The 57,671-nt window shown below is 45.8% G+C and carries 56 protein-coding genes and 1 tRNA gene (1 of these 57 running past the window's edge); 29 read left to right on the plus strand and 28 right to left on the minus strand.

The window, feature by feature from the left end; all coding sequences use genetic code 11:
- Positions 1-939 precede the first annotated feature (939 nt).
- Positions 940-1,152, minus strand: a complete 213-nt coding sequence (locus tag GXP65_RS15135) for a hypothetical protein (protein WP_045455012.1) — start codon at positions 1,150-1,152, stop codon at positions 940-942.
- Positions 1,153-1,484: 332 nt separating this feature from the next.
- On the opposite strand from GXP65_RS15135, the gene GXP65_RS15140 reads away from it, so the two are divergent.
- From GXP65_RS15140 to GXP65_RS15150, 3 genes are read left to right on the plus strand one after another with little or no spacing between them, the layout of a single operon-like run.
- Positions 1,485-2,201: a hypothetical protein gene (locus GXP65_RS15140; RefSeq protein WP_162093165.1), complete on the plus strand. Its 717-nt coding sequence runs from the start codon at positions 1,485-1,487 to the stop codon at positions 2,199-2,201.
- Between the two features lie 14 nt (positions 2,202-2,215).
- Positions 2,216-2,713, plus strand: coding sequence for an ImmA/IrrE family metallo-endopeptidase (locus tag GXP65_RS15145; protein WP_045454983.1), 498 nt, complete (start codon positions 2,216-2,218; stop codon positions 2,711-2,713).
- Positions 2,714-2,722: 9 nt separating this feature from the next.
- Positions 2,723-3,856 (plus strand): beta family protein, encoded by a 1,134-nt coding sequence (locus GXP65_RS15150; protein ID WP_240335003.1) that lies wholly within the window; start codon positions 2,723-2,725, stop codon positions 3,854-3,856.
- Position 3,857: 1 nt separating this feature from the next.
- On the opposite strand, the gene GXP65_RS15155 is transcribed toward GXP65_RS15150, so the two are convergent.
- The 5 genes from GXP65_RS15155 to GXP65_RS15175 form a co-directional block, all read right to left on the minus strand.
- On the minus strand, positions 3,858-4,646 hold the full coding sequence (locus GXP65_RS15155; RefSeq protein ID WP_162093166.1) for a sce7726 family protein: 789 nt from the start codon (positions 4,644-4,646) through the stop codon (positions 3,858-3,860).
- A gap of 120 nt (positions 4,647-4,766) precedes the next feature.
- Positions 4,767-5,309: a helix-turn-helix domain-containing protein gene (locus tag GXP65_RS15160; RefSeq protein ID WP_045454981.1), complete on the minus strand. Its 543-nt coding sequence runs from the start codon at positions 5,307-5,309 to the stop codon at positions 4,767-4,769.
- Positions 5,284-6,318: a site-specific integrase gene (locus tag GXP65_RS15165; protein WP_162093167.1), complete on the minus strand. Its 1,035-nt coding sequence runs from the start codon at positions 6,316-6,318 to the stop codon at positions 5,284-5,286. The genes GXP65_RS15160 and GXP65_RS15165 overlap by 26 nt, the downstream gene beginning before the upstream one ends.
- Before the next feature lie 116 nt (positions 6,319-6,434).
- A tRNA-Leu gene (locus GXP65_RS15170) sits at positions 6,435-6,519 on the minus strand.
- A 177-nt stretch (positions 6,520-6,696) separates the two neighbouring features.
- Entirely contained in the window at positions 6,697-7,362 is a 666-nt protein-coding gene (locus tag GXP65_RS15175; RefSeq protein ID WP_162093168.1) for an SDR family NAD(P)-dependent oxidoreductase, read from the minus strand.
- Positions 7,363-7,598: 236 nt separating this feature from the next.
- On the opposite strand from GXP65_RS15175, the gene GXP65_RS15180 reads away from it, so the two are divergent.
- The gene (locus GXP65_RS15180) at positions 7,599-8,078 is read left to right on the plus strand and encodes an RDD family protein (RefSeq protein WP_005432836.1); all 480 of its coding nucleotides are present in this window, start codon (positions 7,599-7,601) and stop codon (positions 8,076-8,078) included.
- Between the two features lie 73 nt (positions 8,079-8,151).
- Here the strand turns inward: GXP65_RS15180 and lptG are convergent, their stop codons facing one another.
- The gene (gene lptG, locus GXP65_RS15185; protein ID WP_005432857.1) at positions 8,152-9,222 is read right to left on the minus strand and encodes an LPS export ABC transporter permease LptG; all 1,071 of its coding nucleotides are present in this window, start codon (positions 9,220-9,222) and stop codon (positions 8,152-8,154) included.
- A 3-nt stretch (positions 9,223-9,225) separates the two neighbouring features.
- Entirely contained in the window at positions 9,226-10,326 is a 1,101-nt protein-coding gene (gene lptF / locus GXP65_RS15190; protein WP_005432848.1) for an LPS export ABC transporter permease LptF, read from the minus strand.
- Positions 10,327-10,526: 200 nt separating this feature from the next.
- On the opposite strand from lptF, the gene pepA reads away from it, so the two are divergent.
- The 5 genes from pepA to GXP65_RS15215 all read left to right on the plus strand — a co-directional run bounded on the left by pepA (position 10,527) and on the right by GXP65_RS15215 (position 17,199).
- Positions 10,527-12,035: a leucyl aminopeptidase gene (gene pepA, locus GXP65_RS15195; RefSeq protein ID WP_005534257.1), complete on the plus strand. Its 1,509-nt coding sequence runs from the start codon at positions 10,527-10,529 to the stop codon at positions 12,033-12,035.
- Positions 12,036-12,150: 115 nt separating this feature from the next.
- Positions 12,151-12,600 (plus strand): DNA polymerase III subunit chi, encoded by a 450-nt coding sequence (locus GXP65_RS15200; RefSeq protein ID WP_162093197.1) that lies wholly within the window; start codon positions 12,151-12,153, stop codon positions 12,598-12,600.
- 94 nt (positions 12,601-12,694) lie between these two features.
- A complete protein-coding gene (locus GXP65_RS15205; protein ID WP_162093169.1) occupies positions 12,695-15,553 on the plus strand; it encodes a valine--tRNA ligase in 2,859 nt (952 codons plus the stop codon).
- Positions 15,554-15,779: 226 nt separating this feature from the next.
- On the plus strand, positions 15,780-16,178 hold the full coding sequence (locus GXP65_RS15210) for a DUF2061 domain-containing protein (protein ID WP_005432839.1): 399 nt from the start codon (positions 15,780-15,782) through the stop codon (positions 16,176-16,178).
- Between the two features lie 115 nt (positions 16,179-16,293).
- The gene (locus tag GXP65_RS15215) at positions 16,294-17,199 is read left to right on the plus strand and encodes a bifunctional helix-turn-helix transcriptional regulator/GNAT family N-acetyltransferase (RefSeq protein WP_080640363.1); all 906 of its coding nucleotides are present in this window, start codon (positions 16,294-16,296) and stop codon (positions 17,197-17,199) included.
- A gap of 16 nt (positions 17,200-17,215) precedes the next feature.
- Here GXP65_RS15215 and GXP65_RS15220 read toward each other — a convergent pair whose 3' ends face one another.
- The gene (locus GXP65_RS15220) at positions 17,216-18,016 is read right to left on the minus strand and encodes a hypothetical protein (protein ID WP_045367591.1); all 801 of its coding nucleotides are present in this window, start codon (positions 18,014-18,016) and stop codon (positions 17,216-17,218) included.
- A gap of 171 nt (positions 18,017-18,187) precedes the next feature.
- The gene (gene rraB, locus GXP65_RS15225; protein WP_005432867.1) at positions 18,188-18,604 is read right to left on the minus strand and encodes a ribonuclease E inhibitor RraB; all 417 of its coding nucleotides are present in this window, start codon (positions 18,602-18,604) and stop codon (positions 18,188-18,190) included.
- Positions 18,605-19,188: 584 nt separating this feature from the next.
- Between rraB and arcA the strand changes: the two genes are divergently transcribed.
- The 6 genes from arcA to GXP65_RS15255 all read left to right on the plus strand — a co-directional run bounded on the left by arcA (position 19,189) and on the right by GXP65_RS15255 (position 23,819).
- Entirely contained in the window at positions 19,189-20,409 is a 1,221-nt protein-coding gene (gene arcA, locus GXP65_RS15230; protein ID WP_005432859.1) for an arginine deiminase, read from the plus strand.
- A 157-nt stretch (positions 20,410-20,566) separates the two neighbouring features.
- Positions 20,567-21,571 (plus strand): ornithine carbamoyltransferase, encoded by a 1,005-nt coding sequence (locus GXP65_RS15235; protein WP_162093170.1) that lies wholly within the window; start codon positions 20,567-20,569, stop codon positions 21,569-21,571.
- A 69-nt stretch (positions 21,572-21,640) separates the two neighbouring features.
- Positions 21,641-21,766: a hypothetical protein gene (locus GXP65_RS25485; RefSeq protein WP_005432831.1), complete on the plus strand. Its 126-nt coding sequence runs from the start codon at positions 21,641-21,643 to the stop codon at positions 21,764-21,766.
- Positions 21,767-21,855: 89 nt separating this feature from the next.
- On the plus strand, positions 21,856-22,785 hold the full coding sequence (gene pyrB / locus GXP65_RS15245; protein WP_005441998.1) for an aspartate carbamoyltransferase: 930 nt from the start codon (positions 21,856-21,858) through the stop codon (positions 22,783-22,785).
- Between the two features lie 17 nt (positions 22,786-22,802).
- Positions 22,803-23,264: an aspartate carbamoyltransferase regulatory subunit gene (gene pyrI, locus GXP65_RS15250; RefSeq protein ID WP_005432849.1), complete on the plus strand. Its 462-nt coding sequence runs from the start codon at positions 22,803-22,805 to the stop codon at positions 23,262-23,264.
- A gap of 165 nt (positions 23,265-23,429) precedes the next feature.
- Positions 23,430-23,819, plus strand: coding sequence for a RidA family protein (locus GXP65_RS15255; protein WP_005432832.1), 390 nt, complete (start codon positions 23,430-23,432; stop codon positions 23,817-23,819).
- An 86-nt stretch (positions 23,820-23,905) separates the two neighbouring features.
- Here GXP65_RS15255 and GXP65_RS15260 read toward each other — a convergent pair whose 3' ends face one another.
- The 8 genes from GXP65_RS15260 to mlaF form a co-directional block, all read right to left on the minus strand.
- A complete protein-coding gene (locus tag GXP65_RS15260) occupies positions 23,906-24,631 on the minus strand; it encodes a 1-acylglycerol-3-phosphate O-acyltransferase (protein ID WP_038891164.1) in 726 nt (241 codons plus the stop codon).
- A 147-nt stretch (positions 24,632-24,778) separates the two neighbouring features.
- A complete protein-coding gene (gene murA, locus GXP65_RS15265) occupies positions 24,779-26,044 on the minus strand; it encodes a UDP-N-acetylglucosamine 1-carboxyvinyltransferase (protein WP_162093171.1) in 1,266 nt (421 codons plus the stop codon).
- A 9-nt stretch (positions 26,045-26,053) separates the two neighbouring features.
- Positions 26,054-26,308 carry a BolA family iron metabolism protein IbaG gene (gene ibaG, locus GXP65_RS15270; protein ID WP_005432865.1) on the minus strand — a complete coding sequence of 85 codons (255 nt, stop codon included), beginning with the start codon at positions 26,306-26,308 and terminating at the stop codon, positions 26,054-26,056.
- Between the two features lie 3 nt (positions 26,309-26,311).
- Positions 26,312-26,632, minus strand: a complete 321-nt coding sequence (locus GXP65_RS15275) for a lipid asymmetry maintenance protein MlaB (RefSeq protein WP_045420996.1) — start codon at positions 26,630-26,632, stop codon at positions 26,312-26,314.
- Positions 26,632-27,270, minus strand: coding sequence for a phospholipid-binding protein MlaC (gene mlaC / locus GXP65_RS15280; protein ID WP_038891161.1), 639 nt, complete (start codon positions 27,268-27,270; stop codon positions 26,632-26,634). Before mlaC ends, GXP65_RS15275 begins: the two co-directional genes overlap by 1 nt.
- Before the next feature lie 3 nt (positions 27,271-27,273).
- Complete coding sequence (gene mlaD / locus GXP65_RS15285) at positions 27,274-27,771, minus strand: outer membrane lipid asymmetry maintenance protein MlaD (protein WP_005432853.1); 498 nt, start codon at positions 27,769-27,771, stop codon at positions 27,274-27,276.
- Positions 27,772-27,773: 2 nt separating this feature from the next.
- A complete protein-coding gene (gene mlaE, locus GXP65_RS15290) occupies positions 27,774-28,565 on the minus strand; it encodes a lipid asymmetry maintenance ABC transporter permease subunit MlaE (RefSeq protein ID WP_005535409.1) in 792 nt (263 codons plus the stop codon).
- Positions 28,555-29,358: a phospholipid ABC transporter ATP-binding protein MlaF gene (gene mlaF, locus GXP65_RS15295; RefSeq protein WP_005535411.1), complete on the minus strand. Its 804-nt coding sequence runs from the start codon at positions 29,356-29,358 to the stop codon at positions 28,555-28,557. The genes mlaE and mlaF overlap by 11 nt, the downstream gene beginning before the upstream one ends.
- Before the next feature lie 399 nt (positions 29,359-29,757).
- Between mlaF and GXP65_RS15300 the strand changes: the two genes are divergently transcribed.
- The 11 genes from GXP65_RS15300 (at position 29,758) to mgtE (ending at position 38,550) form a co-directional block, all read left to right on the plus strand.
- Positions 29,758-30,723, plus strand: coding sequence for a calcium/sodium antiporter (locus tag GXP65_RS15300; protein ID WP_038891160.1), 966 nt, complete (start codon positions 29,758-29,760; stop codon positions 30,721-30,723).
- 35 nt (positions 30,724-30,758) lie between these two features.
- A complete protein-coding gene (kdsD, locus tag GXP65_RS15305) occupies positions 30,759-31,730 on the plus strand; it encodes an arabinose-5-phosphate isomerase KdsD (RefSeq protein WP_045367607.1) in 972 nt (323 codons plus the stop codon).
- Positions 31,731-31,820: 90 nt separating this feature from the next.
- Entirely contained in the window at positions 31,821-32,384 is a 564-nt protein-coding gene (gene lptC / locus GXP65_RS15310) for an LPS export ABC transporter periplasmic protein LptC (RefSeq protein ID WP_005432835.1), read from the plus strand.
- Positions 32,365-32,859: a lipopolysaccharide transport periplasmic protein LptA gene (lptA, locus tag GXP65_RS15315; protein WP_005432860.1), complete on the plus strand. Its 495-nt coding sequence runs from the start codon at positions 32,365-32,367 to the stop codon at positions 32,857-32,859. The genes lptC and lptA overlap by 20 nt, the downstream gene beginning before the upstream one ends.
- 1 nt (position 32,860) lies before the next feature.
- Complete coding sequence (gene lptB / locus GXP65_RS15320) at positions 32,861-33,586, plus strand: LPS export ABC transporter ATP-binding protein (protein ID WP_005432855.1); 726 nt, start codon at positions 32,861-32,863, stop codon at positions 33,584-33,586.
- 50 nt (positions 33,587-33,636) lie between these two features.
- Positions 33,637-35,112: an RNA polymerase factor sigma-54 gene (locus GXP65_RS15325; RefSeq protein ID WP_005432834.1), complete on the plus strand. Its 1,476-nt coding sequence runs from the start codon at positions 33,637-33,639 to the stop codon at positions 35,110-35,112.
- Between the two features lie 23 nt (positions 35,113-35,135).
- On the plus strand, positions 35,136-35,423 hold the full coding sequence (gene hpf, locus GXP65_RS15330; protein WP_005432838.1) for a ribosome hibernation promoting factor: 288 nt from the start codon (positions 35,136-35,138) through the stop codon (positions 35,421-35,423).
- A 2-nt stretch (positions 35,424-35,425) separates the two neighbouring features.
- A complete protein-coding gene (ptsN, locus tag GXP65_RS15335) occupies positions 35,426-35,872 on the plus strand; it encodes a PTS IIA-like nitrogen regulatory protein PtsN (RefSeq protein ID WP_005432846.1) in 447 nt (148 codons plus the stop codon).
- A gap of 14 nt (positions 35,873-35,886) precedes the next feature.
- Entirely contained in the window at positions 35,887-36,750 is an 864-nt protein-coding gene (rapZ, locus tag GXP65_RS15340) for an RNase adapter RapZ (protein ID WP_045403515.1), read from the plus strand.
- Between the two features lie 2 nt (positions 36,751-36,752).
- A complete protein-coding gene (locus GXP65_RS15345; protein ID WP_005442213.1) occupies positions 36,753-37,028 on the plus strand; it encodes an HPr family phosphocarrier protein in 276 nt (91 codons plus the stop codon).
- Between the two features lie 166 nt (positions 37,029-37,194).
- Positions 37,195-38,550: a magnesium transporter gene (mgtE, locus tag GXP65_RS15350; RefSeq protein ID WP_010450444.1), complete on the plus strand. Its 1,356-nt coding sequence runs from the start codon at positions 37,195-37,197 to the stop codon at positions 38,548-38,550.
- A gap of 83 nt (positions 38,551-38,633) precedes the next feature.
- On the opposite strand, the gene pmbA is transcribed toward mgtE, so the two are convergent.
- On the minus strand, positions 38,634-39,977 hold the full coding sequence (pmbA, locus tag GXP65_RS15355) for a metalloprotease PmbA (RefSeq protein ID WP_010450446.1): 1,344 nt from the start codon (positions 39,975-39,977) through the stop codon (positions 38,634-38,636).
- A 110-nt stretch (positions 39,978-40,087) separates the two neighbouring features.
- Between pmbA and yjgA the strand changes: the two genes are divergently transcribed.
- Positions 40,088-40,612, plus strand: coding sequence for a ribosome biogenesis factor YjgA (yjgA, locus tag GXP65_RS15360; RefSeq protein ID WP_010450448.1), 525 nt, complete (start codon positions 40,088-40,090; stop codon positions 40,610-40,612).
- A 65-nt stretch (positions 40,613-40,677) separates the two neighbouring features.
- Here yjgA and GXP65_RS15365 read toward each other — a convergent pair whose 3' ends face one another.
- Together GXP65_RS15365 and rluA are read right to left on the minus strand one after the other, a co-directional pair.
- The gene (locus GXP65_RS15365; RefSeq protein WP_162093172.1) at positions 40,678-41,640 is read right to left on the minus strand and encodes a D-2-hydroxyacid dehydrogenase; all 963 of its coding nucleotides are present in this window, start codon (positions 41,638-41,640) and stop codon (positions 40,678-40,680) included.
- A gap of 32 nt (positions 41,641-41,672) precedes the next feature.
- A complete protein-coding gene (gene rluA / locus GXP65_RS15370; RefSeq protein ID WP_045403521.1) occupies positions 41,673-42,425 on the minus strand; it encodes a bifunctional tRNA pseudouridine(32) synthase/23S rRNA pseudouridine(746) synthase RluA in 753 nt (250 codons plus the stop codon).
- A 239-nt stretch (positions 42,426-42,664) separates the two neighbouring features.
- Between rluA and GXP65_RS15375 the strand changes: the two genes are divergently transcribed.
- Positions 42,665-43,930: a divalent metal cation transporter gene (locus GXP65_RS15375; protein ID WP_162093173.1), complete on the plus strand. Its 1,266-nt coding sequence runs from the start codon at positions 42,665-42,667 to the stop codon at positions 43,928-43,930.
- A 99-nt stretch (positions 43,931-44,029) separates the two neighbouring features.
- On the opposite strand, the gene rapA is transcribed toward GXP65_RS15375, so the two are convergent.
- Positions 44,030-46,939, minus strand: a complete 2,910-nt coding sequence (gene rapA, locus GXP65_RS15380) for an RNA polymerase-associated protein RapA (RefSeq protein WP_162093174.1) — start codon at positions 46,937-46,939, stop codon at positions 44,030-44,032.
- Between the two features lie 537 nt (positions 46,940-47,476).
- Between rapA and GXP65_RS15385 the strand changes: the two genes are divergently transcribed.
- Entirely contained in the window at positions 47,477-48,853 is a 1,377-nt protein-coding gene (locus GXP65_RS15385) for a PhoH family protein (RefSeq protein WP_103410519.1), read from the plus strand.
- A 168-nt stretch (positions 48,854-49,021) separates the two neighbouring features.
- On the opposite strand, the gene tldD is transcribed toward GXP65_RS15385, so the two are convergent.
- The 6 genes in view from tldD to mreD are tightly spaced (at most 39 nt apart) and all read right to left on the minus strand, a layout consistent with a single transcriptional unit that may run on beyond the window.
- Entirely contained in the window at positions 49,022-50,467 is a 1,446-nt protein-coding gene (gene tldD, locus GXP65_RS15390) for a metalloprotease TldD (RefSeq protein ID WP_050913688.1), read from the minus strand.
- Positions 50,468-50,478: 11 nt separating this feature from the next.
- A complete protein-coding gene (locus tag GXP65_RS15395) occupies positions 50,479-51,300 on the minus strand; it encodes a carbon-nitrogen hydrolase family protein (RefSeq protein WP_134977874.1) in 822 nt (273 codons plus the stop codon).
- A 39-nt stretch (positions 51,301-51,339) separates the two neighbouring features.
- Entirely contained in the window at positions 51,340-55,218 is a 3,879-nt protein-coding gene (locus tag GXP65_RS15400) for a YhdP family protein (protein WP_162093175.1), read from the minus strand.
- An 11-nt stretch (positions 55,219-55,229) separates the two neighbouring features.
- On the minus strand, positions 55,230-56,699 hold the full coding sequence (gene rng, locus GXP65_RS15405; protein ID WP_005432792.1) for a ribonuclease G: 1,470 nt from the start codon (positions 56,697-56,699) through the stop codon (positions 55,230-55,232).
- A gap of 18 nt (positions 56,700-56,717) precedes the next feature.
- Positions 56,718-57,287: a Maf-like protein gene (locus tag GXP65_RS15410; protein WP_162093176.1), complete on the minus strand. Its 570-nt coding sequence runs from the start codon at positions 57,285-57,287 to the stop codon at positions 56,718-56,720.
- A gap of 4 nt (positions 57,288-57,291) precedes the next feature.
- Positions 57,292-57,671, minus strand: partial view of a rod shape-determining protein MreD gene (gene mreD, locus GXP65_RS15415; protein ID WP_005432825.1) — the 3' portion only. 109 nt of this gene lie beyond the right edge of the window; only the last 380 of its 489 coding nucleotides appear in the window; its start codon lies beyond the right edge, outside the window — the gene reads right to left on this strand; its stop codon occupies positions 57,292-57,294.

Genomic DNA, 57,671 nt, shown 5'->3' on the forward strand with positions numbered 1-57,671 from the left:
TTATGGTGGAGACTTTACCACCTAACTTGGTGTCCGGGATCATTAAACCACTACATAGTAAGGCTTTGTCGGAAAGTGAACGTTAGAGGTCTTAACAAATCGCTTCCTAAGTTGCTGCATGAATTGAAAGAACCAATGAAAACTTGGTAGTGCTTTAGCATCAATTAATAGTATCCAATGATAATGTAAGTTATCGTCATTAGACTCCTCTCTTACCCAACAGTAATGGAAGGGAATCTTCGGAAAGCTCTTTCTTAGGTGCTTTGTTACTAGAGCTCTGAGTTCTATCACCGCACCGTTGGCTGATGACTTCTTCACAACCTGCTGGACAAAGAAAAAGGCAAAGACCTTTCGGCATCGGTTTAGCAAATCATCTAACCTATCAATTACTCCTTTAAGTATTTTGGGGCTCCAATAAAGATCATGAGTTATATGTCCGTTGTTAACAGGAATTAGCCTACCCATGTGCTTGATATAAAACTTTCGAGATCTACTTTTCATTAAATTTGATACTACTAGTGCTTCTCAATCATTGAGCCTAGATAATAATAAAACCCCCTCATCTAAATCAGTAAGGGCTGTCCTAGGTTACAAAATTCACGCAGGAAGCCTTATCTAATAGGGGTTCATTAGATTATCCAGAAGAATCTGTACCCAAAGGCACACAGAACAAAGTGAGCATATTTTTAACCGTCTTAGGTTTTGAACGACACAAAAAAAGGGTGCCGATAGCTCACCCTCTATTAAAGAGTCCGAAAAATGACAAACTGCCAAATTTCGAAACAAGCGTCCTTTCGGACACATTGGTTTTTGCTTACGTTCCTCTGTCACGATTAGGATGTGTTAGTTAAAAGAGCGCTTTTACACACGTAATTACACACGTTCTAACAACAACCTAGGTCATAACAGGGCTGCTGAAAGATTATTTATCCGTTGCCCTTATCCTGTTAACTCACCGCTCATCCACATTGCAAACAACTGAGTGTTGATGTATCCCCGCTTACCGACAATTCTGTAGCACCTAGCCAATCCAGGATGTTCTCTTCGCTTCCAAATCAGATGCTTTAGTTGCGGCAAAGAGAACTGTTTATAACGCTTGGCTAGTTCATTCACTGTGACCCAATTATTTAGGTCTAATTCTTTCTCTGTCATTGGTTTCCCTGCTGTAATTTCACACATGGTTAGGTTTTCTTCTACCTAGCTAGCCGTAAACAAAGGCGGTCTCTCTCTCATGAGTGCAGTTGTTTCCGATGAAAGAAGATTAACTAGAATTGCTGGTGGAGCGTTACGAGGATAAAAAACATGTTTAATTTCTTATTTTCTAAGGTACATATTGAAACAATCCGCCTCAAAACTAAGCAACAAAAGAGAAACAAACATACTTAAGGTCAAATACGAATCACACTTCAATATGAAATAAATTGAAAGACAAACAAAGTTCAATGACTATACCCCTAATTTCATAGTGGTAATTTAGACAAACAATGCAAAGTCGAAAAATTAGGTTGTTACTCGTAGGAATCTTCCTAGTTACAAGTTGGAGCACTCTTGCTACAACAGAAAAGTATCAACTTCCATCTGCCGAGAAAAATCAAACTCGAACTGAAACTTCAACTCAGTTATCTTCAATATCACAATCACTAGAATTGCTTAGAAAGCAGATACATGATCTATCAATAAGTGATCAAACTCTCTCAGAACAACTAAACAATTCACTTGCAACTCTCGAAGACAAAGTAAACACGCTAGAAAGAAAGTCATTTCAGATACAACCAAACCTTTCTTCTAAGCTAGTTCAGAAAGTGGATCAGTTATATGAGGAAAAAGACTTTTTTTCGTATGCCGACTTCGCAGCTATCGCAATAACTTGCGTATCAGTCCTAATAACCGTAGTTGGTTTAGCGATTGCTTTACTTTCATTTTTTGGCTTTAAAAACATAAGAAAGTCTACAGAACTGACCGCACAAAGCATTGCAGAAGAAACTGCAAAGATGTCAATCGAACCTGCTTTAGAAAAACAGTTGAGCAAATTGATAGACGATGGAAAGCTGAACAAGCATTTAGAAGAGGTTGTAGACGGCCTTATCTTACGAGACTCGACACATCGCCAGAAAACTAAGACAGATAATATTGATTGGTCTGAATTGGATTGGGAGGAGACAGAAGATGATGCTCCTCTCAAAAAAATTAAACTTACTTAAACTTGGACGTAAGAATGAAAAAGTCTAATGTCTGGAGTCGTATTAACGATAGTCAGCTCCAACTAATTGAAAAGTACCAACAAGAGCTCCCAATCAAAATCGGCGCTTTAGCAACAGCTCTTGGTCTTAAAGTAAAAAAGTCTACTCTAGCAGGCAGTATTTCGGGCTCAATTAAATTTGAAGATCACTGTTATGTAATCAGAGTGAATAGTCACGATGTAAAAGCAAGGCAGAGATTCACCATTGCTCATGAAGTCGCACACTTCTTATTACATAAGCACTTAATTGGTGATGGTATCACTGATGATGTACTTTATCGGTCATCACTCCCAAGCCAAATTGAATGGGAAGCTAACGCTCTAGCAGCAGAGATTTTAATGCCTTGGGAGCCTCTTCAACACGAAAAGAAAAAGCACTCTGTTGAGCTAAAAAAGGAAGCTTTACATGAAAAACTAGCGGAGATATTTGATGTATCTGTAACTGCTCTAAAGTATAGAATTGACGACCTATAGGAGGTCATCTTGTTTTTTGAAAACCTAGGCACTTTTTATAAATACATTCCGATTCTTGCATTGAACCCTTCAGAAATGACGGCGATAGAGCAGCTATGCGATAAAGACAAAGATCTACTACTTCCCTGCTTCCCTCTAAAAGGTTGGACTACTGCCAAAGAATTAAAGAGCTCTATAGATAGAATTAAGAAGTCTATTGGGGAGCGCCTTTTTATCGCAGATGTTGATAGCGAATTTCTTTATGGAAATAAAACTTTTGCGAAGGAAGGAGAATACCCTCGTAAAGTGCATGAGCAAATCCACCAGCTACTCGACCCTTCTAACGGATATAGAAACTGGGTAAGTTATGTGGCAGAACACGAGAATATGCTACCAACCCTATTGCTTGAAGACTTGAGTTCTATCAACGAACAAGTAGCAGCTTTAAGTGCATTGGAGCGTGGTATTGTAATTAGGTTCAAAATGAAAGAAACCAAAGCAGAACAGTTTAATACCGTTCTGAAAGCTCTCTTAAGCTCGAGGGAGCAAAGGTTACTGTTCATCTTAGACTATGAAGATATTGGACGTGCAGAGGTCATAGAATCTGGCACACACGCTAACTTTGTCAGACAACTGGCAAACTTCTTCCCGAAGTCAACAATCACTATCTCAGCGACATCATTTCCTTTCAATTTCGCAGGTTCACACCGAGGTGAAATACCAATATACGAACGTCAGTTATTCAATAACATTAAGAATAACTGCGACCAAAGCGTACAGTTGGTTTATTCCGACAGAGGAAGCGCAAGAGCAGCGAAGCTTTCAGGGGGGGCCTCTTTACCTCCCCCAAGGATTGACTACGCATTGAAACATGATTGGCGTTTCATTCGTAAAGAATATCCACCTCAAGTTGACGTGAAAGAAGGCGATAAGGAGCGACTATACCAACAAGCAGCGTTAGAAATGCTCAAAAGTGACTATTGGAATAGTGACTTGAGACTATGGGGAACCCAGATGATTGAGAAGACAGCCCTTGGAGACTCATATGGCATAACTTCCCCCAACAGGGCAACAGCAGTACGAATAAACCTGCACGTTTATCAGCAAATACACTATTTAGACGTTATTACTGAATTAGACACTGAGGAGGAGTGGATTGATTAAATCAATCCATTCCTGATGCTAAGCAATACCGGTCATCGAATGCGCATTGAGATGACCCGTATCTTAATTCTGATTTGAGCTTATCAAAAACACCAAACATTTTTACAAGCTCTCGCTTGTGGTCCACATATGTTTGCTCCTGAACCTTATAGAGACTCAACTCACTTAAGTGTTCAGGGACAACTGTCTGGTTTTGAGTGCTGTTAAAGAAAAAGTTTGATGTCTGACCATATTTGGATTTGAATTCACTTAGTACAGTCTCACGGAGAATTTTTAGAGGCACGACTTTTGCTACTTGCTCTTCTATATCTTTTCTTTTTGTAGATTTAATCGAACAATCATACCGAGACATCAAACTCCTGAGCTTTGGGAGCCTAATTAGGCTAGTTAAACTATTAGCATTAGCAACTAAACGTTTCTTGCCTCGTTGAACGATAACCACCTTAGAGTTCCTAACTTCCCAAATGGCAACTTCATGTGGTACTTCATCGCGGATATTAGCAATATGCTTACTTGCAGCAACAACAACGACCTTGTCAAAGTGCTCCAAGTAAGTTGTAACCTGACCGTTAAGTCTAGTTAAACTATCAGCTTCGCTTTTAATCTCAAAAGCCCAGAGCTCTTTTCCTTTAGATACAACTAAGTCTGCACGACGAGCCGATGACCGAAGGGCATACTCATTCGAAATGGCATCACCTTCGTTGATCATATTCTTATCGATCAAGTAATTTAGAGTCAAAGCCTTTAGACCAGACTCAAGAAGCCTATCTTTATCTTTAAAATTAGACACTTAAAAAACCTTCAAACTAACGCTATGTAGTATTATAGCAAAAGACTGCTTATCTCACAGTCAGCCAGAGCCAATACTGAAACAAAAAACCAATGCAATCAGTGGCGTTGGAATCAGATTTCAATGGGCGATTATTCGTCTATGGTCATTAAGTTTTATTATGCTCTCTCGATACTCTTTGAATGAATGAGGTTTCCCTACCAAGCTTCTGATAAATTCTTCCGTATGGCTGTAAGACCTAATCTCTACTTTTGCGTAACGAAGCCACTCATTAACCTGACGTTCGGAGATGCCGATTATCTCAGCTATTTGGCTCTGAGTTGCACCATGAACATAGATATAACGTGCGACACAAACCCGCCATCGGTGATCTATATCGTCAACCTTCTCTCTTCCCTGTTTAAGCAGGAACGCCGGCTTACCATCAAGCAAAAGTTTAAGGTTTCCCACAACGTAGTTCATAGCTAGAGGCTCAATCCTCTCATTAGATAATAACCTAACAATGAAATGATCAATGATGGCATCTCGGGTAGATTTATTATGTGGCCTTTCAAACTCAAAAGAGTACTTATTCTGAGGTTTACTTATCTCTGATAACCACTCAACCATCTCATCGGTCTCTAGGTCGTATAAAAATTCAGGCAGTTCTATGTCTTCTTCCACTGGAGATTTCTCCCATAAAGTCATCAATTAATTTGTGTTTATGGCTGGCACAAAGGTGAGCATATCGTTGTGTCATCTGTATAGATTTATGCCCCAATACTTCAGCAATTTGGATTAATGACGCTCCGTTCTTAGCCAAGATTGAAGCGGCGGTATGGCGTAAATCGTGAAATCGACAATCTTTAATGCCTGCAACCTTGATAGCTCTATACCAGTGGGTGTCAAAATTACGGAAGTAATCATGCTGGTGGCCGATTCTAGGAAAAACGTAATCCGTACTAATACTCTGAAAACGAGTTAGTTCTGCAATTACGTTATCTGTTAAAGGTAGGATTCTCGGCTCTCCATTCTTTGTTTTTTTGACTAAAGCGCGCCTATCCTGAATACTGATATCACTCCAGCGTAGAGTTAGAATCTCGGTTCTTCGAGCCCCAGTAGTTATAGCCATCAACAAAAGTAGGTATAAACGCTCCCAACTAGACTCTTTAGCTGTATTTAAAAGACGTTCAACTTCCTTATCAGTTAGAAACCTAGTTCGAGCATTGTTCTCTTTGAGCTGTTTCACTTCTCTAGCAGGATTATGTGTACTGTCATACTCATCGGATAAGAATGCGTATACAGCACTTAAAGCGGCCTTATATCGATTAATTGTTGCTGGAGCTTTCCCTTCTCCAGAAAGAGCCTTTAAAGCAGCTCTCACACATGATTTAGTTACTTGACCTGCTTTCTTATCGCCATAAAGTGAACACCACCAGCTCAGTCGTTGTCCTATGGATTGATCTTTTCCGGTGTGGTAACTGAGATATTCCTTACAAGCTTCATTTAACGTCAGATTAGACATTGCGTAGCCAGTAAGCAGGTTAGTTAGATCATCGTTAGTCAGAAGCTGTGCATGAAACTGCTCCGCTTCTTTCTTCTTAGTGAACACCTTGGAAAGGCGCTTACCGTTGCGCATCATTTGCACTCGGTACCGCACACCAGACTTTCTTTGGATTTTCTGAATTGCCATTGTTGAAACCTATTACACACGTTTTCACATGAAAAATTTCAACTGCAGTTTATGAGAGAGAGTTTTCTATACGCCAAAAACGGAAAAAGCCCTGCATAAGCAGAGCTTTAAAATTTTGGTACCGGTGGGCGGACTTGAACCGCCACGCCCGAAGGCAACGGATTTTGAATCCGTCGTGTATACCAATTTCACCACACCGGCATCTCTGGGCTATTGCCCTTTGATGATTGGCATTATACGGAAGCTTTTGACCTGCGCAAGCAGAAAAACCTTAAATAACTATCGTTTGCTGATAATTTCGCCACAAAGTGTGACAAAGGAGATCTCATCTTAGCTCAGTCTGCCGTTTCACTTTGTTATAACACCAACCATTAAGCCCTATAAACGATTAACGGTAATATCCGAAACGTAACCATTACCAATATTAGATAGCGCACCATGGATCATTTGCGCCGCATCACCGGCACTCATAAAGCTGCTCGTATCTAATGACTTACCACTCGTTTCCCAAAACTCGGTTGCCATGCCACCTGGATATACGGCAATAATTTTCATTGGTTTACCTTTTAACTCCATACGAACGGACTCAATCAAACCTTTAACTGCCCACTTCACCGCACAATAAGTCGATTCTTGTGCCTTTGGCTGTTGTGCCGCTGTCGACATTACCATCACAACATTTACAGGCTGCTCTTGATAACGCTTTACCAACTCTTTTAGGACATGAATTGCGGAGGTGAGATTGTTTTCAATCAGCTTTTGAATCTCTTGCGGGTCTTGCTCGGCCAACAAACCAAAATAACCACTTCCTGCACAATGAATCACTGTAGTAGGCGCTTGAGGTAACTCATCAAATAAATTCTCCACTTGCGATGCGTCGATCAGATCACAACTTCGCACCTGAGCTTTACTTGAGAGGTGTTGAGCAAGCGTATTTAACTTCTTTTCGCTGCGGCCAGTTAACAGTGTTTCTTCGCCTTGGGCATCATACAACTTAGCGAGCTGTGCACCTAAGCCACTGCTTGCGCCTGTAATTACGATCATCTTGCACCTCTATTACATCATTCATAATCTTGTTTTCTAAGCAAGGTAACCCATGCTTGGGGCTTTCACAGGTTGCATGGTTGGAAGTTTGAACTCGATTGCTTTGTTGAGTGATTGATTAGCGATAAAGCACTTGTGATTTGCCCGTAATTAGAGACTCTGTGCGTTAGCTCTCTTTTCACAAGCTAATGGAATCTATATTCTGACGCACAATTTTAAAGGTAAGTGATGGAACTATGACTACTTCTACAACTCTTCCACCAGCAGGCTTTTTCCGTCGACTCGCAGCGTTGTTTTACGACACACTGATTATCCTCGCGATTGAGATGATGGCTGCAGGCGTGGTAATGGCGATTGTTTTTGCGCTTAACGCGGCAGGCTTGTTGAGCTATGGAGAATATGTGGATGCAGCAGACATGCTAGGAAAGCATCCAGTATTAAGCCCACTATTTACACTGTATCTTGCAGTGGTGTGGATCTACTTCTTTGTGTTCTTCTGGACTCGCGCGGGCCAAACCTTGGGTATGCGAGCTTGGAAAATGCAGATTCGTAACAGTAAAGATGGCGCACCAATTACGATTACTCAGGCACTAATTCGCTTAGCGACATCTGGCTTCGGCTTGGCAAACTTAACGGTGCCAATTGACCCACAAAAACGTGGTTTCCACGATATTTGGGCAAAAACCGAAGTTGTTGTCTTACCGAAAGCAAAATAGCGAAGCAACAAAAGCAGAATAGAAAAAGGAAGGCACAGTGCCTTCCTTTTTTATGTTTTTCGCTTTTGAAAGCCTACAGTTTTCTTCTTAGCAAAGATACCGCGATTGCTAGGAACACCAAGCTAGGGGCTAATGCACCGAATACAGGCGGAATGCCGTATACTAAGGTTAGCGGCCCAAAGAACTCACTGGATATGTAGAAGGTAAAACCTGCAACTACCCCCGAAAGCACCCTTGCTCCCATGGTCACGCTACGCAATGGTCCGAATACAAAGGACAGCGCCATCAGCATCATTACCGCGATGGAAAGCGGCTGAGAAAGCTTACGCCAAAATGCCAGTTCATAGCGTGAGGCGTCTTGCTCTGAAGCTTTCAAATAGGTCACATAGTCATACAAACCGCTTAGAGAAAGCTCTTCTGGCTTCACCGTCACAACCGCAAGCTTATCTGGCGCGAGCGAGGTGTGCCATTCCATCTGCTCTACGTCACGCTTGGTAATGACGTTCTCATTCTCCATATCCGTGACTTGTACGTAACGCATCAACCAGTTGTTGTCTTGCTGGTAATCCACTTCTTCAGCAAAGATGACTTTATCTAGTTTCTTATCTTCATCGAAACGCCACATGTTCAAACCGTAGAGTTTGTCATCTTCCACTTTTCCGATAAAGATGAAGTCATTGGCATCACGAGCCCATACCCCTGCCCGCACAGATACGATGCTACCACCAGACAAAGCAAACGCACGTAGGTCACGCGCCATCTTTTGCGCCTCAGGTGCGCCCCACTGACCCAACGTCATGACGATAAGCATCAATGGCACCGCGGTCTTAAGCACTGATAAACCGATATCCAACTTAGAGAAACCTGCTGCTTGCATTACCACAAGCTCAGAGCTTGACGCCAGCATGCCCAAGCCAATTAAGGCACCCAGTAGCGCTGCCATTGGGAAGAACATTTCGATGTCGCGAGGAATACTCAATAGTACAAAGTAAAGCGCATGCATTAAGTCGTAAGCACCACGGCCTACTTTACGCAACTGCTCTACGTATTTGATGATGCCCGACAAGCCAACGAAGGTCGCCAGAACTAAGGCAGTGGTAGAGATGATCGTTCTACCGATGTAAAGGTCTAAGAGTTTAAACACAGCTTACGCGAGCCTCTTCTTGCGGAATTTGTCTTTCATTCGTCGAACCGGAACACTGTCCATCATGTTTGCCAAGATAGCGACAATCAACAACATCGCATTGATTGGCCACATACCAATGGCAGCAGGAATCGCACCATCCTCTAACGCGGACTTCGTTGCACTGATGGCAAGGAAGTACGCTAGGTAAATCAAAATAGCCGGTCCCATTTTAGCGAAACGCCCCTGACGTGGGTTCACCGCCGACAATGGAATCACCAGCATGGTCAAAAGCGGGATACATACAAATAGCGAAATACGCCATTGCAGCTCAGCTTGCGCTTCTGGATCTGGATGACCAATCAAATCGGCCGTTGGATACGCTTCCCAGTCACGCCCTTTTTGCTTCACTTCACGTTGACCAATCAAACCTTCGTATTGATCGAACTTGGTGATCATGTACTCAACGCGAGTCGGCACACCTTCATAGCGCGTACCTTCATGCATAGTGATGATCTGGCGACCATCCGACAGTTCTTTTACTTCACCAGAAGAAGAGAACATTACGCTTGGTAAGATAGAGTCTCGAGGGCGCATCTGTGCGACAAACACATTACTTAGCGTGCTGTCTTTGATGTCATCAATAAAGACAACTGAAGAACCGTCAGGTGTTCCCTGGAACTGACCTTTCTTTAGTAGATCGACACTGTTTTCCGCGGCGACTTGCTCATACAACTGTTCTACTCGGTCTTGAGACCAAGGTGATAGCCATAATGCGTTAAACGCCGCCACACCAGAGGTAATGATCGCTAAGTACAACGCAGCCTGCACCAAGAACTTGTTCCCGATACCTGTCGCGTTCATCACCACAATTTCACTTTCCGCATATAGGCGACCAAACGTGATCAATATGCCGATGTACAAACTCAATGGCAGCATTAATAGTCCCATTGCTGGCATGTTTAAACCAACCACTGAGAAAATTAATCCAGCAGGAATATCCCCGTCCGAAGCATCAGCGAGAACACTGATAAACTTCTGGCTCAAAAACACCAAAAAAAGCACGAAGAAAATCGCAAATTGGCTCTTGAGTGTTTCGCGGATCAAATATCTAACAATAATCACGCTGAAATTACCTATACAAAACTTGTTTTTTTGGTCGAATCACTATAGTTTCCCGTTGAACCATTTATTTTTTTAAAAATTATAAACTAGATGTTAGCGCTTAAATCAGCTCTGTTGGTAAGACCTGAGCTTAAATTCAACAAGTAAGCGATCATTATCTAACATTTAGAGCAATTTGTCTTCAGGATGTAGGAGTACGCATGGAGTTCAGTGTTAAAAGTGGCAGTCCAGAGAAACAACGTAGCGCATGTATCGTTGTTGGTGTGTTTGAACCACGTCGCCTTTCTCCAGTAGCCGAGCAACTTGATAAAATCAGTGACGGTTACATCAGTTCACTACTTCGCCGTGGTGATCTAGAGGGTAAACCTGGTCAGATGCTGCTACTGCATCAAGTACCAGGTGTTTTGTCAGAGCGCGTTCTACTTGTAGGTTGTGGTAAAGAACGTGAGCTAGGCGAGCGCCAGTACAAGGAAATCATTCAAAAGACGATCAGCACACTTAACGAAACAGGTTCTATGGAAGCAGTATGTTTCCTAACTGAACTTCACGTTAAGGGTCGTGATACTTACTGGAAAGTTCGCCAGGCAGTAGAAGCGACTAAAGATGGTCTTTACACATTCGATCAGTTCAAGAGCGTTAAGCCAGAAACTCGTCGTCCACTGCGTAAGCTAGTATTCAACGTACCAACGCGTCGTGAACTAAACCTAGGTGAGAAAGCAATCACTCACGGTCTAGCTATCGCATCTGGTGTGAAAGCATCAAAAGATCTTGGCAACATGCCACCAAACATCGCAAACCCTGCGTACCTTGCTTCTCAAGCACGTCGCCTTGCTGACGATTACGAAACCGTAACCACCAAGATCATTGGTGAGCAAGAGATGGAAAAACTGGGCATGACATCTTACCTAGCCGTAGGTCGTGGTTCGAAGAACGAATCAATGATGTCGATTATCGAATACAAAGGTAACCCAGAGTCAGAAGCAAAACCTATCGTACTTGTCGGTAAAGGTCTGACGTTCGATTCAGGCGGTATCTCTCTAAAACCTGGTGAAGGTATGGATGAGATGAAGTACGACATGTGTGGTGCAGCATCTGTATTCGGAACAATGAAAGCGCTAGCGAAGCTAAACCTACCAATCAACGTTATTGGTGTTCTAGCAGGCTGTGAAAACATGCCAGGCAGCAACGCTTACCGTCCAGGTGACATCCTAACAACCATGTCAGGTCAAACGGTAGAAGTTCTGAACACGGATGCGGAAGGTCGTCTTGTTCTTTGTGACGCACTGACTTACGTAGAGCGTTTCGAACCAGATTGCGTAGTAGACGTTGCAACGCTAACTGGTGCTTGTGTTATTGCACTAGGTCACCATATCAGCGGCGTAATCTCTAACCACAACCCACTTTCTCATGAGCTAGTAAACGCTTCTGAGCAAGCGAGTGACCGTGCATGGCGTCTACCAATGGCAGACGAGTACCACGAGCAGTTGAAGAGCCCATTTGCTGATATGGCAAACATCGGTGGTCGTCCTGCTGGTACTATCACTGCGGGTTGCTTCCTGTCTAAGTTTGCTAAAAAGTACAACTGGGCACACCTTGATATCGCAGGTACTGCGTGGAAATCAGGCGCAGCGAAAGGCTCAACGGGCCGTCCTGTCTCAATGCTTGTCCAATTCCTTTTGAACCGCAGCGGCCAAGAGACAGAAGAGTAATTTCTGAACAACATCTAAAAGGGCCGCAAGGCCCTTTTTTATTACCTCGATTTTCTTGATTGAAAATCGGATTTAATATGGTTTCAGGAAGAGACCAACGGCAAGTGAGAGAATGATGCAAACTGCAACCTTCTACATCATTAACGAAGAGAGCCCGCAAGCAACGGTGGCTGGCTTTGAGGAATACATTGTTTTTTTGGCTCAGCACTTTGCTCGCCAAGGCGCAAAAGTGTATCTGAACTGCCAAGACAAACCGCATGCCGAGCAGCTCGCTGAAGCCTTTTGGCAAATTGATGCAGACAAGTTCATGGCACATAATCTTGTAGGCGAAGGACCGAAATACGCCACCAATATTGAAATCGGCCATAAAGGTGTAAAACCTAATTGGAACCGCCAGCTAGTAATTAATTTGGCGGAAAATGAGACAACCTTTGCGAACAAGTTTGCTCAAGTGGTAGACTTCGTGCCTTGCGAAGAAAAAGCTAAACAGCTCGCAAGAGAAAGGTATAAAATTTACCGTCAAGCAGGTTATCAACTGCAAACGATCGAAATTCAATATCCTTAACGGTCAATCCTTATAGTTAAGCTCTCCACTCAGAGAGTTCACTTATAAAGATTGACTTAGATTCAACCATCAACGTATCCATTAAAAGAGCGCTATGGAAAAGACATACAACCCAACTTCAATCGAACAAGCTCTGTATCAGACTTGGGAAGAGAAAGGCTACTTTAAGCCACACGGTGACACTACTAAAGAATCATACAGCATCATGATCCCGCCACCGAACGTCACTGGTAGCCTACACATGGGCCACGCGTTCCAAGATACGATCATGGATACGCTTATCCGTTGTAAACGTATGAAGGGTAAAAACACTCTTTGGCAAGTAGGTACGGACCACGCAGGTATCGCAACTCAGATGGTTGTTGAGCGTAAGATCGCTGCAGAAGAAGGCAAAACAAAACACGATTACGGTCGTGAAGCTTTCATCGACAAAATCTGGGAATGGAAAGGCGAATCTGGCGGCACTATCACTAAGCAGCTTCGTCGTCTTGGCGCATCTGTAGACTGGGATCGTGAGCGCTTTACGATGGACGATGGTCTATCTAACGCCGTTCAAGAAGTGTTCGTACGTCTATACGAAGACGATCTAATCTACCGCGGTAAGCGTCTAGTTAACTGGGATCCAAAGCTACACACTGCGATTTCAGATCTAGAAGTAGAAAACAAAGACACTAAAGGCAACATGTGGCACTTCCGCTACCCACTAGCAGATGGCGTTAAAACAGCGGATGGCAAAGACTACATCGTTGTTGCAACGACTCGTCCAGAGACCATGCTAGGCGATACTGGTGTTGCAGTTAACCCAGAAGATCCACGTTACAAAGATCTTATCGGTAAAGAAATCATCCTTCCTATCGTAGATCGTCGCATCCCAATCGTGGGCGATGAGCACGCAGATATGGAAAAAGGTACTGGCTGTGTGAAAATCACACCTGCGCACGACTTCAACGACTACGAAGTTGGTAAGCGCCACCAGCTACCAATGATCAACATTCTGACTTTCGACGCGAACATCCGTGACGCTTCTGAAGTATTCAACACCAACGGCGAAGCAAGCGACGCGTACAGCACTGAGCTACCAGCTAAGTACCACGGTATGGAGCGTTTTGCCGCTCGTAAAGCTATCGTTGCTGAGTTCGACGAGCTAGGTCTACTTGAAGAAGTGAAAGATCACGATCTACAAGTTCCTTACGGCGACCGTGGCGGCGTGGTTATCGAACCAATGCTAACTGACCAATGGTACGTACGTACTGCGCCTCTAGCGAAAACAGCGGTTGAAGCAGTAGAAAACGGCGACATCCAATTCGTTCCTAAGCAATACGAAAACATGTACTTCTCTTGGATGCGTGACGTTCAAGACTGGTGTATCTCTCGTCAGCTATGGTGGGGTCACCGCATCCCAGCTTGGTACGACAACCAAGGTAATGTTTACGTAGGTCGTGACGAAGAAGAAGTTCGTAAGAACAACAACCTAGAGTCAGTTATTGAACTGCACCAAGACGAAGACGTACTGGATACATGGTTCTCTTCTGCACTATGGACGTTCGGTACTCAAGGTTGGCCAGAGCAAACTGACGACCTGAAAGTATTCCACCCTTCAGACGTACTAGTAACGGGTTTCGACATCATCTTCTTCTGGGTTGCGCGCATGATCATGATGACCATGCACTTCGTGAAAGACGAAAACGGCAAACCCCAAGTACCATTTAAGACGGTTTACGTTACTGGTCTAATCCGTGACGAAAACGGCGACAAGATGTCTAAGTCGAAAGGTAACGTACTTGACCCAATCGACATGATCGATGGTATCGACCTAGAGTCTCTAGTAGAGAAGCGTTGTGGCAACATGATGCAGCCTCAGCTAGCGAAGAAGATCGAGAAGAACACTCGTAAGACGTTTGAAAACGGTATCGAAGCATACGGTACAGACGCACTACGTTTCACTCTTGCAGCAATGGCATCAACAGGTCGCGATATCAACTGGGATATGAAGCGTCTTGAGGGTTACCGTAACTTCTGTAACAAGCTATGGAACGCGAGCCGTTACGTAATGATGAACACAGAAGAGCAAGATTGTGGCTTCAACGGTGGTGAGATTGAATACTCACTAGCGGACAAGTGGATCGAGTCTCAGTTTGAACTTGCAGCGAAAGCGTTCAACAACCATATCGACAACTTCCGTCTAGATATGGCGTCTAACACGCTTTACGAATTCATCTGGAACCAATTCTGTGACTGGTACCTAGAGCTAACTAAACCAGTTCTATGGAAAGGTACAGAAGCACAACAGCGTGGCACTCGTCGTACGCTAATCACGGTTCTTGAGAAGACGCTACGTCTAGCTCACCCAGTGATTCCTTACATCACTGAAACTATCTGGCAAAGCATCAAGCCACTAGTTGAAGGTGTAGAAGGCGAGACAATCATGCTGCAAGCATTGCCTCAATTCGACGAAGCAAACTTCAACCAAGAAGCGCTAGACGATATTGAATGGGTGAAAGCGTTCATTACCAGCATCCGTAACCTACGTGCTGAATACGACATCAACCCAGGTAAGCCGCTTGACGTTATGCTGAAAGCTGCAAACGCAGAAGACGCAGCGCGTCTGGAAGCAAACAAACAAGTACTGATGTCTCTAGCGAAACTAGAATCTGTACGCGTACTTGCTGCTGACGAAGAAACACCTGCGTGTGCAACAGCATTGGTTGCTAAGTCTGAGCTGATGATCCCAATGGCGGGTCTGATCGACAAAGACGCAGAACTTGCTCGTCTAGATGGCGAAATCAAGAAAACTCACGGCGAAATCAAGCGTATCGAAGGCAAACTAGGTAACGAAGGCTTCGTAGCGAAAGCACCTGAAGCGGTTGTTGCTAAAGAGCGTGAGAAGCTTGAAGGCTACAAAGAGACACTAGCTAAGCTAGAAGAGCAGAAGACAACGATCGCTGCACTTTAATCGCTAAAAGCTAGAGTAAAAGAATCAAAGGGTTGATGTGAAAGCATCAACCCTTTTTGCATTTTATCGCTCGGATAGCTTTCAAAGATATTCGCTCTTCTCTCCTACTTCCCCTCCTATTTAATAGTTTTTACCTATCAAACTAATCTTAACTGCCCATTAGATTTAATGATAATAATTCTCAATAATAGACCTATCGAAACAACACAACGATTGAGTAATTATCATGAAAAAGACACTAACCTTTGCAGCACTCCATTTTACTATCGCGTTTAGTGTCGCTTACGTGCTTACTGGCGACATTCTAATTGGTAGTTTAATTGCCATGATTGAGCCTTCAGTGAACACCGTAGCTTTCTACTTTCATGAAAAGGCATGGGCAAAAGTCCCAGCGCTTAAAGCTCGTCAGTGGATGACCAAATTAAAAACCGCAAGCTTTGCCACTATCCACTTCAGTGTTGCGTTTAGCGTGGTTTACTTACTAACAGGTGATGCGTTTGTCGGCGGTATTATGGCGATGCTAGAGCCAAGCTTGAACACAGTGGCTTACTACTTCCACGAGAAAGTATGGATGCGTAAATCAGATAACCAAGCACCACAATTTTGTCTACACCAACACGCTTAAACATGGAGGCTCAATACGCCTCCTAACAAGCAAAATAACATTTACCATTGACAAAGTTGCGCACCGCAATTAATTTAATTGCGGTGCGCAACTTTATTTCCAGAGGTAAGTGATTATGAATGCTCGTCAACTCCGACACTACTCCCGTCAAGCCGTCCGATTGCTTGGTATGCTCGATAAACAATGCGGCGATGTCGCCCTCACTCCAGTACAAGCGCACGCATTAGGTGAAATCCAGCTGCAGCCGTTAACCATCAATCAATTGGCACAGCAGCTTAATGTCGACAAGTCCAATGCGAGCCGAACCGTTACTGGTCTGATTAAATTAGGCTTGGTTGAGAGCATCGAAAACCCAAAAGACAAACGTAGCCAACTTGTCGCGCTTACAGAGCAAGGGCAACAGGCGTTATCGCAACTAGACCAGCAGCAAAACAGCTTCTTTGAACAACTGCTTACCCAACTCGATGACAACGAGCAAGAGCAACTCAAACTTGGTCTAGAGACTTACCTAAAAGGGCTAACGAAAGTGTGCCAGGCTGAGGAATACGTTCTTCGACCTCTTACCAAAGCAGATAACTCGCAAGTTGCGGACGTGATTCGTAAAGTCTCTGCAGAATACGGTTTAACCGCAGATAAAGGTTATGGTGTGGCAGATCCAACGCTTGATGACATGTACTCGGTTTACGACCAACAAGGCGCAGCCTACTGGGTAGTAGAGTACCAAGGCGAGATTGTGGGTGGCGGCGGCTTTGCACCTTTAGCTGGTGAGCCAAATGTGTGTGAGCTGCAAAAGATGTACTTCTTACCTCAAACACGAGGGCACGGCTTAGCTAAACGCATCGTCGCATTGAGCTTACAGCTAGCGAAACAGTTTGGGTATCAACAGTGCTATTTAGAAACGACAGAATGTCTAAGAGAAGCGGTAGGCTTGTATGAAAAACTAGGCTTTGAGCATCTCGATGCCCCGCTAGGACAAACAGGGCATGATGCATGTGAAGTCGTGATGCTTAAAACGTTATAGCGCTTTATCCCAAAACTTACAGTACAAGATGGGTAACACAGAGCTCTTGGCTAAGCGCCACAGTAAACGCTTGGCGTTGCCCATCTAACTCCACCACGAGTTCGTAGAGATCATTTGGATCGGGATCATTAAGATCGGCATACTTTGGCGCTTCGATCTGGAACAAAGCACTCGCATGATCCGCTCGGACATCAATAGGAATATGGTAAGTCATGCCATTGAACTTAACCGATGCCGATACTAAACCCGGCGCAAAAGTTTGGTAGTACAAATCCACCTTAAACTCACAACCACCACCGTGGTGCCAAATCTGCTCGGTTGCTACACGGTCTAAACGCACATTGCGGATAAACTGCAGATACGGTTCTTGCCATACCCCTAAGCGCTCATCACTCTTTTGGTATTCATGATCCGCAAGTGAGCACAACTCTGGTTTATCCTCATCCAGCAGAAGATCTTCTTCTTCTTCAAGGAACAGGATCTCAAAACGGTTACGTCCCATCTGCATGAACGGACGAATGTCTTTCTTGTACACGCTTTGTGAACCGTCACAGTCGAACAAGGCTACTCCGTTCAAACGCACTTCAGCATGGTAATCCACACCACCTAACACCATTTCTACCGCTGGGAATGCCATCATGGATTCGTCCACTTCAATGTCGTGCATCAGGTGCCACTCTTGCTGACGAATCGCTTCTTCAGTCAGTTCAGTAGGCAATACCTGACTCAAAGGAGCAGGGAAAGTAATGTCATCCTGTGGGATAGAAAGGTCCGTCAGTGGAGAGACTTGCCATAAACCGGCGAGTGAGAGTTGCATATACACCTTGAGCTAGATCAATTTTCACGCATTATATACTCAAGTTGCTTAGGGTTATAGGCAATATGCCTAGAAACTCAATGAGAATGATTTATCGTTAGCCACAGTTATCATTTTTAAGGCATAAAAAAGCCAGCGATAAACGCTGGCTTCCTAGATTGAATAAGAGGATTACTCTTCGTCTTCATCATCTTCTTCAGGGTAAAGCGCATCTTCGCCTTCGTAGTAAGTACCCCAACCGTCGTAAATGATGTCGTATTTTTCTGCAAGATGAACCAGTTTCTCAACCTGAGCATCAATCGCTTCTGCGTTTAGTGCAGATTCCATTGTTGCATCACAGCAAAGTAGCTTGTTGCCGTCTTCATCTTCTGTTTCTTCAGCTTCAAGAACTTCAAAGCCCATCTTGAACGCTTCAACAACCGCTTTTTCTAGCGTGTCGAAGTCTTCAGCAAATAGGTGGTGCTCGATTTCGTATAGTGAATCTGGATCGCTGCCGTCTTCTAGCAATGCTGCAATGATATCGCGAGTCTCTTCCTTTTGAATCTCAATTAATTCTTCTACTGATAGATATTCATCTTCGTGAGACATGTTTTGGCTCCAGATTAGTTACTTGATGGAAACACTATACTCTAAACTGAGTACGTTAATGCGGTGAAATATGGCACGGATTGCGATGAAAAGCCACAAACAAACACCAAACTGCGGTGATTCTTGATGATAATTTTTGCTCGCAAATCTAAACCTCGCTCACAGAAACAAAAAATTAACAAAAACAGCTAATCTTTAATATTCAGAAGATCCTAATTAAACCTAAGACGAGTAATTTTAGACTTGTTTGCGTGTTTATGATCTTGGAATGAATACAGCAACGGCTCGGTAATTCTGACCTAACGAATAAAAGAAAGCTAAAAACTGCATATTTCAGAATGGTTATGCACGTTTTATGCACTATTGATGTATGACTTCTTTCTCAAACGAAAAAGAATAAAAACGCACTTTTTAAAACTCATGAACAAACAACAAAATATAGAATTAAAATACACCAAGGAACCATTTACAAAATATAACGCCAAAAAATGATATTTTTGCAATATATAAGCAAAGTTCTAGGACTTGCATCTTTGCACCAAGCTTGTCATAACTAACGGCTGGAATATTTGTAAGGATGCAAAATGAGTAAGCTGTACGTTGGATCAGAAGTTGGTCAACTAAGACGAGTTCTATTAAACCGCCCAGAGCGCGCCCTCACCCACCTAACGCCATCGAACTGCCATGAGCTACTGTTTGATGACGTATTGGCGGTAGAAGCAGCAGGTGAAGAACACGACGCATTTGCGCGCACACTGCGTGAACAAGATGTCGAAGTGCTACTGCTTCATGATCTACTGGTTGAAACCCTTGCGGTTCCAGAAGCAAAACAATGGTTGTTGAACACTCAGATCTCTGACTTCCGTTACGGTCCGACTTTCGCTCGTGATTTACGTCAGTACTTCGCGGAGATGGACGATGAGCACTTAGCAAGCATTCTCCTTGGCGGCTTGGCTTACTCGGAACTGCCAATCAAATCTTCATCAATGTTGCCGAAGATGAAACGACCACTGGATTTTGTGATCGAGCCTCTGCCTAATCACCTCTTTACCCGTGATACATCATGCTGGGTATACGGCGGCGTTTCTCTTAACCCAATGATGATGCCTGCACGTCAACGCGAAACCAACCATCTGCGCGCGATTTACCGCTGGCACCCAACCTTTGCGGGTCAAGACTTCATTAACTACTTTGGTGATGAAGACCAACACTACGACAATGCCAACGTAGAAGGCGGTGATGTACTGGTTATCGGTAAAGGTGCCGTTCTGATTGGTATGTCTGAGCGTACAACACCACAAGGTGTAGAAAACTTAGCAGCAAGCCTGTTTAAATCTGGTCAGGCGAAAGAAGTGATTGCTATCGACCTACCAAAACACCGCTCGTGCATGCACCTTGATACGGTCATGACGCACATGGATGTAGACACTTTCTCGGTATACCCAGAGATCATGCGTAAAGACCTAGACACATGGCGCCTAACACCTAAAGGCAACGGTGAAATGCATGTCGAAGCGTCACACAACTATCTGCACGCCATTGAATCGGCACTTGGCTTAGACCAGTTGAAGATCATCACAACGGGTGGTGACAGCTACGAAGCTGAGCGAGAGCAATGGAACGATGCCAACAACGTACTGACAGTGAAACCCGGTGTTGTGATTGGCTACGAGCGTAACGTCTACACTAACGAGAAGTACGACAAAGCTGGCATTGAAGTCCTGACTATTCCGGGTAACGAGCTTGGTCGCGGTCGTGGTGGTGCACGCTGTATGAGCTGCCCAATCGAACGTGACGATATTTGAGAAACCTCTCCCACCAAATAAAACCAATTGAGACTAAGGTTGATGTGAATGCATCAACCTTTTTTTGTTTTTAATTAAAATAATTATTCACAATAAAAGCATTTATATGTTTTAATGCTTTTATTCTTTATCAACCAAACGACCTAAGGGACGAGCTATGGCTTTCAATCTACGTAATCGCAACTTTTTGAAGCTATTGGACTTCTCAACCAAAGAAATCCAGTTTTTGCTCGAACTGTCTGCAGAGCTAAAAAAAGCTAAATATGCAGGAACAGAGCAGAAGAAACTTCAAGGTAAAAATATCGCACTAATCTTTGAGAAATCTTCTACTCGTACCCGATGTGCGTTTGAAGTCGCGGCCTTTGACCAAGGCGCTCAAGTCTCTTACATCGGTCCTTCTGGCTCGCAGATCGGTCATAAGGAGTCAATGAAAGACACCGCTCGCGTTCTTGGTCGTATGTACGATGGCATCGAATACCGTGGCTTTGGTCAATCGATCGTTGAAGAGCTTGGTACTTATGCTGGTGTACCTGTCTGGAACGGTTTAACGGATGAGTTCCACCCGACCCAAATCCTTGCAGACTTCCTGACCATGCAAGAGCACGGACGTGGGAAACAACTGCATGAAATGACGTTTGCTTACCTTGGTGATGCTCGCAATAACATGGGTAATTCACTCATGGTTGGCGCAGCAAAAATGGGCATGGACATCCGCCTTGTAGCGCCAGAAGCGTTCTGGCCAGAAGAAGCATTAGTGGCAACTTGCCAAGAAATTGCCCAACAAACCGGCGCGAAAATCACGCTAACGGAAAACGTTGAAGAAGGCGTTAAAGGCTGTGACTTCCTATACACCGACGTTTGGGTCTCGATGGGTGAGTCTGCAGAGGCTTGGGATGAGCGTGTTGCGCTGATGACACCTTACCAAATCAATATGGATGTGATTAAGCAAACGGGTAACCCTCATGTGAAGTTCATGCACTGCCTGCCAGCCTTCCACAACGATGAAACAACCGTGGGTAAAGAGGTCGCGGAGAAATACGGTATGAAAGGGCTTGAAGTCACCGAAGAGGTGTTTGAATCTGAATACTCTATCGTATTCGACGAAGCCGAGAACCGCATGCACACGATTAAAGCGGTGATGGTGGCAACCTTAGGCAGCTAAACCAAAGCATTAAAAATGGTAACAAAAACCATGATGTAATCGCTTGCGCTCACGAAAGTTAAGCGTATAATGCTCGGCAATTTGTCTGAGGATTACGAAATGACCACGCCGATTGCTGACGTAAAAACGCGATTTGCTCTAGCTAAGCGACTACGCTTACGTGCTGTTATTTTCGTTAATTCTATTGAATTTTAAAACCTCCCCAATTGGGGAGGTTTTTTTATGTCCGAAATTCCATCAGGGTAATTTTGGGGATAGTCACCACTGTTATAGGGAAGAAGATCATGGCGAACTCGCTTTACCAGAAGCACATCATCTCTATTCCAGAGCTTTCACGTGAAGAACTGGAACTGATTGTAGAAACTGCAGGTCAGCTAAAAAAAGAACCTCGTCCAGAACTGATTAAAAACAAGGTTGTAGCGAGCTGTTTCTTTGAGCCATCCACGCGTACTCGTCTGTCGTTCGAGACAGCAATTCAACGTATCGGTGGTGATGTTATTGGCTTTGATAACGGTGGTAACACCTCTCTGGCGAAAAAAGGCGAGACGCTGTCTGACTCAGTTCAAGTTATCTCTTCTTACGTCGATGCATTCGTAATGCGCCACCCTCAAGAAGGCGCAGCGCGCTTAGCCTCTGAGTTTTCTAACGGCGTACCCGTTATCAACGCAGGTGATGGCGCAAACCAACACCCAACGCAAACGCTACTCGACCTGTACACCATCGCGGAAACACAAGGTCGTCTAGACAACCTGAACGTTGCATTCGTTGGTGACCTAAAATACGGCCGCACTGTACACTCATTGACGCAAGCATTGGCGAAGTTCAATAACATCCGCTTCTTCTTCGTTGCACCAGAAGCCCTTGCGATGCCAGACTACCTATGCGAAGAGCTCGATGAAGCTGGCATTCAATACAGCCTACACACAGACATGGAAAGCGTGATTCCTGAGCTAGACATTCTGTACATGACTCGCGTACAGAAAGAGCGCTTTGATGAATCTGAATACGCACACATCAAGTCAGCTTACATCCTAACAGCGGCACTACTAGAAGGCGCGCGTGAGAACTTGAAAGTACTGCACCCACTGCCTCGTGTGGATGAAATCACCACAGACGTCGACGTCACACCGCACGCTTACTACTTCCAACAAGCAGAAAACGGCGTTTACGCGCGCCAAGCATTGTTGGCACTGGTTCTTAACGAAACACTGTAATCGAGGGAGAAAATCACATGGCTAAAGAAACTCAATTGCAGGTAGAAGCAATCAAAAACGGCACCGTAATCGACCACATTCCAGCACAAATTGGTATTAAGGTGCTGAAGCTGTTCGATATGCACAACTCTTCTCAACGCGTAACCATCGGTCTGAACCTGCCTTCGTCTGCACTCGGTCATAAAGACTTGCTGAAGATTGAGAACGTGTTCATCAACGAAGAGCAGGCAAGCAAGCTCGCGCTTTACGCACCACATGCGACCGTAAACCAAATCGAAAACTACGAAGTAGTGAAGAAGTTGGCGCTGGAGTTACCAGAGAAAGTTAACAACGTGTTTGAATGTCCGAACAGCAACTGTATTACACACAACGAGCCGGTTGCGAGCAGCTTCCAAGTGTTCGAGAAGAAGGAAGAAATCCGTCTGAAGTGTAAATACTGTGAGAAAGTCTTCGCGCGTGAGATCGTGACTGAGCGTTAATTTCCCGCTTCGAATCTTGCTAACGATAAATTAACTGATACCCCGCTAATGCGGGGTATTTTGCTCTTTACGTGCTTCATGTTTAAAGGCAAACTGATTCTTCTTAAGAACGCTCAAGATGCTTGAGTAAACTCTTTATTCCCCTAAACAGATGGAACAATTCAAATGACGAAAGTACTTCACACTGAGTCTGCACCAGCAGCAATCGGTCCTTACGTTCAAGGCGTAGATCTAGGCAACATGGTTCTAACTTCTGGCCAAATCCCAGTAAATCCAGCGACAGGTGAAGTGTCTGCAGACATCGCAGAGCAAGCTCGTCAATCTCTAGAGAACGTAAAAGCTGTTGTTGAAGCATCAGGCCTTAAAGTGACTGACATCGTTAAAATGACAGTATTCGTGAAAGACCTAAACGACTTCGGTACAGTAAACGAAGTTTACGGTAAGTTCTTCGATGAGCACGAAGTAGCAAACTACCCTGCACGTTCTTGTGTAGAAGTCGCTCGTCTGCCTAAAGATGTTGGCATCGAGATTGAAGCAATCGCAGTTCGCAAATAATTGCGCAGGCTGACAAACATAAAAAAACGGGTAGCTCAGGCTACCCGTTTTTTTATTGTCTTTTGGCGATGATGTCGCAGTAAAACTTAAGCTGCGTTGCGCTGTTTTACTTCTTCATCTAAGGCTTCTAGTTTTGCTTTCATCTCTTCACGACAAACATTCGCTAGCTCACGTACGCCTTCTTTGCCGTAACCTTCTGTGCTCACAGGAGGCAGCATCTCAATGATCACGTGACCATTGTTCCAGCGGTTCAGTTTGATGTGGTCAGTAGAGCTACACACGATTGGAATGATTGGCACTTCTGCACCGATAGCGGCATGGAAAGCGCCCGTTTTAAATGGCAGTAAACCACGGCCACGTGAACGTGTACCTTCAGGGAACATCCACACTGAAACATCACTATTTTTAATGCTGTCTACGACTTGGTCGATAGTGCCTTTTGCTTTAGAGCGGTTTGCACGGTCAATCAAAATGTTACCTGTTAGCCAGTAAAGCTGACCAAACAACGGCATCCACGCTAGACTCTTCTTACCTACTGTTACGACCTTGGGTGTAACCGCTGAAGAGACAGTGAAAAGGTCCCAGTTGTTCTGGTGGTTAGCAATGTAAACATGCTGACCACGAGAGTACGCATCTTCCGGAATACGCAGCTCTAGCTTGATACCAAACACACGCGACATTTTGCCGAATAGACGACCGAAGGTGAAAACGTGCTTAGGGTTTCGAGGGCTTAGTAGGCAGTAACCGCAACCACCAATAAACATCACAATTGCGAAAATTGCGACAGCAAATACACGTAACAGTGCAATCATTGTTGTTCTCCAGGAACCGGCTTTGCGCCAGCTACAGCTATTATTGTCTCTTTGAACATAGTCATGGACTATGACAGAAAGCGCGATATAAAAAAGCCGAAACCTGAGTTTCGGCTCTCTTCATATCTAGGTCAACTGCGGTGCAGTTTAACCTGCCTCACTCACGCGCTCAATATTTGCGCCAAGTGCAGACAGTTTATTTTCGATTTTGTCGTAACCGCGGTCGATATGGTAGATACGGTCAACGATGGTTTCGCCTTTTGCGATACAACCTGCAATCACCAAACTTGCCGAAGCTCGTAGGTCGGTTGCCATCACTTGTGCGCCACTTAGAGAATCTACGTCACCACAGATAACCGTGTTACCTTCGATTTCCGCTTTCGCGCCCATGCGCATCAATTCTGGTACGTGCATGAAACGGTTTTCGAAGATCGTTTCCGTGATCACGCCGCCGCCTTTCGCCATCATGTTCAATAGCGTGAATTGCGCCTGCATGTCAGTAGGAAAGCCTGGGTGCGGAGCAGTGCGGATGCTTACCGCTTTCAGCTCACGGTCAGTCATATCAACAGAAATCCAGTCTTCACCAGTTTCTACTAATGCGCCCGCCTCTTCTAGCTTCGCCAATACCGCTTCTAGAAGGTGTGCATTGGTGTTGCGACATACTACTTTGCCGCCAGAAACCGCTGCTGCAACTAGGAAGGTACCTGTCTCAATACGGTCAGCCACAACGTTGTGCTTACCGCCACCTAAACGCTCAACACCCTCGATAGTGATAGTATCAGTACCTGCACCAGAGATTTTCGCGCCAAGTGTGTTTAGGAAGTCCGCCGTATCAACGATTTCAGGCTCGCGCGCTGCGTTGTCTAGTGTTGTCGCGCCTTCAGCAAGCGCTGCTGCACACATGATAGTGATCGTTGCACCAACACTCACTTTGTCCATCACAATGTGCGCGCCTTTTAGGCGGCCATCAACTTCTGCTTTCACGTAACCATCTTCTAGTGTGATGGTTGCGCCAAGCTGTTCTAGACCAGTAATGTGTAAATCAACAGGGCGAGCACCGATAGCACAGCCGCCAGGTAGAGAAACCTGACCTTGGCCAAAACGCGCAACAAGAGGACCAAGCGCCCAAATAGATGCACGCATGGTTTTTACTAAATCGTAAGGAGCACAGTATTCGTTGATACTGCTTGGATCGACATGAACGGAACCATTACGGCTTACCTTTGCGCCAAGACGCTTAAGCAGTTCCATGGTGGTGTCGATATCACGAAGGTGTGGCACATTCGCCACTTCTACAGGCTCTTCCGCCAAGATAGACGCAAATAAAATCGGTAGTGCTGCGTTTTTTGCACCTGAAATGGTCACTTCACCAACCAGTGGTTTATCTGACCCAATAACTCGAAACTTTTCCATCAATAAACCTTAAAGCGACATTAGCTTCTTATCACGAGCCCACTCTTCTGGAGTGAACGCTTTGATCGATAACGCGTGAATGTCGTTACGCTGGATGTAATCCATCAGAGGACCGTAAATTAACTGCTGCTTCTTAACGCGGCTCATTCCATCGAAACAAGCATCAACAGCAACCACCTCATAGTGGCTACCTTCACCTTTTACATGCACTTCTTGAAGGTTTAGTGCTTCTTCTAGTAACTGTTGTACTTTTGCGCTATCCACAATTTACCCCTGATAATTCTGTATATGTTTGGCCACTAAAGATTCAACATTGCTCAATTGAAACAAAGTGCGCAATTGCGCTGGCACGAAACTGAGCATTATATGACAGTTTTGTTTTTTTGCATGCTCTAATAAGTGGATTAACATCACCATTCCCGCAGAGTCAATGCGTTCAATCTCTTCTAACGAGCATTCTAGCTCGGTTTGAGAAGGTTGCCATTTCTGTGCCACCGCCCACAATGCTGGCACTGAATCACGATCCAGCGCCCCTGTAAGCTTAAGAATGTCTGCTTGTAATTGCCACTGAGAATGAGACTGCGCCATTACTTTGCCGCCTCGAAACGAATTGGCTGTGCTGCCAGTTTCTCTAAATCTTTCGCGACCGCTAGAATGCCTTCTTGGCGAATCTGAGTATTCCACTCTGATTGCTTGCTTGATAGTAGGCTGATGCCTTCTGCAACCATGTCGAATGCTAACCATTCACCTGTTTTCTTATCTTTACGCAGCTTAAACTCAAGTTTGATGTTTGGACGCGGTGCGTCGATGATATCAACTTTGATGCTCGTAATGCGTTTAGAAGGATCCAGCTTTGGCTCAGGGCCAAATTCAATTTGTTGATCCGAGTATTGCGTTAACACTTGCGCATATGAGGTCACCAAATAAGCACGGAATGCTGTGATGAACTCACCCACATCTTCACGCTTCGCACCTTTTAAGTTTGGACCAAGCAGTTTCAATGCCGCATAGCGATCGTTAACGTAAGGCATCAGCTCTTCTTCAACGATGGTCTTAAGCAAATTTGGATCTTGCTTAATTTGTGGCTGTTCAGCTTTCAAACGATCAAATGTCACTTCCGCAACTTGTCTCATCATTTGATAAGGCTGAGTTTTATCCACTTCTGCAGCCACTGCACCAAAAGCAGTAAACACTGCTACGAATGAAAGTAATAGTCTCGAAAGCATGGGTTATTCCTTACTTGTATCACCAGAATCGCCTGAACCACCAATGCTGTATAGTACTTGACCGATAAGGTCTTCCAGTACTAATGCAGATTTGGTGTCTTCGATGGTGTCACCATCAACAAGCATTTCTTCATCGTCAAAAACAAAGCCCGGTACCAAGCCAATGTACTGTTCACCAATCAATCCCGATGTCAAAATTTGCACACTAGAGGTTTCTGGGAACTGGTTGTATTGGCTGTTAATCGACAAGCTAACTACTGGTAATAGGCTATCAGGGTTAAGTGTAATGCTACTTACACGACCGATAACAACGCCGCCAACTTTCACTGGAGAGCGAACTTTCAAACTACCAATATTGTCGAACTCGGCTTTCAAGGTGTAAGTATTGCCAGAGCCAATGCTTTTTACGTCAGCAACCTGAAAAATCATCACAAGAATCGCGCAAATTCCTGCTAATACAAAGCTGCCAACCCATAATTCTGTTTTACGTGTTTGTTGCATGATTAATTCCCAAACATCAATGCGGTCAGTACAAAGTCTAGTCCCAGTACTGCTAAAGAAGAATGCACAACAGTGCGCGTCGTTGCTCGGCTGATCCCTTCCGAAGTAGGAATAGCGTCATAGCCATTAAATAGAGCGATCCAAGTAACGGTAATCGCAAACACGATACATTTGATCATGCTGTTACCGATGTCTTGGCCTAATTCAACCGAAGATTGCATTGCAGCCCAGAAGCTGCCGTGGTCTACGCCTTTCCAATCCACGCCAACAAGCTGTGCGCCCCAAATACCCACAGCCATGAAGATCATCGCGAGTAGCGGCATTGAAATAGCACCCGCCCAAAAACGTGGTGCAATAACACGTTTTAGCGGATCCACAGCCATCATTTCTAAGCTTGAAAGCTGCTCTGTGGCTTTCATCAATCCGATTTCTGCTGTCAGCGCAGAACCAGCACGACCAGCAAACAATAACGCAGTTACTACTGGTCCCAACTCACGTAGTAGCGAAAGAGCGACCATTTGACCAAGGCTGCCTTCTGCCCCGTAATCCACCAGCACGACATAACCTTGCAAGCTAAGCACCATACCGATGAACAAACCAGAAACGACAATGATCGCTAGCGATTGAACGCCTACGGAATACAGCTGCTTAATCAGTAAAGGAAGGTTTTTGATTGGCTGTGGTCGAGTCACTAACGCACCAACGAGCATCAATGTTGCGCGACCAAACGCCTCACAAATAGCCAATGTGCGTCTGCCTAGTGAAGCGACAAATTGAATAAAGCTATCGACCATCAAATAAATCCTTTTCGATACTTTGAGCTGGGAAACGGAACGGTACTGGTCCATCCGCTTCTCCTTGTAAGAATTGCTGAACGCGAGGGTCTTGATTGTCTCTCAGTTCTTGAGGGGTACCAAAGGCAATCACTTTGCCATCAGCCATCAAGTAAACCCAATCCGCAATACTCATCACTTCTGGCACATCATGAGAAACGACGATAGAAGTCACGCCTAATGCTCGGTTAAGGTTACTGATCAACTCAACCAACACACCCATGGTAATTGGGTCCTGCCCCACAAACGGCTCGTCGTACATGATGAGGTCTGGATCAAGCGCAATCGCTCGAGCCAGTGCAGCACGACGAGCCATACCACCTGACAGTTCACTTGGCATAAGCTCTGCCGCACCACGAAGGCCTACCGCTTCAAGCTTTAGCAGCACCATGGTGCGGATGAGTTCTTCGGAAAGCTCGGTGTGTTCACGTAAAGGAAACGCCACATTATCGAACACATTCAGGTCGGTAAATAGCGCCCCTGACTGGAACAACATGCTCATTTTTTTACGTGCGTGATACAGTTTTTTGCGTGACAACGCAGGAATGTTGTCACCATCAAACCAAATCTCACCCTGTTCAGGGTATATCTGACCGCCAATCAGGCGCAGCAGTGTCGTTTTACCGATACCCGACGGTCCCATAATGGCCGTCACCTTCCCTTTTGGTACGTGCAAGTCAATACCATCAAAGATCTTGCGCTCGCCGCGTGAAAAGGTGAGATTGTTAACGGTAACTAAATCGTTGTTCGACATACTATCTCTTCTACTATTTGTGAGCGGTTCTCACAGAGTTGTAATCCAACTCAACCCCGATTGTTTTCAAGATATTACGTCGAGAATATCCTAAAGTGACTTCGGTACACTTATTAGGCTGCAATCATAAGCACATTGAACGTTAATTAAAAGCACTGTTCAATTAAATAGAGCCGACGAAATTCAAGCAAATCTTCATAAAATATGACGAAATGAAAGGAAGGTGTTTACATCTCACTCCAGATTAACCGCATTAAGAACGACGATTGAATGAGCAACAATTAAACACAATTTCGTTACTAACCTTTAATTTATTTGTTGTTTATCTTCCATTTTTGGCCGCAAAAGGTCAAAATTAGCGGTTACTCATTTCACTTATTTTATTACTTAGGAATCATCATGCTCGAAGCCGTAGCATTGCTTATCGTCGGTCTTGTCTTACTTGTTTGGAGTGCAGATAAACTTGTTTTTGGCTCTGCTGCTCTGGCCCGCAACGTCGGTATTTCACCTCTAGTGATCGGTATGACCATTCTTGCAATGGGCTCATCTGCACCAGAGATGATGGTTTCGGCAACCGCTGCATGGGATGGCAAAACCGATACCGCGGTTGGCAACGTGCTCGGTTCCAACATTGCTAATATTGCTTTGATCCTAGGTATTACTGCGATCATCAAACCACTTTCTATCAGCTCTGCCGTGATTCGCCGCGAACTGCCTTTGATGATAGCAGTTACTGTACTTGCTGGTATTTTACTGTGGGATAGCCACTTAGGCTTCTATGAAGGTATCTTGCTGTTTATTTTGTTCGGTGGATTCCTATTTGCCATGCTGCAAATTAGCCGTAAAGAGCAGAAAGCTGGTGATGCGTTTGTGGATGAGCAAGAATCTGAAGTCCCAGAAGGCGTAACTAACCCGAAAGCAATCATGTGGGTTGTGATTGGCTTGATACTGCTTCCTTTGGCAGCAAGCATGCTGGTAGATAATGCCGTCATTATTGCGAAACACTTTGGCATGAGTGACCTAGTGATTGGCCTTACTATTATTGCTATCGGCACTAGCCTTCCAGAACTCGCTGCATCTCTTGCTGGCGTTCTAAAAGGCGAAGACGACATGGCCGTAGGTAACATCATCGGCTCAAACGTATTCAACATTCTTGCGGTTATGGGTCTACCTGGCATCATCAATCCATCGATGCTGAGCGAATACGCTATGGGTCGTGATTTCTGGGTGATGCTAGGGGTTTCTCTCCTTCTTGTGGCAATGTGTCTTGGTAAGTCACGCAGTATCAACCGCCTTGAAGGTGGTATCCTGTTTGTGTGTTTCTTAGGTTACCAAGTGTACCTATTCGCAAACATGGCCGCTTAATAACATAATAAGTAAAGACAAATTGGAGCACTGATATGTCCACTCAATTTGATTTTCGCGCTGCAGCTAAACAAGTTCTTGATATTGAGGTCTCAGCTTTACAACAGCTAGACCAATACTTTGACGCGCAGTTTGAACAAGCTTGCGAATTGATTCTTTCCAATAACGGCAAAGTTGTCGTAATGGGCATGGGCAAATCAGGTCATATCGGCAACAAAATTGCTGCGACCCTTGCGAGCACTGGTACTTCAGCATTTTTCGTTCACCCTGGCGAAGCTGCACATGGTGACCTAGGCATGATCAGCGCGGGTGATATTGTTATTGCGATTTCAAACTCGGGAGAGTCTCATGAGATTTTGTCTCTATTCCCAGTTTTGAAACGCCTGAACATCAAAATCATCAGTATGACAGGCAAGCCAGAATCAAATATGGCAAAGCTGTCCGATCTGCATTTGCAAATTACAGTCCCTAAAGAAGCTTGTCCGCTGGGCCTTGCTCCAACAAGCAGCACAACGGCGACATTAGTAATGGGCGATGCCCTTGCAGTTGCGCTATTGCAAGCTCGTGGCTTCTCAGCGGAAGACTTTGCGTTATCACACCCTGGTGGTGCGCTGGGAAGAAAATTGCTGCTTAAGCTGTCTGATATAATGCACTTCGGTAATGCACTACCAAAAGTATCACCTGATGCGCTTATTCGTGACGCCTTGCTCGAGATTTCTGAAAAAGGCTTGGGCATGACAGCCATCGTCGATGAGCACGATGCTATGCTTGGTATATTCACCGATGGCGATTTACGTCGTACTTTGGATAAGCGCATTGATATCCACACCACAGCAATTGGTGAAGTGATGACGCAAAACCCAACTACAGCACATCCGGAGATGTTAGCGGTAGAAGGTTTGAATCTAATGCAAGACAAGAACATCAATGCTCTGATCTTGTGCGATAACAATAAGATTGTTGGCGCACTGAATATGCATGATTTATTGAAAGCTGGCGTGATGTAGTATTGCATCACCCAAAAGACTTAACGATTGATTTAACAGATTAAGGCAATGGTCAGGGAAGTACTGAGCTAAGATAAAGGCCTTTATTTTATGAGTTTTACTCGCCTTATTTATTTGCTCTTGATCTTTGTTGTCGCGTGGTGCGGTTATTACCTCATGACACCAAAAGGCAATGAAGATATTCAAGTAGCACCAAATTTAGAACTGCCTATGTTCAGTGGTACTGGACTAGAAAACATCACTTATGGTGAAGATGGTGTCCGCAGTTACATCATCCGTTCCACTAACTTGGATCACTATGCCAAGAGTGGAGACACGATTTTTAAGAGCCCAACACTGATGGTTTACCGTGAAGGTAGCGTCGTTGAGTGGAAAGTCACTGCGACAAGAGCAGTACTTGATGAAGACCAGATTCTGACCTTGTACGACAAAGTACTGATGCAGAATCTATTGCCTGGCGCGAGTTTCGATACCATGGCGACAGATAAATTGGTCATCAATCTCACCAATCGTGATTTTAAAGCCGATCAACAAGTAATGTTGGTTGGACCGCAATTTGAAACTACCGGAGGCGCAATGCAGGGCAACTTGAAAGCTCACACTGCGACTCTGACAGATGAAGTTCAAGGTCGATATGAAACCGTTACACCTTAGCCTATTGGCATTGGTTTTAGCAGCGCCGCAAGCGTTAGCACTTAAGTCGGATACTCAACAACCGGTTTACATCAATTCAGACACCCAACAGGTGGACATGAAGAGTAACCAGGTCATCTTTAAAGGTGATGTATCGCTTAAGCAAGGTAGCATCAATATCGATGCTGATAGAATCGTTGTGACTCGCGATCCTAAGACCGAGTCTATCAAGCAGATCCAAGCATTTGGTAAGCCTGCTACGTTTTCTCAGTTGATGGACGATGGCAAAACGCTAAGCGGCCAAGCAACTGAGTTAGACTACCGCATCTCTACTGATGAATTGACCATGAAAGGTCAAGCGCAACTGGCACAAGACGGCAATACCATCAAAGGTTCGTCGATTCGTTACCAAATTGGTCAACAGAAGCTAGTCGCCGACAGCTCGAAGGATGAGCGCGTAACCACCATCCTGCAACCGAATCAAATCGAGAACTAATATGGCAGTACTGAGTGCAAAGAACCTTGCGAAAAGCTACAAAAAGCGCAAGGTAGTTACCGATGTAAGTCTCGAAGTAGAATCTGGCCAAATCGTTGGTCTATTGGGTCCAAATGGTGCGGGTAAAACCACTTCGTTTTACATGATCGTAGGTTTGGTTCCGCGTGATGAAGGTACCATCACCATCGACAACCAAGACATCAGTATTTTACCGATGCACAGTCGCTCTCGCTTGGGTATCGGCTACCTGCCGCAAGAAGCGTCGATCTTCCGTAAGCTATCTGTTGAAGACAACATCATGGCGGTTCTCGAGACTCGCCAAGAACTGACTCGCGAAGAACGCCAAGACAAACTGGAAGATTTGTTGGAAGAATTCCACATACAGCACATACGCACCAGTGCGGGTATGGCACTATCAGGTGGTGAACGCCGCCGTGTAGAAATTGCTCGTGCATTGGCAGCAAACCCTCAGTTCATTTTGTTGGATGAACCGTTCGCGGGTGTTGACCCAATTTCGGTTAACGACATCAAAAAAATCATTGAACACTTGCGCGATCGCGGCCTTGGCGTGTTAATCACAGACCATAACGTACGCGAAACCTTGGACGTTTGTGAAAAAGCCTATATCGTAAGTCAAGGACACCTCATCGCATCGGGAACTCCGGATGAAGTTCTCAATAACGAGCAAGTGAAACAAGTTTATCTCGGCGAACAATTCCGTCTATGATTACATTAGGAACGGTAAGATTCTGAGCATTACAAGGTAAGTAACACTGAATGAAACCTTCATTACAACTCAAGCTAGGTCAACAGTTAGCCATGACGCCACAGCTGCAGCAAGCGATTCGTTTGTTGCAATTGTCGACGCTCGATCTTCAACAAGAAATCCAAGAAGCGTTGGACTCCAACCCGCTACTGGAAGTTGAAGAAGGCCACGATGAGCCTCAAGCAAACGGTGAAGACAAATCAGCGTCTGAATCTGCTGATAACAGTGCGAACGAAGCTAACGATGCCTCAGAACCCGACCTTCCAGACAGCTCAGACGTGATTGAAAAATCTGAAATCAGCTCTGAGCTAGAAATCGATACCACTTGGGATGACGTATACAGCGCAAACACGGGCAGCACAGGCCTAGCGCTGGATGATGACATGCCCGTCTACCAAGGTGAGACCACTGAATCACTGCACGATTACCTCATGTGGCAGTTAGATTTAACGCCTTTCAGTGAAACCGACCGCACTATTGCCCTCGCGATCATTGATGCGATCGACGACTACGGCTACCTAACCCTTTCTCCTGAAGAAATTCACGAGAGCTTCGACAACGAAGAAGTGGAATTGGATGAAGTAGAAGCGGTACGTAAACGTATTCAGCAATTTGACCCGCTTGGTGTAGCCTCTCGCAACCTACAAGAGTGCCTACTGCTGCAACTAGCAACTTTCCCTGAAGACACGCCGTGGCTTGCTGAGGCGAAAATGGTGTTGAGCGATCACATCGACCACCTTGGCAATCGTGACTACAAGCTGGTCATCAAAGAGACTAAGCTTAAAGAAGCGGACTTGCGTGAAGTATTGAAGTTGATTCAACAACTTGACCCACGTCCAGGTAGTCGTATCACACCCGATGACACTGAATACGTCATTCCGGATGTGTCCGTATTTAAAGATCATGGTAAGTGGACCGTCTCCATAAACCCTGACAGCATTCCGAAACTAAAAGTAAATCAACAATATGCGCAACTAGGCAAAGGCAACAGTGCGGATAGCCAGTACATTCGCAGCAATTTGCAAGAGGCAAAATGGCTGATTAAGAGCCTAGAAAGCAGAAACGAGACGCTTCTCAAAGTTGCAAGATGTATTGTTGAACATCAACAAGATTTCTTCGAGTATGGTGAAGAAGCCATGAAACCAATGGTGCTAAACGACGTAGCATTGGATGTGGACATGCATGAATCGACAATTTCTCGTGTAACAACACAGAAGTTTATGCATACCCCACGTGGCATTTTTGAATTGAAGTACTTCTTCTCTAGCCATGTTAGTACAGACAATGGTGGAGAGTGTTCGTCCACAGCAATTCGCGCACTCATCAAAAAGTTGGTCGCAGCGGAGAATACCGCTAAGCCACTGAGTGATAGCAAAATTGCTGCTCTTCTGGCTGACCAGGGGATTCAAGTCGCGAGACGTACGATAGCGAAATATCGTGAATCCTTGGGTATCGCCCCTTCGAGTCAGCGCAAACGCCTACTTTAGGCACCAACTGAAAAGGAAAGTCTATGCAAATCAATATTCAAGGCCATCACGTTGATCTTACCGATTCAATGCAAGACTATGTTCAATCTAAGTTTCAGAAGCTCGAAAGGTTCTTCGACCACATTAACCAAGTCCAAGTCGTACTAAAAGTTGAAAAACTCAACCAAATAGCGGAAGCTACGCTCCACATCAATCAAGGCGAAATCCACGCGTCATCGAACGACGAAAGTATGTATGCAGCAATTGATTCGCTGGTGGATAAATTAGTTCGTCAACTTAATAAGCACAAAGAAAAACTAAACAGTCATTAATCATGCAACTGAGCGAAATACTGTCACTGGACTGCACCAAAAGTGCAGTCCATTGTACAAGTAAGAAACGTGCCCTAGAAATGATCAGCCAAATTGTCGCTGAAAACACGGGCCAAGATTCTACAGAACTGTTTGAGTGTATGCTCAGCAGAGAAAAAATGGGTAGTACTGGTATCGGCAACGGTATTGCTATCCCTCACGCAAGAATGCAATCAAGCGACAAAGCCATCGCGGTGTTACTTCAGTGTGACGAAGCGATTGAATTTGACGCCATCGACAACAGACCTGTCGACCTTCTTTTTGCTCTCCTTGTACCTGAAGAACAGTGCAAAGAGCACCTCAAAACACTATCCTCTATGGCAGAGCGTCTAAGCGACAAGCAAGTGCTTAAAAGCTTACGTAACGCTCAGAGCGATGAAGAGCTCTACGACATTATGATTCATAAGTAATCAGGACGATCACCATGCGATTAATCGTTGTTAGCGGGCACTCTGGTGCCGGGAAAAGTGTTGCCCTGCGCGTACTTGAGGACTTAGGTTACTACTGCGTAGACAACCTACCGGTAAACTTACTTGACGCGTTTGTTCAGTCAGTCTCTGAGAGCAAACAAAACGTCGCAGTAAGCATCGATATTCGAAATATCCCTAAGAAGCTCAAAGAACTGAATACCACGCTAGAGAAGCTAAAGGCTGAACTGGATGTGACAGTACTGTTCTTAGACGCGAATAAAGAAACGCTTCTCACCCGCTACAGCGAAACACGTCGGATTCATCCGCTATCACTTGGCAGTCAGTCATTATCACTTGATCAGGCGATTGAGCTTGAACAAGAGATCTTAATGCCTCTGAAAGCACACGCAGACTTAGTTCTGAACAGTAGCGGTCAATCTCTGCATGATCTCAGTGAAACAGTACGTATGCGTGTGGAAGGCCGAGAACGCAAAGACTTAGTCATGGTGTTTGAGTCGTTTGGTTTCAAATATGGATTACCATCTGATGCCGATTACGTGTTTGATGTGCGTTTCTTGCCAAACCCACACTGGGAGCCAGCACTGCGCCCTCTCACTGGTTTAGATGGCCCGATCGGCGCCTTCTTAGAACAACACCAGTCTGTACTTGATCTTAAATACCAAATTGAGAGTTTCATTGAGACTTGGTTACCACTGCTAGAGAAAAACAACCGCAGCTACCTAACAGTTGCGATTGGCTGTACTGGTGGTAAACATCGCTCAGTGTACTTAACTCAAAAAATTGGTGAGTTCTTTGCGGACAAAGGACACCAAGTACAAATTCGCCACACTTCATTGGAAAAGAACGTTAAGGAATAATGGTGGAAATAAGTCGTAAAGTATTGATCCAAAACCGCTTAGGCTTGCACGCCCGTGCTGCGGTTAAACTGGTAGAACTGGCGCAAAGCTTCGATGCAGTAATCACCATTGACAACGAAGAAGACAAAACCGCGACCGCAGACAGCGTCATGGGGTTGTTGATGCTGGAATCCGCCCAAGGACAATACGTGACTATCCACGCTACTGGCGATCAATCTGAGCAAGCCCTTGATGCGGTTTGTCATTTGATTGAAGATAAGTTTGATGAAGGCGAGTGATTCACTCGCTTTTTTATTATCTCTAGCCAGATATCCCACATAACTTTCACCTCCTGCTTAAATTCCGATAAATAATTTTGTCGACTTTCATAAGTTGTTATTAAAAGGTGCCTAGAATTAAGTTATTATTCAAAGCATTGTAAATATCAGGAATTGGGAGGAATGAATGGCAGAGCAAATAGAATTCGATCAAGCTCACCAAGCCCTCCAAGAAGTCACTGAAGCGCTGGAAAACGGCCGCTTCGTCCATGTTCGTCGCCAACTTCAGGACATGGAGCCTGAGGATATTGCCCACCTTTTAGAAGCCTCCCCGCGTAAAAGTCGTGAGGTTCTTTGGCAACTTACCGACCCAGAAGATTACGGTGAGATTCTTGACGAGCTAAACGAAGACGTCAAAGACAGTCTTGTGTCCAAAATGGCTCCTGAAGCGCTTGCAGAAGCGACGGAAGGCATGGACACCGATGACGTGGCTTACGTACTGCGTAGCTTGCCTGACGACGTCTCACGCGAAGTTCTTTCCCAGATGGACTCTGCCGATCGTCTGCGCGTGGAAACCGCCCTATCCTACCCTGAGGATACCGCTGGTGGACTGATGAACACCGACGTAATCACCATTCGTGGTGACGTTGATGTGGATGTAGTCCTGCGTTATTTGCGTATGAAAGGCGAACTGCCTGAAGCAACTGACGCACTATACGTGATTGATGATGAGAGCAAACTGATTGGTGAACTACCGATCACGACGCTGATCACCACGCAACCTGATGTCAAAGTCAGTGAGGTGATGGAAGATGCGGATGATGCGATTACTGTTGATACTAGCGACTCTGACGTAGCAAGCCTGTTTGAACGTCGTAACTGGGTATCTGCTCCGGTTGTGGATGAAAATCAGCACCTCGTTGGTCGTATCACCATCGATGACGTGGTCGACGTTATCCGTGAAGATGCCGAACACTCAATGATGAGTATGGCGGGTATGGATGACGACGAAGATACCTTCGCGCCTGTGGTAAAGTCTGCTCGTAAACGTAGTATTTGGCTTGGTGCCAACGTACTTGCTGCACTGGCCGCTGCTTCTGTCTCCAACATGTTTGAAGCGACTCTAGACCAAATGGCTGCGATTGCTGTCCTAATGACGATTGTGCCTTCAATGGGTGGTGTAGCAGGTAACCAAACCGTTGCACTTGTAATCCGTGGCTTAGCGCTCGGTCATATCGGTGATTCGAACAAACGCGAGCTGTTGATGAAAGAAGCGGCTATCGGCTTGCTAAACGGCATCATGTGGGCGCTGATCATCGGTGGTATCGTAGTAGCTTGGAAAGGTAACTGGATGCTTGGCGGGATTATCTCCGCAGCCATGCTGACCAACCTACTGGTTGCAGGTGTTGCCGGTGTTACCATCCCAATCCTACTGAAGAAAATGAACATCGACCCAGCACTCGCTGGCGGCATGGCGTTGACGACGGTGACTGATGTGATTGGTCTATCTGTCTTCCTTGGTCTCGCGACCTTGATGATTTAGCCTCAGTAATGACCAGTAGGTAACGAATAATAAAAAAGCCTGATGAACACATCAGGCTTTTTCGTATCTAGCGGTTAGTGAGTTTACTCACCAGCAACCTTCATGGTATCCAACAAGATAGAACCCGTTTGGATTTGTGAGCGTGTTTCTACGTCGCTACCCACAGCCACAATCTGATTGAACATATCTTTCAAGTTACCCGCGATAGTAATTTCAGATACTGGGTATTGGATTTCACCGTTTTCTACCCAGAAACCTGCTGCACCGCGAGAGTAATCGCCCGTGACAACGTTTACGCCTTGACCCATGGTTTCTGTTACCAGTAGACCGGTGCCCAGCTCTTTCAGCATTTGCTCGAAGTTTTGACCTGTCGACTTCACGTACCAGTTGTGGATTCCACCAGCGTGACCCGTTGGGTCCATCTTCATCTTGCGAGCGGCATAGCTGGTTAGCAAGTAAGTAGCTAAAACACCATCGGTGATGATTTCACGATCTTGCGTGTAAACGCCTTCGCTATCAAATGGGCTTGAAGCCAAACCACGTAATACGTGTGGACGCTCAGAAATGTTGAACCACTCCGGCAATACTTGCTTACCAAGATGATCCAATAGGAAAGAAGACTTACGGTATAGGTTGCCACCGCTGATTGCCATCACTAGGTGACCAATCAAGCCTGTTGCTACATCCGCAGCAAACATTACCGGGTATTTGCCTGTCTTAAGCTTTTGCGCATCAAGGCGGCTGATGGTTTTCTCTGCAGCGTTGCGACCAACAGTTTCTGGTGTCCAAAGATCATCACGATGACGCGCAACGGTGTAGCTGTAATCGCGTTCCATCTCACCGTTTTGACCCACACCAATCACACAACAGCTGGTGCTATGGCGGCTGGATGCGTAGCTGGCTAACAAGCCATGACTATTACCATACACTTTTACGCCGTAGTGGCTATCGTAGCTTGCACCATCGCTTTGCTTAATCGCATCGCTGTAGTTCAACGCTTCTTTTTCAGCAGCAATCGCGACTTGCGCTGCGTAGTCTGGATCAGGCGCATCTGGGTGGAAAAGGTCTAAGTCTGGTACCTCTTTCACCATGTATTCTTTTGGAGCAGGACCTGCGAATGGGTCTTCTGATGTGTATTGAGCAATGTCTAGTGCTGCTAAGACCGTTTGCTCGATAGCAGCTTCACTCAAGTCAGATGTGGAAGCACTGCCTTTGCGTTGACCACGGTAGACGGTGATACCCAGTGCGCCATCGCTATTGAATTCAACGTTTTCCACGTCACCCATGCGAGTGGAAACACTCAAACCTGTGCTCTTGGTGATTGCGACTTCAGCGGCATCAGACTTCGCCGCAGCGATTTCTAGTGCACGTGAAACGGCTTGTTCTAGCTCGGTACGTTGCTCAGCAACCTGCTGTTTAATATCCATTGTCTTTCACATCATGTATTCGATGCACAATAGAATAACAAGAATTTCGCTTTCTCCCCACGATTCTTGTTAAAATAGTCATAATATTAATCAAAACACAGGCAACTGAAATGGCACGTAAGAATCAAAAAGCGCCATGGGAACCAGAAGAAGAGATCATCTGGGTAAGTAAATCCGAGATGAAGCGAGACATGGAAGAGCTGCAAAAGCTAGGTGAAGAGCTTGTAGGCCTAAAGCCAGCTGTTCTAGATAAGTTTCCATTGAGCGAAGACCTACGAGAAGCGGTTGCTGATGCACAACGCTTTAAAAACGAAGCGCGTCGTCGTCAGCTACAACGTATTGGTAAGCTAATGCGTTACGAAGATCCAGAACCAATCCAAGCGGCACTGGATAAAATCCGCAACAAGCACTCACAAGCGACTGCTGCTCTGCACAAGCTAGAAGCGCTGCGTGATCGCGTTGTGGAAGAAGGCGATAAAGCGATTGATGACGTAATGGAACTGTACCCAGAAGCGGATCGTCAACGTTTACGTCAACTTGCTCGCCAAGCAGCGAAAGAGAAGAAAGCCGGTAAACCAGCAAAATCTTACCGTGAAATCTTCCAAATTCTTAAAGCGTTTGAAGAAGAAATGTAATTCAACGCTTAAGAACGTAAAAAGCAGACCTTTGTGTCTGCTTTTTTCATGCCTATTTTCTGCTATTACGCCAAGCGATTGAGACTTTCACCGCGCTCAAAGGCGTTAATATTCTCAATCAAGATCTCAGCCAAACGCTGAATCGATGAGTCACTGCCCCAGGCAACGTGTGGCGTCAGCAATAGATTCGGCAAGTGCATATTGGCAATCAGCGGATTACTCTCATTGGCGGGCTCCTGTGTAAAAACATCAACCCCGGCACCAGCAATCGCACCTTGCTTTAAGCCGTCCACTAAAGCTTTTTCATCCACCAAGCCACCACGTCCGGTATTAATCAAAATCGATGTAGGCTTCATCAACTTGAGTTCCGCCTCACCAATCAAATTACGTGTTTCATCATTCAGTGGACAATGCAGTGTGATGGCGTCCGCTTGCTCAAGAACCTCAGCAAAAGAAACATAACCTTCTCGGCACTCCATTACGCCTTTTCGCTCCGCAAACACCACGTTCATCCCTAACGCTTGTGCCAGTTTTGCTGTTGCTTGACCTAATGCGCCGCTGCCAACCACACCCAAAGTGCTACCTGCCACATCGCCAATCGGATGCGTAAAGAAACAGAACTGTTTATTGCGTTGCCACTCGCCCGCTGCGATATCTTGGTGATAACCAAACAAGTTACGACGCAAAGCAAACAGCATCGCGATAACGTGTTCTGGCACAGAGCGAGTCGCATAGCCACGCACGTTCGCGACCGCAACATTGTGCTCAGCGCAATAGTTGATATCGACGTTGTTGAACCCCGTGGCCGCCACGGCAATCATCTTGAGATTAGGAAGCTGAGATAGAACAGCTTGGTCGAGCACCACTTTGTTGCTGATCACGATATCCGCATCAGTGAGACGCTCAATCACTTGCTCTGGAGAAGTCAGATCGTATTCCACCCAATCATGGGCAAAGCTCGGGCGGGGCACCTGAATTTGAACGGGGATGGTCGCGCGGTCGAGGAAGACCACTTTAGGCAGTGACATAACAACTCCTTGTTCACTGCCTAAAGATGAATTTATGGACGTGGCAGTGTTTTGTAATCTGGTAATTTACGCTCTGGGTCGAAATAGTCAAAGATCATCGCTTCCGCTTCCGGGTAAAAATCACAAGGGACAAAAATGCTGCGCAGCCAATGGCATTTCGGATGGTAAAAGCTCAACTCAGCGGCGTGCAGTTCTAGGCGCTCAGAGAAGGCTTTCGCTTCTTCAGTTGCGTAAAACTCATCGCCCACAATCGGGTGACCTAATGCTTGCATGTGGACACGCAATTGGTGTGAGCGACCAGTGATAGGCAGTAAGCGCACAATTGTCGTCTTGGAGCCATCAGGATGTTCTTCTCGCTTCGCTACTTGGAAAAGCGTTTTAGAAGGTTTGCCATCTTCAAAACACACTTTCTGCAACGGACGATTAGGCCAATCACAAATCAGCGGCAGGTCAATCTCACCCTCTTCTTGCTCTATATGACCCCAAACGCGCGCGTAGTAAATCTTATGCGTCAATCGGTATTGAAACTGTTTCTTTAACGCGCTTTCTGCACGTTTGTTCTTCGCCAGTACCATCAAACCGGAAGTGCACATATCTAAGCGATGCACGACTTGAATATCTGGATACTGCTCAGTGAGTCGACTCCACATACTGTCATAGTGCTCAGCGAGACGCCCCGGCACAGAGAGCAAACCCGATGGCTTGTTTACCGCCAAAATTTGCTCATCTTCAAAAACGACATCAATCCAAGGGTCGGTTGGTGGATTGTACTCAAGCATTGCCATTGGCAGGATCTCTACAGAATAAAAACGCGCTGATTATACCCAAGAGATGCAAAGATGCATGCAGAAAAATCGCTTAAATCCTGCCTCTTTTTACCATCGATATAACTTTTAGAAACAACAAAACAGCCAAGTCAATAACGAAGAGAAAAATAAAAAAAATCACTTCGTAAATATAAATTGACAAGCTGAGCGGTAATGTTATTTATAAGCACTAGTTGACACAAAAAGGACAATAATAAATGGAATCCGCAGTATCCGATCAACCCCAATCCAAAGTCTCGCAATTCTTCCGCTCCCTTGGCCCTGGTATTCTTATGGCCTCAGCTGCCGTCGGCGGCTCTCACCTTGTCGCATCGACCAAAGCTGGAGCTATCTACGGCTGGCAACTCGCGGTGCTTATCCTGCTGGTAAACCTTTTTAAATACCCATTCTTCCGAGCAGGCGTGCAGTACACCATGGGTACAGGCAAAACCTTGGTTGAAGGCTACGCTAAGCTTGGTCGCCCATACTTATGGCTGTTCTTGTTTCTCAGCTCAGTTTCTGCGGTGATTAATACAGCAGCCCTTCTAATGTTCAGTGCGAGCTTGTTGGGTTACTTCATTCCATTTTCATTGTCGATGGCGTCACTCAGTATCATTGTATTGGTCACGTGCTTGGTGATCCTATTTGCTGGTCATTACAAAGCGCTGGATACGCTCTCGAAAGTCATCATGACCGTACTGACCATTGCGACATTACTAGCAGTAGCGATTGCGTTTGGTAATCCGGTAGAACCCGTTGCGAACTTTGAATCTCCTTCTCCGTGGTCAATTGCAGCAATCGGCTTTATCGTCGTGACCATGGGCTGGATGCCAGCACCAATCGAGATCTCTTGTTTAACGTCTGCTTGGCTAAAGCGCCAAACTAGCCAACAAGAAGTCACCGCAAAATCTGCTTTGTTTGATTTTAACGTCGGCTACATTGGCACAGCGGTATTGGCTTTAGTATTTGTATCGCTAGGTGCGTTGATGCTACACGGCTCAGGCATCGAGCTTAAAAGCTCTGGCGTGGGCTTCTCCCACCAGCTAGTCGGCTTGTACGCTGCGACTATTGGTGAGTGGTCACGCTACCTAATTGCGGTGATTGCGTTCTTCTGCATCTTCGGCAGTACAATTACGGTGATTGATGGCTACTCTCGTGTGATTTCAGACTCTCAACGTCTACTACGCTCACAACCAGAGACTAACCCAAAAGCCACGTCAGCGATCATGCTTACGGTATCGGTCTTGGCATTAGGTATTGTGGTGTTCTGGGCGTCAGCACTACTACCAATGCTGAACTTTGCTATGGTACTGGCGTTTATGACGACACCGTTCTTCGCGCTACTGAACTACATTCTGGTGAGCAAAACCGACTTACCTAAGCCATTAGCGCTGGGTCGTAAATTGAAGTGGTTGTCGATTGCTGGCTTGATTTACTTATTCGGCTTCTTAGCGCTGTTTATTTGGTGGAAGTGGCTAATGTAATTAGCTACAAACGATTAACCGAACCGCTGAGATAAACCAAGCTCAGATAAAGAAAAAGGTCTTCAACTGAAGACCTTTTTTCGTGTGTTTGAACGCTGATTAGTTATGGCTGACCACAATCAAACGTAGCGAATCTAACTGAACCTGAGCTTGGTTGATGTAACCTGTTAGCTCTTTGATTTGTTCTTCAATCGATTCAATTTCTTCATCACGGATGTTCGGGTTAACCGCTTTCAGTGCTTGTAGACGCTCAAGCTCGGCATTCAAGCTTTGTTGCATGTCTTGATGCGCTTGCTTGCGAACTTCTTCCACTTTCTGCTCAACCAATGCGTCTCCCGCTTCGATTAGGCTGTGAATATCTTTCTGTACTGATGTCACTAGCTTGCTGCCTAGGTGACGGTTTACCGGGCTAAGCTGACGGTTGAAGCCTTCAAACTCAACCTGAGAAGACAGATCGTTACCACGAGCATCCATCATCATACGAATTGGCGTCTTCGGTAGGAAACGAGTAATGCCGCTGCGTTTTGGTGCTTGTGCATCCACCGCGTAAACCAACTCAAGTAAGATAGTGCCCACTGGTAGCGCTTTGTTCTTCAGCAGAGAAACCGCAGAGGTACCCACACCTTCGCTCATCAACAGATCAATACCACCTTGAATCATTGGGTGTTCCCAACTGATGAAATGCATGTCTTCACGAGATAGCGCGGTATCACGGTCAAATGTGATAGTCGCACCTTCGTATGGCAAGCCTGGGTAGCTTGGCACCATCATGTGCTCAGATGGCGTTACCACAAGTGCATTTTCGCCTTTGTCGTCTTGGTTCAAGCCAATAGTGTCAAACAGAGACAATGCGAACGTCACTAGGTTTGTATCACCATCTGTCGATGAGATTTTCTCAACGATCTGTTGCGCTTTCTCGCCGCCGTTTGAATGCATCTCTAGTAGGCGGTCACGACCTTGCTCAAGTTGTGATTTCAGCTCTTTGTTCATCTTCGCTGATTCTTCAATCACTTCATCAAGGTTTGAAACATCACCAGACGCCAGCATTTCAATCAGAGCATCAGAGTACTTATCGTAAACCGCGCGACCTGTTGGACAGGTTTCAGCAAACGCGTTCAGACCTTCATCAAACCAACGAGCAAGAATCGCTTGTGACGTGTCTTTTAGGTAAGGCACGTGGATATCGATATCACGCTTCTGGCCGATACGGTCCAGACGACCAATACGCTGCTCTAGCAAGTCTGGGTTGAACGGCAAATCGAACATAACAAGCTGGTTAGCAAACTGGAAGTTACGACCTTCTGAGCCGATTTCGCTACAGATAAGAACCTGCGCGCCGCCCTCTTCTTGCGCAAAGTAAGCAGCTGCTTTATCACGCTCCAGGATCGACATGCCTTCGTGGAATACAGTTGCACGAATACCTTCACGTTCACGCAATGCTTGCTCAAGTTGCAGTGCCGTACTTGCACGAGAAGCGATAACCAGCACTTTGTCGCTGCGCTTCTCTTTTACTTTCTCAAGTAGCCAGTTAACACGTGAGTCGAACTGCCACCAGCTTGAATCTTCGCCTTCAAATTCTTGGAAGATTTCTTCTGGATAAAGGTTCTTCACCGCGCGTGCTTCTGGCGTCATCTTGCCACCGATCACGCCTGATACACGCATTGACGTGGTGTACTGCTGCGGGATGTCCATTGGCATTAGATGCACGTTACGCTTCGGGAAGCCTTTGATCGCTGCACGCGTGTTACGGAACAGCACTCGACCTGTACCGTGACGGTCCATCAGGTTGTCGATCAGTTCTTGGCGCGCTGACGCTTTCGCTTCTTCATCGCTGTCGCTTTCGATGATGCGGAATAACGGCTCAACGTCTTGCTCGGAAAGCAGTTCCGTAATTTGGTTTTTCGCTTCGTCAGGCAGCTTCTCACCAGAGAATAACGACGTGATAGCATCCGCAACAGGTGCGTATTGCTCTTCTTCTTCAACGAATGCGTCGTAATCGTAGAAGCGATCTGGATCTAGCAGACGTAGACGAGCAAAGTGGCTCTCACGACCTAGCTGCTCTGGTGTAGCGGTAAGCAGTAACACACCCGCAGTGCGTTCTGCTAAGCCCTCTACTACTTGGTATTCGCGGCTTGGTTTGTCTTGGCTCCATTCTAGGTGGTGCGCTTCATCGACAACCAATAGATCCCACTCGCCTTCTAGCGCTTGCTCAAAACGCTTGCGGCTCTTACGTAGGAAATCCAGTGAACACAGCACGTATTGCTGTGTATCAAATGGGTTTTCCGCTTCTGCGAACGCCTCAATACAACGCTCTTCATCGAAGATAGAGAAGTGCAGGTTGAAACGACGCATCATCTCAACGAGCCACTGGTGTTGCAGTGTCTCTGGCACCACGATAAGAATACGCTCCGCACGACCTGACAGCACTTGCTGGTGGATGATCATGCCCGCTTCGATGGTTTTACCCAGACCAACTTCATCCGCTAGCAATACGCGAGGCGCGTGACGACGCCCCACTTCATGTGCGATGTAAAGTTGATGAGGGATCAAGCCTGCACGCATGCCACACAGACCACGCATTGGGCTCTTGTGTTGCTCAAATTGGTTTTGTAGCGCTCGGTAGCGAAGTACAAAGTTGTCCATGCGGTCGATTTGACCTGCGTACAACTTGTCTTGCGGCTTGTTAAAACGAATGTGGTTGCTTAGGAAGATTTCACGCAACACGATCGCTGTTTCTTGCGTGTCTTCACGAGTACCGAAATAGGTGTATAGACCTTCATCTTCCAGTACTTCTTCAACTTTTAATGACCAACCTTCTTGGCAATCGATGACATCACCGACGTTGAACGTTACTCGGGTAACTGGTGCATCGTTACGTGCGTAAACTCGGTTTTCCTCTGATGCTGCAAACATCAATGTCACAGTACGAGCATCCATTGCTACTACGGTACCTAAACCTAAATCGCTTTCCGTATCGCTAATCCAGCGCTGCCCCAAAGCAAATGTCATGAATTGACTACCTCGTTGTTGTTTCTTGTTGGTCTCTACCCATCCCGATGGGCATGGATAATAAGTTTAGATCTGATTCTGGCTTCTGCTATGCCAATCGTGCTTGTCATGCCACTTTGCGCTGTGCATTTTTAAGCCAGCTGAACATGATAAATCGGGCGTAGCCTATACGCAGAAAAAGGTCGCTAATCTTACTTGAAGCTGTGATTTAGGTCACGCCGAAACCGCCCAGAGGGGCAACTTTTTTTCCTGAATTAGGAATGCAATCAAATTGTAAAAAACTCATGACAATTATTAAGTTGTAAGAAGTAAATTTTACGTATACTTCTATTGAGGGGCGCTTAGAGTCATCAAACATGATTTGAGCGCATTTAGTACACGATTAGGATCAACACGGGTTTGCAGTAAGTTGTCTTGCTACTCGGTTGCGCACTAACCGACATTGCCCGACAACCTCTATTGCAAGCAATCAGAGTTAGGAAGACTGTTCCTTCTTAGCTACTAGCCAGCAAAGCCGCGCTGCGGCAAGGAGACGCTATGGGCGATACCGATCGGAAACTGTTTGTACTTGATACCAACATTCTTCTTCATGAACCCTTCGCCATCTTCTCTTTCCAAGAACACGATGTCGTCATCCCAATGACTGTGTTGGAAGAACTCGACCGAATCAAAGACAGTAAACGTGATGTAGCAAGGGATGCACGCGTTGCGATTCGCGCTTTGGAAGATCTGTTTAGAGACGCAACACCAGATGAAATCTCAGAAGGTATTCCGGTTTCTAAAGATAACCCAAGCCAAGGCACCATCTCTATTTTGGCGGACTTCGAGTTGCAGGAAACCGTCAAAGCTTTCGCCGACAAAGCCGGTGACAACCGCATACTCAATGCGGTGCTTTATCTGCAAAACAAACGTGCACCACGAGAAGTTGTGCTCGTAACCAAAGACATCAACATGCGTTTAAGAGCCAAAGGTGCTGGTGTACGCTTCGTTGAAGACTATCGTACGGATCAACTGATTGATGATATCCAATACCTCACCAAAGGCTTCCAACAGCGTGAAGGCGACTTTTGGAGTAGTGTGGACGAGGTTGATAGTTACGCGCTGGGCGGAAAAACGTTCCATAAACTCAGCCGCGAACCGTTCGAGCCGACCTTTATCAACCAATACGTGATTGATGAAGAGAGTGATTTTGTAGGACGAGTAGAAACCATCAATGAGGATAAGGTTACGCTGCTCGACCTGAGTCGTGAGCGCATGATGCATCGTCGCGCTTGGGATATTACACCGAAAAATATCTACCAAGGCATGGCGATGGATGCCCTACTCGACCCTGATATTGATTTGGTGATTCTGACTGGTGCCGCAGGTAGTGGTAAAACGCTCCTTGCCATGGCTGCGGCATTGGAACAAACCATTGAAAAAGGCATGTTCGATAAGATCATCGTAACCCGTAACACGCCAGACATTGGTGAGTCGATTGGTTTCTTGCCGGGGTCGGAAGAAGAGAAAATGATGCCTTGGTTAGCAGCGGTGACCGATACCTTGGAAGCGCTGCACAAGAACGACCATTGCACCGAAGGCTCGATGAAGTACATCTGCGATAAAGCCAACATTCAGTTTAAATCGATCAACTTTATGCGTGGCCGCTCGATCCAGAATGCATTTGTCCTACTCGATGAGTGTCAGAACTTAACCGCTTCACAAATCAAAACCATCATCACCCGTTGTGGTGAAGGCACCAAGATTGTGTGTTCGGGTAACTTGGCACAAATTGACTCCCATTACCTAACCCCAGTGACATCTGGTTTGACGTATATGGTTGAACGCTTCAAGAACTTTGAAGGCAGTGCCAACATTCACCTCAATGGTGTGGTGCGTAGTCGCTTGGCTGAATTTGCGGAAGAGAATCTATAGCGAATCATCTCCCCCTAAAAACAAAAGAGCGCTCAATGAGCGCTCTTTTATTCTTTAATAGCTTAACGTTTGATGCTCTAGGCTAAAAGTCGAGATTCCCTATCATCGCTCCTTCGTCGCGGTAGGGAATGACGATCTTTAACGTCATAACTAATTGGTAGTTAATGCTTACTCAGTGCCACCAACGGTGATGGAATCGAGCTTCAATGTAGGCTGACCAACGCCAACCGGTACGCTTTGACCCGCCTTACCACACACGCCAACACCTCTGTCGATGCTTAGGTCGTTACCCACCATAGAAACTTGCTGCATCGCTTCAATACCAGAGCCAATCAGCGTTGCGCCTTTCACTGGGCGAGTGATTTTACCATCTTCAATCAAGTACGCTTCCGATGCAGAGAACACAAACTTACCAGAAGTGATGTCCACCTGACCGCCACCAAAGTTTGGTGCGTACAGACCTTTCTTCACCGTAGAGATGATCTCTTCTGGTGTGTGCTCACCCGGTAGCATGTAAGTGTTAGTCATACGTGGCATTGGTAGATGCGCATAAGACTCACGGCGGCCGTTACCTGTTGGGTTTACACCCATTAGGCGTGCGTTCAACTTATCTTGCATATAGCCTTTTAACACACCATTTTCGATAAGCGTGTTGTATTGACCGTTCACACCTTCATCATCGACGTTCAATGATCCGCGTAGGTCTTTTAGCGTGCCATCATCCACGATAGTACAAAGCGGAGACGTCACTTGCTCACCCATCTTGCCAGAGAATACTGACGACTCTTTACGGTTGAAGTCACCCTCTAAACCGTGACCTACCGCTTCGTGCAGCAATACGCCCGGCCAGCCAGAGCCAAGTACCACAGGCATCATGCCTGCAGGTGCAGCTTCTGCTTCTAGGTTCACTAGCGCCATACGAATCGCTTCATCAGCGAATTGGAAGGCTTGTTTCACGCCGTTAGTTTCAGACAGGAAGAAGTCGTAACCGAAACGACCACCGCCACCAGCGCTACCGCGTTCACGGCGATCGCCTTTTTCAGCAAGAACACTGATTGATAGACGGACAAGCGGACGAATGTCACCAGCGTAAGTACCGTCGGTTGCAGCAACCAACATTTGCTCATGCACACCGCTGATGCTGATAGATACTTCTTTGATGAGTGGCTCTTTGGTACGGATATACGCGTCCAGAGACAACAACAGTTCGGTTTTTTGTTGCTTTTCCCAGCTTGCTAATGGGTTTACCGCATCGTAGTAAGCTTGGTTATCAGAACGTTTGAATGCATGCACTTTGCCATTTTGGCCTTGCTGCGCAATACCACGCGCGGCAATAGCACTTTGCTTCAAACCGTCTAGTTGAATTTGGTCTGAATAGGCGAAACCGGTTTTTTCGCCTGTGACTGCTCGTACACCGACACCACAGTCAATATTGAAAGAGCCATCTTTAATGATGCTGTCTTCTAGAACCAGAGACTCGTGCCAGCTGGACTGAAAGTAAATGTCCGCATAATCGATCTGGCGCGTCGCAATGCTCGCTAGTGTGTCAGCGATGTCTTGCTCTGTCAGACCGTTTGGGGCAAGGAGTGCCTGTTCTATTTGGTTTATGCTCATAGTTAGCTCTTTTATTTCCGTTTCAATTCATTTTGAAAGCGACTGTGTTGAGTCAGCGGCATATTCTGCCTTACTTGCTGGTTGTGTGACAAATCTATCTCAGCCACCAGCAAGCCTACTTGGTCATTCAATTGTTGGTGAACGCCTCCCCAAGGGTCAATCACCATGGAATGCCCCCAAGTTTGACGGCCACATGGGTGCGTTCCCGTTTGCCCGCAGGCAAGAATCCAGCATTGGGTTTCAATGGCACGCGCTCGAAGTAACACTTCCCAATGTGCTTCTCCCGTTACCGCGGTAAAGGCAGCGGGTACAACTATAATTTGAGCCCCTGCTAAGCGTAACGCTTTAAACAATTCAGGAAAGCGTACGTCGTAGCAAATACTTAAGCCTACCGTACCAATATTGGTCTCTGCCGTCACGATGCGATTGCCCGCGGCAAAGGTATCCGATTCACGATAACTGCCATGCCCATCGGCGACATCGACGTCAAACATATGCAGCTTATCGTAGTGAGCAATGCACTCGCCTTGCGGTGAGAAGACCAATGTCGTCGTGGTAACACCTTGCTCAGCGCGGATCGGCATGCTGCCCACAATTAAAGTCAGTTGGTGGTGCTGTGCGATATCAGATAAACGCTGCTGAATTGGACCGTCACCCAAAGTTTCTGCGTTCTGGTGATACGCCGCTCGGTTGGCAAATTGTGTGGTGTTTTCTGGTGTCACAACCAGCTTCACACCTTGCTCAGCAGCCAAGGCACATTGCTTAGCAATGAAGTCCAGATTCTGCTCGATATCTGGACCCGATGTCATTTGAATGATGCCAACACGTTCCATGTTTTCTATTCCTTGTTCGTCAGAAGGTCAACTGCGCAATTACTTAGCTTGCTCACGCAGTTTTTCTGGCAACTTGTATTCGCCCTTGCTTCGCGAAACCTCTTTTACAGTCGGTGAATCAAGCGGACCTTTCACTTCGTAATTTACTTGCGTGAAAACCTCCACCACAGGAGAGATAACCGTCGAAATCGCTAGTACATACAATGCCGTTTGAGGCGCTACCGCGAAGGCGGTCAGCATTGGGATACCTGAAGTAATGTCTGGGGTAAAGTTCACTTCCGCATCCACCAAACGGGTGTTCATATCAGCGATACCGCGGATTTTCATCTCACCCGCAAGGGCATCCATCTCAATATCGTTAGTGATAAACACACCATCTTGGATTTTGCCTGTCCCCGTAATCGAGTTAAAGGCCATGCCCTTGTCGAATACGTCGGTAAAGTCGAGCTGCATCTTACGAATGATAGAGTCGAGGCTGAATAGGCCAAGCAGTCGAGCGGCGCCGCTGACTTCAGTGATCACGCCTTTTCCGAACTCGGTAGACACGTCACCTTGTAAACTGTTCGTCTTCATCGACCAAGGTGCACCATCCCAGTCTAGGTTGGCATTGATTTCAAACGGTGCCTGCTGAATGCCTGAGGTAATACCAAAACGCTCCATCAAGTCACTGTTGTTCTCACCTTTCACCTTCATGGTTAGGTTTGAATGACTGCGTTCTTTCGTCAGTTCCCACCATCCGCTCATATCCACACGGTTTTGGCCACTGCTAAAGTTTACATTCTTCCATTCAAGGCGGTTGTTAGCGCGTACCACATCCACATTCACTTTGCCGACTTTATAGCCCTGCAACCAAAAGTCATCGATGCTCAAGGTTAAGTTTGGCATCTCTGCATGGAACTTGCGGTCAAAGTTTGAGATAAGCGGTGCCGCTTGATCTTCGCTGGCAAACAAGGAACCTCGCTCTTTGGTCATCTCATCGAAGCCCGGAATGTACAAATGTAGATGATCCAGTGAAACAGACAGTTCAGACGGCTTGAGGTAGTTCGCTTTACCTTTCACTTCCTGACTATCTACATCAAGCTGCCAGCTTAAGTTCTTCTTACGCGCATTTAAGTTCACGTCATGGAACTCAATCCCACCAAGTTCTAAGTTTTGTACGTCCATACTCACGCGCGTAGGTACAGGAATCGTCGGCGTTTTCATACTCGACAGTACTGACTGCGTCGTGCTTTGAGGAACGTGCATTAAGTCTGACCACTTATCAAGACTCAAATCATCTAGACGAATCGAGGCATCGTGCCCGACGACTGGGCTGATCTTGAAGCCACCATTGCCAACCACAAGATTAGTCGCCGTTAACTGAGGTACGTCGCCAGAAATATCGATTTCAGTCTGGTACTTCGCATTTGGAATTTGTAATCGCGCAGAAATGCTTTCTTGGTTACCAGAAGCTTGCAGCTTCGCTTGCCCTTTCTCGCCACGTTTTTTCGCCAGCGGATAAGGATATTCACTGGTTAACTGGCTAAGTTGAGCAAGCACATCCACTTGGTAGGTAAAGCCAACATCATTCAGTTGTAGGTCGATATCCATTTGCCAAGGTGCATGACCAGACACCAGACTCAACCAACGCTCACCAAGGTAAGGTTTAAGCGGGTTTACCTCCCAATCACCAAGGGTATTAATGGTTACGTTATAGCCTTGTTCCGCATTCTCACCGCGGAAGTCCAGTGAGATTGGCTGCTTCAATAGTTCAGCAGAGAGACCTGAAGTGGTCACAACGTCATTGTCGAACTTGATACGACCGGTTGCGTTTTCTAACGTCATCGGCGGCGCATCTATGTCTACGCGGTTATTCTTAAGATCCGCATAGCCCCAAGCGCGAGCGTCTTTCTCGGTATCAAATGGGATATTAAGTTGGAACTCAGAATAGACCGGACCACTGACTTGCAGCGCGGTCAATGCAGCTCCTACGGAGTCAACCAGTGGCGTCGCCATCATGTAGTCACGAACTTCATTACCCGGTGCGCTTGCTTTGGCTTCAATCTCAATGTGGCCACCTTCTGCAAGCTCAGGAATACGACCTGTGATTCGCTTCGCTTTCACGCCATTTAACGTGGCAGACTTCGAATCCAAATACATGGCGTCATTTTCAAACAATAAATCGAGCTGTAAATCTGTGATGGTTGGCCATGCCGTATCAAAACTGAACTTCGCGTTCTTCAAACCAACCCATGCTTGGAACATACCGTTATGCGCTTTATACGGGAAGTCACCTAGCTCGCCATACCAAAGCAGCTTAGCAGTATTGACCTTACCACCTTGAATCGCAGTCGAGAGATAGTCTGTCAGATCTTGCCCAAGCGCTAACGTCGGCAGGTAACGCCAAGTTTCACCCGCGTTGTAGAGGTCAGCTTCGGCATAAAACGACAGGAATGGGCTTTGTTCTTTCGGGAAGTCGAGACGGAACGCACCCAGCACTTGCAGATCCGGTGTTGCCGCCGTCACTTTATCGGACCATAAACGCCAGCCTGCTTCATCTTGCTGCCAGATGATGTCGACCTCACCTTGCTTAATGTTCAACGGCGCTTGAAATACATCTCCATACGGAAACACATCATCAATAACGGTCACTTTCGCTTTTGCTTGATCTAAGTTACCCGACACCTTGCCTTGCACATGACTAAAGCCCGGAAGCAGTTCCCATTGCGTTAAGCCTAGCTCTTCCAGTTCGGCAGAATAACGCAACGTATCTAAGCTGCCATTCATCGACAGACGGATGTCTTCTACACGCCCTTTTGGCGCAAGCTTGTCGAGTAAATCCGTGGTGGATTCTGACTTCGGTGCTAATTTAATTAACGGGGTTAGCGCTTCAATATCCAATTGAGAAAGGTTGAGTAACCAGCCTTCTGGTTGCCAATCAAAAGCAACATCTAGCTCTGGCCATGGTCTGTCATCCGTGCGGATTTGAAGTGAGTGACCATTTACTTTCCACCCCTCTTTATCGGGTAGTAGCTTGAAAATACCAGATTCGATCAGAAGATCATGATGGCCATTCTCATTCCAAACCAGTTCAGAGGGTTGTAAGTCGACGTAAGCATAGCTCGGCTGGCTATGTCTCAATGTCAGCCAAGTATTGAGGCTCACTTTACCAGACTCAACACCCGATTGTTCTTGCATGTACGTGGTTAGCCAAGGCGTCACAGACACGTCTTTTACACTTACGTAAAACTCGCCCGACACATCACGCAACGAGCCGTAATCTTTAAAGTTGGCACGTACTAATAACGAGTTAAGACTTGCATCGGCAATACTTACCGTACCCTCTGCTAGATGGTGTTTACCTTGGTTACTCCAGCGGAGTTGTTCGATATCCAAGCGGCGAGTTTCACCGGAAACCGATTTATACCAAATGCGAGAATCAGTGATGGTGAAATCTTCAAACTGTCGCAGCAATAGAGAGTCGAGTTGATCAATCAGCTTGGTTTCATTTTTGCTGACATTCGCAGTTGGCTCTTTGCCTTCTGATTTCGACAACAGGTCGACAGTACGAATATCTAACGCTAAATCATCGATCGTTAAGTCCGCAACCACGGGCTTAAACTGCAAAAGAGATTGAATAAGATCGAATTCAATATGGATTTCATCCACTGCAAAACGAGCATCTTGGTTGTTCGGCAGATTCGCTTCTAAACCTTGCAGTGCGATAGAGGGATGGCTGTTACGCCAAGAGCCAGCAACGCTGGTGATAGAAAAGTCAAAACCTGTGCCTTGCTTGACCCAGGTTTTGATCTCATCTTGGAAGTGGTTAAGTTGTGGCAATGCTACGCGCAGTGTGGTCACTAAAATGGCCAGAAGCACCAACAGAGTGACTAATGTCCACGCGCAGAAACGCCCGAAACGGTTAAAACCAGAATTCACAAATTTTCCAATTACATCATGACGACGTCAAACTGCTCCTGAATGTACAGGGGTTCAGCTTGAATACGAACTTGCTTACCAATAAATACTTCGAGTTCAGCTAGTGCATGGGATTCATCACCCAATAGTGTTTCAGCTACGTATGGCGATGCGTACACAACGAAGTTATCTGCATCATACGCACGATTCACTCGAGTGATTTCACGTAGGATCTCGTAACACACGGTCTCAACAGTCTTCACGCTGCCGCGACCTTCACAAGTAGGACAGCTAGAACATAAGATATGTTCAATACTTTCGCGCGTACGCTTACGAGTCATCTCAACTAAGCCTAGCTGAGTAAAGCCGTTAATGTTGGTTTTTACACGGTCTTTTGACAAGGCGGTCTCAAGCGAAGTTAGTACACGCTTACGATGTTCGTCCGATAACATATCGATGAAGTCGATAATAATGATACCGCCTAAGTTACGTAGGCGCAGTTGACGGGCAATCGCTTGGGTCGCTTCGACGTTGGTGTTGAAGATGGTTTCTTCAAGGTTACGACGACCAACAAACGCACCGGTATTGATGTCGACCGTTGTCATCGCTTCAGTTTGATCGATGATTAGGTAGCCACCAGATTTAAGCTCAACCTTACGCTCCAAAGAACGTTGGATTTCGTTCTCTGTGTCGTACATGTCGAAGATCGGCTTGTCACCTTCGTATAGCTCAAGCTTGTCTGTTAGCTCAGGCACGTACTCAGAGGTAAACTCTTTTAGGTTCTCATACTCTAGGCGAGAGTCGACCATGATTTTGTCCAATTCAGTGCCAACAAAATCACGTAGAATGCGCTGGGCTAAGCCTAGCTCACCGTACAAGGTCGAGCGAGTTTTATACTTCGCACGACGCTCCATCACCTTCTGCCATAAACGCTTCAAAAATGCCGCATCTTGAGAAAGCTCTTTCTCATCAGCACCTTCTGCCGCAGTACGAATGATAAAGCCACCGTGCTCATCACAGTAGTGATTGACGACTTTCTTCAGACGCTCACGCTCACTTTCGCTTTCAATACGCTGAGAAACACCAACATGGCTCGCTCCCGGCATAAAAACAAGATAACGCGAAGGAAGAGTGATATCAGTCGTCAGACGAGCGCCCTTGGTACCTAGCGGGTCTTTAACCACCTGTACAACAATATCCTGTCCTTGGCGAACCAATTCAGAAATATCACGCACTTGGAACTGTTGCTTTTCGTTCTCTGCCACACATTCGGTGTGTGGAACGATGTCTGACGCGTGTAAGAATGCCGCTTTATCTAGACCAATATCGACAAACGCCGCTTGCATGCCCGGCAATACTCGGCTCACTTTGCCTTTGTAAATATTGCCAACAATGCCGCGGCGCGATTCACGTTCTATATGAACTTCTTGTAGTACTCCACCTTCAATCATGGCCACACGAGTCTCACTCGGGGTCACGTTAAGCAGCAATTCTGCACTCATGTGCACACCTCAAAACAATTATAAAAATTCTTGAATTAGCTGATCGGTTTCGAACAAAGGTAAGCCTACTACGGCGTGATAACTGCCTTCGATTCGGGTGACGAAACGCCCACCGAGTCCTTGAATACCATAACTTCCAGCTTTATCGCATGGTTCGCCTGACTGCCAGTATCGTTCTATTTCTTCTTCAGTCAGTGTTTTGAACCACACGTCAGTGATAACGACCACTGAGTGTTGTTGTTCTTTTGATACGACGCTCACCGCCGTCATCACTTGATGCTGACGACCGGACAAATTGCTGAGCATGCGTTTTGAATCTTCGAAATTTTTAGGTTTCTCTAATACGTGGTTATCGCATACCACCACGGTATCTGAGCCCAATACAACGGAATCAGGCTTAGCCATCGCTAAGCCTGCTTGAGCTTTTTCCAAAGAGAGACGCAACACATAGTCTTTTGCTTGCTCATGGTTTTGTTTGGCTTCCTCTATATCAGGAAGCACAATATCAAAGTCATAATCTAACTGAGCAAGCAGCTCTTTTCTTCTCGGAGAACCCGATGCGAGTACGAGGGATAAGCCCTTTTTCACAACGCTACCTTACGTGCCATGCGCGACGGACGCGTCGCATTAATAAAAACATCCATGGCCAAAGTATACAGTTTATTGCTGCAGTCCACAGGGATAATGGATTAAATACTACGTCCTGGTTCAAATATTCCCCACAGAATATGAGAAGCTCTAGTAGCACGGTAAAAAAGGCAATCAAAATAGATTGTTGCCATAATGCCATGTTACGGATCACTAAGAAGTTTAATGCCACCAAGTAGATAATGATCGACATCATCATCCCTCGGATCCCGAGCGTCGAGCCAATCAAAATGTCCCACAACAAACCTAAGATCAGAGCGGTACCAACATTGACACGGTGCGGCAATGCCAATACCCAGTAACAGGTCACTAGGAACAGCCATG

This window comes from Vibrio sp. LB10LO1 (assembly GCF_010092875.1).
Taxonomy (GTDB): domain Bacteria; phylum Pseudomonadota; class Gammaproteobacteria; order Enterobacterales; family Vibrionaceae; genus Vibrio; species Vibrio campbellii.

Excerpts from the sequence above, each read along its gene's own strand:
- GXP65_RS15135 (WP_045455012.1), bottom strand. The coding sequence starts at position 1,152 with ATGACAGAGAAAGAATTAGACCTAAATAATTGGGTCACAGTGAATGAA.
- GXP65_RS15140 (WP_162093165.1), top strand. The coding sequence starts at position 1,485 with ATGCAAAGTCGAAAAATTAGGTTGTTACTCGTAGGAATCTTCCTAGTT.
- GXP65_RS15145 (WP_045454983.1), top strand. The coding sequence starts at position 2,216 with ATGAAAAAGTCTAATGTCTGGAGTCGTATTAACGATAGTCAGCTCCAA.
- GXP65_RS15165 (WP_162093167.1), bottom strand. The coding sequence starts at position 6,318 with ATGGCAATTCAGAAAATCCAAAGAAAGTCTGGTGTGCGGTACCGAGTG.
- GXP65_RS15175 (WP_162093168.1), bottom strand. The coding sequence starts at position 7,362 with ATGATCGTAATTACAGGCGCAAGCAGTGGCTTAGGTGCACAGCTCGCT.
- GXP65_RS15180 (WP_005432836.1), top strand. The coding sequence starts at position 7,599 with ATGACTACTTCTACAACTCTTCCACCAGCAGGCTTTTTCCGTCGACTC.
- pepA (WP_005534257.1), top strand. The coding sequence starts at position 10,527 with ATGGAGTTCAGTGTTAAAAGTGGCAGTCCAGAGAAACAACGTAGCGCA.
- GXP65_RS15200 (WP_162093197.1), top strand. The coding sequence starts at position 12,151 with ATGCAAACTGCAACCTTCTACATCATTAACGAAGAGAGCCCGCAAGCA.
- GXP65_RS15205 (WP_162093169.1), top strand. The coding sequence starts at position 12,695 with ATGGAAAAGACATACAACCCAACTTCAATCGAACAAGCTCTGTATCAG.
- GXP65_RS15210 (WP_005432839.1), top strand. The coding sequence starts at position 15,780 with ATGAAAAAGACACTAACCTTTGCAGCACTCCATTTTACTATCGCGTTT.
- GXP65_RS15215 (WP_080640363.1), top strand. The coding sequence starts at position 16,294 with ATGAATGCTCGTCAACTCCGACACTACTCCCGTCAAGCCGTCCGATTG.
- GXP65_RS15220 (WP_045367591.1), bottom strand. The coding sequence starts at position 18,016 with ATGCAACTCTCACTCGCCGGTTTATGGCAAGTCTCTCCACTGACGGAC.
- rraB (WP_005432867.1), bottom strand. The coding sequence starts at position 18,604 with ATGTCTCACGAAGATGAATATCTATCAGTAGAAGAATTAATTGAGATT.
- arcA (WP_005432859.1), top strand. The coding sequence starts at position 19,189 with ATGAGTAAGCTGTACGTTGGATCAGAAGTTGGTCAACTAAGACGAGTT.
- GXP65_RS15235 (WP_162093170.1), top strand. The coding sequence starts at position 20,567 with ATGGCTTTCAATCTACGTAATCGCAACTTTTTGAAGCTATTGGACTTC.
- GXP65_RS25485 (WP_005432831.1), top strand. The coding sequence starts at position 21,641 with ATGCTCGGCAATTTGTCTGAGGATTACGAAATGACCACGCCGATTGCT.
- pyrB (WP_005441998.1), top strand. The coding sequence starts at position 21,856 with ATGGCGAACTCGCTTTACCAGAAGCACATCATCTCTATTCCAGAGCTT.
- pyrI (WP_005432849.1), top strand. The coding sequence starts at position 22,803 with ATGGCTAAAGAAACTCAATTGCAGGTAGAAGCAATCAAAAACGGCACC.
- GXP65_RS15255 (WP_005432832.1), top strand. The coding sequence starts at position 23,430 with ATGACGAAAGTACTTCACACTGAGTCTGCACCAGCAGCAATCGGTCCT.
- GXP65_RS15260 (WP_038891164.1), bottom strand. The coding sequence starts at position 24,631 with ATGATTGCACTGTTACGTGTATTTGCTGTCGCAATTTTCGCAATTGTG.
- murA (WP_162093171.1), bottom strand. The coding sequence starts at position 26,044 with ATGGAAAAGTTTCGAGTTATTGGGTCAGATAAACCACTGGTTGGTGAA.
- GXP65_RS15275 (WP_045420996.1), bottom strand. The coding sequence starts at position 26,632 with ATGGCGCAGTCTCATTCTCAGTGGCAATTACAAGCAGACATTCTTAAG.
- mlaC (WP_038891161.1), bottom strand. The coding sequence starts at position 27,270 with ATGCTTTCGAGACTATTACTTTCATTCGTAGCAGTGTTTACTGCTTTT.
- mlaD (WP_005432853.1), bottom strand. The coding sequence starts at position 27,771 with ATGCAACAAACACGTAAAACAGAATTATGGGTTGGCAGCTTTGTATTA.
- mlaE (WP_005535409.1), bottom strand. The coding sequence starts at position 28,565 with ATGGTCGATAGCTTTATTCAATTTGTCGCTTCACTAGGCAGACGCACA.
- mlaF (WP_005535411.1), bottom strand. The coding sequence starts at position 29,358 with ATGTCGAACAACGATTTAGTTACCGTTAACAATCTCACCTTTTCACGC.
- GXP65_RS15300 (WP_038891160.1), top strand. The coding sequence starts at position 29,758 with ATGCTCGAAGCCGTAGCATTGCTTATCGTCGGTCTTGTCTTACTTGTT.
- kdsD (WP_045367607.1), top strand. The coding sequence starts at position 30,759 with ATGTCCACTCAATTTGATTTTCGCGCTGCAGCTAAACAAGTTCTTGAT.
- lptC (WP_005432835.1), top strand. The coding sequence starts at position 31,821 with ATGAGTTTTACTCGCCTTATTTATTTGCTCTTGATCTTTGTTGTCGCG.
- lptA (WP_005432860.1), top strand. The coding sequence starts at position 32,365 with ATGAAACCGTTACACCTTAGCCTATTGGCATTGGTTTTAGCAGCGCCG.
- lptB (WP_005432855.1), top strand. The coding sequence starts at position 32,861 with ATGGCAGTACTGAGTGCAAAGAACCTTGCGAAAAGCTACAAAAAGCGC.
- GXP65_RS15325 (WP_005432834.1), top strand. The coding sequence starts at position 33,637 with ATGAAACCTTCATTACAACTCAAGCTAGGTCAACAGTTAGCCATGACG.
- hpf (WP_005432838.1), top strand. The coding sequence starts at position 35,136 with ATGCAAATCAATATTCAAGGCCATCACGTTGATCTTACCGATTCAATG.
- ptsN (WP_005432846.1), top strand. The coding sequence starts at position 35,426 with ATGCAACTGAGCGAAATACTGTCACTGGACTGCACCAAAAGTGCAGTC.
- rapZ (WP_045403515.1), top strand. The coding sequence starts at position 35,887 with ATGCGATTAATCGTTGTTAGCGGGCACTCTGGTGCCGGGAAAAGTGTT.
- mgtE (WP_010450444.1), top strand. The coding sequence starts at position 37,195 with ATGGCAGAGCAAATAGAATTCGATCAAGCTCACCAAGCCCTCCAAGAA.
- pmbA (WP_010450446.1), bottom strand. The coding sequence starts at position 39,977 with ATGGATATTAAACAGCAGGTTGCTGAGCAACGTACCGAGCTAGAACAA.
- yjgA (WP_010450448.1), top strand. The coding sequence starts at position 40,088 with ATGGCACGTAAGAATCAAAAAGCGCCATGGGAACCAGAAGAAGAGATC.
- GXP65_RS15365 (WP_162093172.1), bottom strand. The coding sequence starts at position 41,640 with ATGTCACTGCCTAAAGTGGTCTTCCTCGACCGCGCGACCATCCCCGTT.
- rluA (WP_045403521.1), bottom strand. The coding sequence starts at position 42,425 with ATGGCAATGCTTGAGTACAATCCACCAACCGACCCTTGGATTGATGTC.
- GXP65_RS15375 (WP_162093173.1), top strand. The coding sequence starts at position 42,665 with ATGGAATCCGCAGTATCCGATCAACCCCAATCCAAAGTCTCGCAATTC.
- rapA (WP_162093174.1), bottom strand. The coding sequence starts at position 46,939 with ATGACATTTGCTTTGGGGCAGCGCTGGATTAGCGATACGGAAAGCGAT.
- GXP65_RS15385 (WP_103410519.1), top strand. The coding sequence starts at position 47,477 with ATGGGCGATACCGATCGGAAACTGTTTGTACTTGATACCAACATTCTT.
- tldD (WP_050913688.1), bottom strand. The coding sequence starts at position 50,467 with ATGAGCATAAACCAAATAGAACAGGCACTCCTTGCCCCAAACGGTCTG.
- GXP65_RS15395 (WP_134977874.1), bottom strand. The coding sequence starts at position 51,300 with ATGGAACGTGTTGGCATCATTCAAATGACATCGGGTCCAGATATCGAG.
- rng (WP_005432792.1), bottom strand. The coding sequence starts at position 56,699 with ATGAGTGCAGAATTGCTGCTTAACGTGACCCCGAGTGAGACTCGTGTG.